Source organism: Vibrio sp. GJ43-1, assembly GCF_055808835.1.
Window position 1 is genome coordinate 2,306,860 of sequence record NZ_CM147884.1, and the last position, 57,671, is coordinate 2,364,530.

Below are 57,671 nucleotides of genomic sequence, written 5' to 3' on the forward strand. Positions count from 1 at the left end.
AAAGGCATCATTCGCTCAATCTATTCTAACCCACCCGCTCACGGCGCTGCGGTTGTCACATACATTCTTAACGATGAAGCGCTTCGTGCGGAATGGGAAAACGAAGTCGCTGAAATGCGTGATCGTATTCAAGAAATGCGTGGCCTGTTTGTTGAGACACTAAAAACAGAAGGTGTGGATGCCGACTTTAGCTTTATCGAGCGCCAAAATGGCATGTTCTCTTTCTCTGGCCTGTCTAAAGAGCAAGTAAACCGTTTGAAAGACGAATTTGCTATCTACATTGTTGGCTCTGGACGTATCAGTGTTGCGGGTATGACAAAGTCTAACATGACACCATTATGTAAAGGCATCGCAGCCGTTTTATAACCATATAACCCGGCACACTTAAGCGCGAGTACGCTTGTCATTTAGCGTATTCACTGGTTTAATAATCAACGTGTTAGCGCTTGTGCTAGATAAAATAAAGGTCAGCTTCGGCTGACCTTTTTCGTTTCTGCGTGTACTATTAAGCCATCATGATTACATTTAGATAGTACGTAATTACATTTAAATAGTACCTAAGGCCGCACATGGACGCAGAACTCATAGAGATCCAACACTTTCTCGCCAGCTACCCTCCTTTTGATGAATTACCAGAAGAGACCATTTTGTACGCATCTCAGCATATTGAGATAGCCTACTATCGCCAAGATACACCCATCATACATTTTGGTGATGAGATCAATGACCTCTATATGGTCAGAAGTGGCGTAGTCGAGGTATACCGTCGTAAGGGCGAGCTATACAACCGATTGGATGAAGGCGATCTCTTTGGGCAAATGGGTCTGCTAACAAATAATAAAGTTCGCTTTCCAGCCAAGGCGGTCGAAGACACCCTTGTTTATTGCTTATCCGCAGACGTATTCCAGGAGCTCTACGACAAATTTGATTCGTTTGCCGATTTTGTTGAAGTTGAAGACAGAGTCAGGCTAAGACAAACCGTCTCCAACAATAGCAACACTAACGACCTCACCACATCAAAAGTCCGAACGCTACTTACTGGTGAACCTGCCACCATCGATCGGCATAGAACCATTCAAGAAGCGGCAAAACAAATGGCCGACGAACAAGTCTCATCCCTGCTCATTCTCAATCCGGATATCACCGAAAACGATGAAGACGATTCCTCACCCATCGTTGGTATCATTACCGATAGAGACCTTTGTACGCGAGTGTTAGCACAAAACCTAAGCCCACAAGATGAAGTGGCTTCCGTGATGTCTACCGACCTTATTTCACTCGATCACAACGCCTATGTGTACGAAGCGATGCTTATCATGCTGCGCTATAACGTCCATCATCTACCCGTTGTAAAAAACAAAATTCCTCTTGGTGTCATCGAAACGTCCGATATCGTTCGTTACGAGTCCCAAAACTCACTACTGCTAGTGAGTAGTATCTTCCAGCAACAGTCGGTTGAGGAGCTTAAGCAGCTGTCTGATCAAGTTCGCGACAGTTTCGTTCGCTTAGTTAATGAAGACGCCAATGCACACATGGTCGGCACGGCAATGTCGGTTATTGGCCGCAGCTTTAAACAACGTATCATTGAACTTGCTGAAGAAGAGTTAGGTCACGCCCCTATTCCTTATTGCTTCCTGGCACTTGGCTCCATGGGACGCGATGAACAACTCATGGTCACCGACCAAGACAATGCCATCATTCTTGACGACAGCTACGACGAAGAGAAACACGGCGCTTACTTTAAAGCCTTCTCGACCTTTATTTGTGATGCGCTTGCCGATTGTGGTTATACCTACTGCAGTGGTGACATTATGGCAACGAACCCGGAATGGCGCATGACGAGAAAAGAATGGGAAGCGTGCTTCTCTGATTGGATTGATGATCCAAACCCGAAAGCGTTACTCAATGCGTCGATCTTTTTCGATTTGGATGGGGTTTACGGCAAACTCAAATGGGCAGAGCAGCTCAATAGCTTTATCGTCCGAAGAGCGAGAAGAAATAACCGTTTTCTGGCTTGCTTGGCGCGAAATGCGCTAAATCGCACACCTCCATTAGGCTTTTTCAAAGATTTTGTGATGGAAAAGGATGGGCAGCACAACAACTCCATCAACCTAAAACGTCGCGGTACAGCGCCATTGGCTGATTTAATACGTGTCCATGCGTTAGCGGTTGGTTCTCGTTCTACTAACTCTTTCGAGCGCTTAGATGACATCCACGACGCGGGTATACTGCCAAAGGGGCGCGCGCGTGATTTGAAAGATGCCATGGAATTCATCTCAATGGTTCGTATCAGCCACCAAGCAATGGATGTTCAGATGGGGATCGCCCCAGATAACAACATTGAGCCTGAGAACTTGTCCGACTTCGAACGCCGTAATCTCAAAGATGCGTTCCAAGTCTTGAGTAATGGTCAAAATTTCCTAAAATTTCGCTATCAAGCTAACAACAATTTCAAATAGAGTCCGTCTAAATGGTGAGTGTGAATTATGATTAAAAAACTATTTAGTGCGCCTAGTGTACAATGGCAAAGCAAGTTTAAGACGCTAGCGGGTCGCGCTCAGGATGAGCGTCTGCAGGCGTTTTACGCTAAAGGGTTGCCCAACAGCGATACACTGCTCAAAGACGTATCATTTGTTGCTCTAGATTTTGAAACAACAGGGTTAAACCCAGAGAAAGATGGCATCCTCTCAATTGGCCTTGTGCCTTTCACCACCTCAAGGATACGACTCAATGCCGCTAAGCACTGGACGGTCAGGCCTAAGGCAATCCTAGAAGAAGAGTCGGTGGTCATCCATGGTATCACTCATAATGACATCTTAGACGCACCAAAATTCAAAGACATTCTTGGCGATGTGTTGGACTCGTTGGCAGGGCATATCATCGTGGTGCACTACAATCCCATTGAACGTGGTTTCTTTGATGATGCGTTGAAGGGCATGATTGGTGAAGGCATTGAGTTTCCTGTCGTCGACACAATGCAAATTGAATCCGTTTACCAAAAGCGCGCTACCGCTGGTGTAATCAATATGTTGAAAGGCAAACAAGCGGACTCAGTTCGCTTAGGACAAACTCGCCGTCGCTATGGACTGCCTGACTACCCACCCCATCATGCGTTAACGGATGCCGTTGCTACCGCAGAGCTACTTCAAGCCCAGCTGGCTTATCACTATGATGAAAAAGCCGTGCTCAACGATATCTGGATATAGACACAAGCAACGCTGTCGCCCATTATCAGAGGCAGACACTTATTTAGGACGGTACACACCAATAAAAAAAGGCTCTGATGAGCCTTTTTGAGGGTTCTAAATTAGCGCGTTAACTTACTAAATTTTGAATCGACCAATCTCGCGACCTAGCTTCTGCGACAGCTCTGACAACTCTACCGCTTGTTGAGCTGCTTCATGCGCTTCTTCGGCTAACTCATCGGAAACATCGCGGATGCCCTGAGTATTGCGAGTGATCTCTGAGGTCACAGAGGCTTGCTCTTCTGCCGCCGTCGCGATTTGCGTTGCCATATCACTGATTTGCCCCACCGCCGATAAGATTTGAGTCAAGCTTGCTGCTGCACTGTTGGCATCATCCACGCTGGTTTCGGCTAAGCCGCGGCTATCATTCACAATACCGACCGCTTTACCCGTTGTGGCTTGCAGTGTCTCAATAGTTTGCTGAATCTCTTGCGTAGACGCATGAGTGCGTTGGCTCAACACACGTACTTCATCAGCAACCACAGCAAAACCCCGACCTTGCTCACCCGCTCGCGCGGCTTCAATTGCTGCGTTAAGAGCAAGCAAATTCGTTTGCTCGGCAATACCTTGGATCGTCGACAAGATGGTGTTGATGCTACTACCATGAACTTCAAGCTCGCGAATCACTGCGGTTGCGACATCCACTTCTTGAGCCAGATTCTGAATTGAATGTTGGGTCGCTGATACTTGACCCGCACCGTGGTTGCTTGCCTCTACCGCCTCAGAAGAGTTATTCGCAGTCATATCAGCATTATTGGCAATTTCTTGCGTCGCCGCTGCCATCTCATTGATTGCTGTAGCAACCATATTGATTTCGTCTTGTTGCGTTTGAATACGTTGACTACGAACTCGCGCATGAGTCGCGGTATCTTTCGCTTGTTCTGACAAGGCGACCGACACATCGGTAAGCTTCATAATCGTTTCGTGCATGTAACTAACAAACGTGTTGAAGTTGCGAGCTAATTGTCCCACCTCATCGTGGCTTCTTGGTTCTAGGCGGCTGGTTAAATCCCCTTCACCAGACGCGATTTCTGCCAGTGCTTTAGACACTCGCGCTAAATCATTAATAAGGAAGCTCACCATCCAAGAGGCGATGGCGGCAACGAAAATAACGATGACAACTGAGGTAAGTATTAGCTGCGTAAGCGCGCTGTTCAGTTTCGCCAGTTCGGTTTGTTTATCTAACTCTACCGCCAGTACCCAATTAGTCTCAGGAACCTTAGTGAAGTACAACATTTTCTCCACGCCTTGAATCGCGACTTCCGTCATCTCACCACGAGACGCGAGCTCACTGATAGCAGACGTCGTCAATTCGGGACTTAGCTCCGTCATTGACTTTAATAACAACGAGGTATTTTGGTGGGCAAGGAAGGTATTATTCGACAAGTCAATCAACATCGCGCTGGCATTATGTCCCACGTTCAAACTAATGACGTCTTGCACTAACTGATCAATTAATACATCGGCACCAACGATGCCAACTAAGCGACCATTTTTCTTTACAGGTTCAGCGATGGTCACCAGCAAAGCATTGGTAATGGCATCTTGATATGCCTCAGTAATAATCTGTTTATTGGCAGACGCTGCATCCTGATACCAAGGGCGCGTTCTAGGATCGTAATCGGCTCTGTTACGCTCTGGGTGAGAACGATACATTCCACCATCTGGAGTCCCCAAAAAGATGTCGTCAAAGCCACCAGCGACACGTGCTTGTTTTAGGTAGGGTACTTTATCTTCTACTTCGGAGAATGGATTAAAAGCGGTCGCAATGTCCTTTCTCACTCCGATCCAATTTTCTATTCCTTCTACTGCCGCAAGCGATACGTTATTCGCACGACTCGAGATTGCATCATGCGTCTGTGTTGAAAGTTGTTGCGCAGACAAGATGGTTAATACGACGGCCATCAATAGTACAGCAGACAACATTGCTGTAATGAGTTTTTTGCTTTAGAGATAATTTCATCGGTTATTATTCTTTTAGTAACTTAATAGTTAATTAATCATGTTAGTCATGAAAAGTACTGCGGGCAGATAATATCCAAATTCCGATGCAAAATCGACCGTCAATATTTTGTCTAGCTTTTCATTTCCGCCAAAATTATGCCTATGCGAACCGCAACCAATCGAGTCACATTTTTGACCTCAGTAAGCCAAGCATTCTCTCATTCCCCCACTTTTAACACCCATGCTAAAACTTCACATTAACCATATGATTTTATGATGCTTTTTATCGGTAACTTTTTATCACCTCGATATAGAGAACAGGCTGAGCAAGTAAGAGCACTGGGGACGTGTAATATAAGATTTCAGAAGCGGAACATAACAAATTAAATATCAGTTTATAAGAATAAATAGGAAAATTTAACGTAGAAGAACATCGATTAGATCAAAAAAAGAGCAGCCTTAGCTGCCCTTTTTACGTTATTTAGAATTTACACACATCAACATACCTATAGATGCTGTTCACTATGTGCGTTCTGTTTTCATACCCATAAGTAGACTCACACACATTGCCAGTAATATAAAGGTAAATGGCAACGCTGATGAAATAGCACCCGCTTGCAATGCTTGGATGGCTTCGCTACCACCAATCCACAATAACGCAACCGCAATAGCCCCTTCCATAAAGGCCCAAAATACACGCTGAATAACAGGCGCATCAATTTTACCACCCGCGGTAATGCTGTCGATCACCAAAGAACCGGAATCCGAAGACGTAATAAAGAACACCAAAACAAGGATCACCGCAATGACAGACAGTAACGTGCCCATTGGTAGCGCATCAAACATTTCAAACATGGCCAATGGTACATCACGCAAGCCATTTGCACCCAGCGTACCCACTTGATTAACCACTTGGTCAATGGCAAGGCCGCCAAATACAGACATCCAAATAATCGTCACGGATGTCGGAACAATAAGTACCGCAGTAATGAACTGCCTTACTGTACGTCCCTTAGAAACGCGAGCAATAAACATACCAACGAATGGGGACCATGAAATCCACCAAGCCCAATAGAATACTGTCCAACCGTGCATCCACGCTTCATCATCACGACCATGAGGATTACTTAGTGGTACGATGTTTTTCAAATAAGCGAACAACGTATCAGGGATCGAGGCGAACGTTACCGCATAGCCAATTAAAGCCACTAACGCCAATAAAATAAACGCAACGATCATATTGATGTTACTGATGACCTTAACACCGCCATCAATGCCACGTAATACCGAAACAACGGCGAGCAAAGTGACAACGGCAATCACGATCACCTGCAACGTCATGCCAGATTCAACACCGAAGACATGGTGAATACCACTTGCTGCCTGCTGTGCGCCTAAACCAAGTGACGTAGCTAAACCAAACAAAGTCGCAAGAACGGCTAGAATATCAATGATATGCCCAGCCCAGCCCCAAGCTCTATCCCCTAAAATAGGATAGAACACAGAGCGCATCGATAGAGGTAAACCTTTATTGTAGGTAAAGAACGCTAGAGATAAGGCAACAACACCGTAGATCGCCCATGGGTGTAACCCCCAGTGGAACATAGTGGCGCCCATCGCAAGCTCGCGAGCCTGCTCTGTGTTTGCTGCTACGCCTAGCGGGGTTTCATACCACCCCGTAAAGTAAGCCACTGGTTCGGCAACACTCCAGAACATAAGGCCAATGCCCATACCTGCAGCGAATAACATCGCCAGCCAAGACATAAATGAATAATCCGCCGTGGCATCTTTGCCGCCTAAGCGTATTTTACCAAATGGAGAAACAATCAGACCCAAACAGAAGATGACAAAAATATTGCCCGCCCACATAAATAGCCAGTCAAACTTATTAATGATCTGCCATTTAATACCGTCTAACGCACTTTTTGCTGTCTCAGCATCAACCACCACAGCCAGTACTAGTAATAACGCAATAAAACCTGCACTCCACCCAAATACTGGGTTATGCACGTCGAATCCCCATTTTTGAACATTATCTTGTCCAATTGTATAGTCAGTACTGTCAATACTGTACTTATCAATACCTTTTGTCATCGTTCCTCACCCTGACGAACTGCTATCCATCAAAATATTTTTTGTACTAAGTAATACCAAATATCCGCATGACACAGACTGGGCTATCACTCAACTATTAGTGCTACGAAAGTTTCAGTTTAGCAAAAAATGTCTGATTTATCATACAGTCTTTGCCATTAGCACGTTATCCATCGTCGACTACCGCAAAGTATAGACTATTTAGATGTCAAATTATTGATACGAAAATCGGCCCTGTTAATTGCTAACTTACGCGTACAAAAAAGCCCATCGTACTTTTCCAGTAATATGGGCTCAATGTATTATTTTCGCGATTAAACGACGCTAGTTTTTTGCTATCGCATCGATTTGTAATACTGGCGCAGCATCGATGCCTTCCGCATTCATCATCGATGATATTCTTTGGATAGAAGATAACAACAAGGTTTGTTCCCACGCCTCAAGACTTTGAAATTTCTGTACGAAGCTGTCTTGGAGTGGCAAAGGGGCGCTATCAAGCACTTCAGTGCCTTTTTCTGTTAAAACTGCATGAACTTTTCGCTTGTCTTGATGACTTCGTTCACGTCTTACATAATCGTTCAGCTCTAGTCGGTCGATAATAGTCGTCGCTGTCGCCTGACTAACATTGGTATAATTCGATAACTCACGAATGGTTACATTCCCTTTTTCCCTGATTGCCTTCATCAGCACCAGTTGCGGTCCAGTGAGTCCGCACTCTTTTTTAATTTTTTCGAATGCAAGTCGATGGCTCTTATTACTTGACGTATCGCCACGAGCACTTCTTCGTGTTTTTCCAATTCTTTATTCCAAATTAGCGATTATCTGTTAATCCCTGCGTTTTAACACATTCATACCGATGATGCATCTCAATCACACCTATAAACCGATCGCGACCACCATTGACTCATTATTAGTGTTTAAAAAGGTGCGCTTGCACACTCCCTTAATAATGGACTGCAACCCTCGGTCGCACTTAAGTTTACGGGCGTTATTTTACCGATAAAAACACAGAAAAAACAGCCCATTTCATTAGAGTTAAAACCGTTAGTACTCTATACAGTTTGTCCATTAAAAATAGCCCAAAATGCGAGCAAAACAATGAATATCTTCCCATTTATAATTACTTTTGTTAGTATTCGCCCGAATTTTAGTTAGAGCTCTAAGTAGTATCAGAGGAATGATGAATAATACTAAGGACAAGTATAGTATTGAAAATACTGACTATACTGTTGGGCAAGATAATGTCCAAAAATGGGGGTTTGATGTTCATAACCCTGTCTTCGGCACCAGCGCAGCACTCATCGTACTGTTTCTCGTCGCCCTTCTCGTCGTAGACCCTGCCACCGCCAAAGCCACACTTGATGGCGCTAAATGGCAAATTATTGGCGCATTCGACAACCTATTTATGTGGGCTGGCAATATCTTTGTGATTTTCTGCCTTGGCCTTGTCTTGTCTCCTTACGGAAAAATCCGTATTGGTGGTGCAAGTGCAAAACCTGACCATTCAACCCTATCCTGGATTGCGATGCTATTTGCTTGAGCGGCATGGGTATTGGCCTGATGTTTTGGGGGGTAGCAGAACCTGTTGCCTACTTCACTGGTTGGTATGAGACGCCTCTTGGCGTTGAAGCTTATACTGAGGAAGCGCGTAAAGTAGCGCTGGGCGCGACTATGTTCCATTGGGGTATTCATCCATGGTCCATGTACGCCGTTGTTGCGCTTTCAATGGCATTCTTTGCCTTTAATAAAGGCCTTCCTCTTTCAATGCGCTCGGTATTCTACCCACTGTTAGGGGATAGAACATGGGGTTGGTTTGGCCACATCATTGATATTCTGGCCGTTCTCGCGACTCTGTTTGGCCTTGCAACCTCATTAGGTTTAGGTGCGCAGCAAGCCGCAAGCGGCATTGGCCACGTATTTGGTGTCGAAGCAGGTACAACATTACAACTTGTCGTTATCGCGTTTGTCACCGCATTGGCGATCTTTTCTGTAGTTCGTGGTATTGATGGTGGTGTAAAGCTACTAAGTAATACCAACATCCTTATTGCTTTTGTCCTTTTGATTGTCGTCATTGTTGCCTCGATTGCCACATTCTTTGGCTCATTAGGAACTACGATTGTCGGCTACGTTGAGAATATTATCCCGCTAAGTAACCCTCATGGTCGTGAAGACGAAGCATGGATGCACGGTTGGACAGTATTCTACTGGGCGTGGTGGATTTCATGGTCCCCTTGTGTTGGCATGTTCATTGCGCGCGTTTCTAAAGGTCGCACTGTACGTGAATTCCTGACAGCCGTTATTATCATCCCGACCACCATCACATTATTTTGGATGGCAGCGTTTGGTGGTATGGCCATTGATCAAGTGATTAACCAAGTCGGAGAGCTCGGACAAAATGGGCTGACAGATTTAACGCTATCACTGTTCTATGCATACGAAGCTTTGCCGATGAGCACCGTTTTATCGGTTATCTCTATCATCTTGATTATGGTGTTCTTCATTACTTCATCAGACTCAGCCTCACTGGTTATCGACAGCATCACCTCAGGTGGTAAAGTGGATGCACCAGTACCACAGCGAGTCTTCTGGGCGACAATTGAAGGTGCTATTGCAGCGGTACTGTTATGGGTAGGTGGTACAGAGGCGATTCAAGCACTGCAAGCTGGTGCAATCTCTACGGCGTTACCATTTACAATTATTCTGCTAGTAATGTGTGTGAGCCTATTAAAAGGTATGCGTACTGAACTTCAAGTGCACCAACACAGCTACGCGTAACGCTATCACGATTTAAATACGTTAAGACCCGCTTTTGCGGGTCTTTTTTATCAAGCGCCACCATTAATATCAATAGTGTCCACACTCTGCCCTATCCCAAACCATGTTCCAGTGCGTACTTTGCCAATTCAGCCGTCGAGTGCAAGTCCAACTTGTGTTTAATGTTCTGCCTATGAGTTTCTACTGTACGATAAGATATATCGAGCATCTGCGCTATTTTCTTGCTGCTACTTCCTTGTGCGACTAATTTCAACACCGACTCTTCTCTACGACTCAATGGATTAGTCTTGCTCTGTGCTGGTGACACCTCTTGTGAAAATAACGTTTGCGTAACAGACTCACAAAAATACGTAGACCCTTGCTTCACCGTTTTGATGGCTTGAACCATTTTTTCTGCCGATATTTCCTTTAACATATAGCCCACAGCCCCTGCCTGCATCACTTTCATAATATATTCACGATTATCATGCATCGTGAGCATAAGCACTTTGGTTTCAGGACGTTCTTCTTTCAATAGCTGTGTCGCTTCTATGCCATTCATAATAGGCATACTCACGTCCATTAGTACCACGTCAGGCTGGTACGATTTGACCACGTCTACCGCCTCAAGCCCATTACTTGCCGTTGCAATCACCTCAATATCGGGTTCTCGCTCTAGCCGAGCGATGAAACCTTCCAAAACCACTTGATGATCATCCACTATCACCACTTTGATCGGTTCATCCATTATTCCGTTCCTTCTAACTTCAGCAAGACTGTGATTTCTGTTCCGCTTCCATAATCACTCAGTAATTCAAACTCACCACCAATAAACTCAACACGCTCTCTCATATTACGCAAACCGATTCCGCGTGCTGCCAGTGCATTGGTCACATCAAAACCAATGCCATTATCACGAATCATTAATTGCAACACACTACCAAACTGCTTTAGAAACACCGTAACTTGCGTCGCATCTGCATGCTTTTCTATATTATTCAGTGATTCTTGTACAACACGATATAAGGTCGTTGCCACCTCTGATTTAAGTTTAGATGCTTGTGTATCAAGCACCAGTTCTGTATTCGCGTGAGAGTAGGTTTTGAAGTCTTGGAGCAAACTTGAAATGGCAGCTTCCAGCCCGATATCGTCCAAGGCGCTCGGTCTAAGATGATGTGAGATTCGTCTCACTTCAATAATCGCTTCTGATAATGACGATAGAGACTTACTCAAGTGTCCAATGGAACGTACATCAATATCCTTGGTATCCATTAACTCTAAGTGACACTTACTCGAAACCAGCAGCTGGTTGACCCCATCATGTAATTCTCTAGCCAAGTGCTTTCTTTCGTCTTCTTGAAACATCACTGTTTTATGTGCCAGCTCTTTTAAGTTCTTATCGGCTAATTTATGCTCATGCCAATTCACTGCTAAGGTAAGCACAATAATAACCGCCACCGTCACCGCAAAAATCGTCACAATAGAAAACATCGTGGTTTCAATATTTTTATCGATGGCGGCTCGAAGTAGCGCGACCTCCCTAGCCACATCCTCAATATAAAGTCCGGTGCCAATCATCCATTCCCACTTGTCTAACCACGCTGCGTAGCTCAACTTAGTTACCGTTTCGCCAGTCGACGGTTTCTGCCATAAATATTGATGGAATCCTCCGCCCGCTTGAGCTTGGAACAGCAATGTTTCTATTAGGTAATTGCCGTCTTGGTCTTGTAGCTTAAGAAGGTTTCGTCCCACCAGCTCTGGCTGTATGGGGTGAACAAGATTGGTGCCTGTCTTATCGTAGGCAAAAAAGTAGCCGTCCGTGCCGTAACGTAAGCGGTCTAGAATTTCTCGAACTTGGGCCTTCGCTTCTGATTCAGAAAGATCCGGATCGTTATAAGCGTATTCGATAGCATCAAATGCAAGCTCTACGCTGTCCTTCAACGCTGACTCTTTCGAACGAATTAGACTCTCTCGGAAGATCTCGATTTCTTTTTCGCCAAAGGATTTGGCTTGATGGAGGGCAATCCAACTCACGCTAGCCGTCAATATCACTAACGGCAGTAACGTCAATAAGATCAGTTTTGCTTTGAGTGGCATAGAAGTCCCTTCTAACTGCAGCCGCCGATAAAGGCAATGCATCCCGTAAGACACATTACCACGGCGGTCAAATAAATGAACTTCCTTACGCCACAACGGTAATTAGATCACATTCCATAGAAGGATGGGAACACTAACAGTGACGCTAACACTAGGATTTGAATAGCAATAAACGGCATAACCCCACGGTATATATCTCTTGTCGTCACGCCATTCGGCGCCACCCCTTTCAAATAGAACAAGCTAAAACCAAATGGCGGCGTTAAGAACGATGTCTGTAAATTCATCGCGACGAGTATGGCAAACCACGTCATATTGATGCCCATGATCTCAGCAACGGGTGCAATCATCGGAACAATAATGAAACAGATTTCCACAAAGTCGATGAAGAAACCTAGAATCAAAATCACCAGCATGGTGATAATGAGGAAACCCCACTTCTCTCCTGGAATGGACAACATCCATTCTTCCACCAGCATGTCGCCACCAGTATAGGTAAACGCCATCGAAAACGCAGTTGCGCCCAATAGAATGGCGAACACCATCGCCGTAACCTTGACGGTCTCTTTTGATGCTTCGTAAAGCATACGAAAATTAAACTGACCATAAGCCAACGACAATAAAATCGCCCCTGCGCCACCCAGTGCCGCAGATTCTGTTGGGGTTGCCACACCAGCGAATATTGAACCCAGAACAATCACAATCAAGGCTAGAGGCGGAATAATGGCTTTTAGCGCCGTTCTTACTTCTTGACTGCGTGAAATGGACTCATCTCTAGGAATGGGCTGCGCCGCTTCTGGGTTAAGTTTTGCATAGATCAGGATATATAAAACATAAGCTCCCACTAACACTAACCCTGGCCAAATTGCCGCCTGAAACAAGTCACCAACTGGCACACCAAGTACATCGCCAAGAAGGATTAATACTATCGAAGGCGGAATGATTTGCCCCAATGTTCCTGACGCACAAATAGTACCGCACGCTAACCCTTTATCGTAATTGTACTTCAACATAACTGGTAGAGAGATAAGCCCCATCGCCACAACCGAAGCGCCAACAACTCCTGTCGACGCTGCGAGTAGCGCCCCCACTAATACCGTTGATATCGCAATACCACCACGCACACCACCAAATAAACGCCCCATGGACTCTAGCAGTTGCTCTGCTAGCTTAGTTTTTTGTAAAACTAAGCCCATAAAAACAAATAGCGGTACCGCCATTAAAACGGTATTTTCCATAATGGACTGGATTCGATATGGCATGAACGCGAACATTTCGATGCCTTCTGCCCACACGCCAAATATCAGCGCGATGCCTCCAAACGTGAAGGCCACAGGAAATCCTAACAGTAGCGCAAACAGCGCTACAAAAAACATGACTATGCCGATCATAGAAACAATCCTTATTCTTTAGAGTCGGTTGAATTGGCGTATATCAAATGAGGGTTAACCAGCTTATTTAGAGAATGGAGCACTAGCCCGACTCCACTGACCGCCATAAAGAAGAAGGAAAGAGGGATCATGGCTTTAATAACCCAACGGTATGGTAAGCCTCCAGGATCACCTGACGTCTCGCCCAGTGCAAAGCTTTCTTTGGCAAAATCAATACCGAACCATGCCACCAATAAACAGAATGGGAAAAGAAACACAAACGTACCGATCAAATCGATGATCGCGCGTGCTTTTACCGATAATCGCTCGTAAAATACGTCAACTCTCACATGGCCTCCAGCTTTAATTGCGTAGGGAACGCCAAGTAAAAATACCGCTGAAAATAGATGCCATTCCATCTCTTGAAATGCAATCGACACGTCATTAAATACATAACGCATCACCACGTCGTACACGACATTTGCAAGTAGTAATAAAAATAAAAGACTCGACACAACTCCCAGCACATCGCTGACTTTGTTAAACAGTCTCTCTATATAAATTAGGCTTCGCATACCAGACTCCATCCCGCACTCATATAGTTTTATTTATGTGTAGAGTGCGTAAGTATTCAAAAATAGACATCGTAAAATAAAGTTTGATGACGAACGCTTCGTTCATTGGCCATCTCGTCATCTATCTTTATAAAAATTAATTAGGTGTAATTTGAATTCAGTAATCATCGATAAAAGAAGTGGCGCTAAGCGCCACTTCAGAATGATTAATCATCAAATTTATTGAGGTAAGCTTTCGTAGCAATATCAGTCCATGAACGAACCTGCTCGAGATAAGCAGCTTGAGACATTTGAATCTCTTTCGCTGTTGCATCTTTTTCAGCATGCTCTTTGAGCAACTTATCATTCGCATCACGCAGTGCATCGATAACTTCGCGTGGGAAATCCTTCACTTTAATATCAGGGTAATCCGATTGGATTGTCGCCCAGTTTTTACCACTTTCATGAGTAGACTGGATATACATATCGTACGCGGCTGTTTTCATAGCGATTTGTAGGATAGCTTTCAGGTCATCGGGTAACTTATTCCATGTGCGTTTATTCACAAGGAATTGAAGTTCCGTTGCAGGTTCATGCCACCCTGTATAGTAGTATGGCGCGATTTTGTGGAAACCCATGCGAAGATCCAACGAAGGTCCAACCCATTCAAGCGCATCGATTGTACGTCGTTCTAGAGACGTATAAAGCTCGCCCGATGCGATATTCGTTGGTTTTGCTCCAACTTCTGCCAGAATTTCACCAGCGAAACCCGGAATACGCATCTTCAAACCTTGTAGGTCTTCAACACTATTGATTTCTTTTTGAAACCAGCCGCCCATCTGTACGTCGGTATTGCCACCTGGGAATGACATCATATTATGTGGCGAGTAGACTTTTTCCATCAACTCCATACCACCGCCATGGTAAAACCACGCATACTGCTCTGGTGCAGTCATACCAAAGGGCATCGTCGTGAAATACAGTGTGTTGGGTACTTTACCTTTCCAGTAGTAAGACGCCGAGTGACCCATATCGTATTGGCCAGACTTCACCATATCAAAAACACCGAAAGGCGCTTTATGTTTGTTTGACGAGTCGATACGAATTTGCAGTCGACCATTCGACATTTCTTCAGCCATCTTAGCCATATTTTTTGTCGCATCGCCAAAAATAGGGAAATTAGGCCCCCACGTCTCTGCAAGTTTAAGGCGGTATACTTTATCTGCCGCGCTTGCCGTTGTGGCAACAAAGGCTAAACACGTTGCCGCTACAATAGCGGTACTTTTTAATGCACGAGTGACTGATTTCTTGATTAAACTCATTTTCAGTTCCTTGAGTAGTTTCTTATATGGAGTGACATCCGAACACCCCAAGTTTCACGTTCAAGGTAACTATGAATCTAATTATCAATATCTTGTATTCGTGCGACCACGCATCCTCATCCCTACTCACTCGCAAGTTCGACCTTGGTATTACGTAATAATACGTAGGAGATTAAATGTTCAATTATATTTATAACCATATTTCAGTACTTTAAAAAATCTCGACAATTTCTATAACGAGTGATTACGTACGTATTTACCCTTGCTGAAAATTACAGAAATGCTACGTAACTCACAACAAACACTAACAAGCCCCCCCAAAACGAGGCGGCATAGACAATAGGATAAGCAACAATATTGATAACAATTAAAGGGTCAGAAAAAATGGCAGGTATAGGTCTGGGGAATAACGCTCCGTTTAGATACGGCGTTCGAGCAATAGATGTAAATGGGCTCAGCTACTGGCACAACAAGATCAAAAAAGCCCCTAATTCGGGGCTTTTTTGATCTTAATAAAGTGAGGCATTACTGCGCTTTGTAGATCACTTTATTACCAGCAAGCTGCTCTTTCGCAACTAAGCCTTCTTCTAGTAACTTCTTAAGAGCACCCGTTGCCCAAGATGCTGCTTTAGCGTCTTCTTGGCCTGCTTCTTGACCAATCCCTTTAGGATTAATACCGTCGGCGTGCTTTACAACAATATCCAATACTTGTTGCTGCTTAGGAGTTAATGCTACTTCCACTTTTTTTGTCGCAGTTGCTTTTTCAGCGACAGGTGCTTTTTTAGCTACTGCAGCGCTTGTTTCACTACAGCTTCTTTTGCTACAGATGCTTTTGCTACAACAGGCTTTTCTGTTTTTGTTGCAGCTGCTGTATTCGCAACTACCGCTTTAATGCGCTTTTGCAATTTTGATTGCACTTTGCGCTTATGAGCAAGTTTCATTGAGTTTTCTCTCCATTTCACTGCGCTGTAAGCAGTGGTCAAAATTTGAAGCGCGTTTTATACCAAAATTTTGACCACTTTTGTAGAGGCATGACACAAAGCGTCACGAAAAATGCCGACTTTCAACGTTTATGGCTATTATTTAAACAATAACAATGACATTTTGAGGGCATCCTATAACCTCATGCGCATGACTTCTTTTTGTAATTAAGGTCACGACTTATAATATATGGACACTATCCACATTAGTAATCACCATTACTCTTGGCATTCACCCATACTGCGTAAAAGTGCCGCTATCGCGGCGCTCGTAGGGTTTGCCATCGTACTTTTTTCACCGAATTGGCAACTGTCGCTTCTTGTGGTTATTTTACTCGTCATCGCCCTAAGCTTCACCTACTACACCTTAGTAAAGAGTCGAGTCACTTTTACGTTAACCGCAACCCATTTTCAGCAACATATGTTTAAAGGTGGCTGGGCACTTCGTTGGTCGGACATCGAACGTATTGGGATTTGCAGTCACCATCACGATGGTTGGCATACCCCACTTCCCTGGATTGGTTTACGAATTAACAATTACCAAGCTTACCTCAACGCTATTTGTCCACGCATCGCGACTGACTTGCTGCTTAGCCAGCGCGCGTTGCTTTATCTTGGACTTCAGCAAACATCGCCACAGACGACCTTTGAAGACATCGTGCTAGATTCCACACCATTTATCGATACCGATGGTTGTGAGTATCACGGTCTTATGGCAATGCTCGCCAATCGTATGACGTATCAACGCGAGTTCTTTGGTTACGATATTTTTATTTCGGAAGCAGATTTGGACAGAAGTGGGGAGGAATTTGTAGGACTGACCCGCCGCTACTTAGCAGCAGCGGATCGTGACATGTTCGAATCGTAATCATGCCATTTTATAAACGAAAATTAGCTTAGTGCTCAGTAAAGCGGCATCTCATCAGCAACAAATGGGTTTGATACTCTTTCATGACCAAAGGTCGACTCTGGTCCATGCCCAGGAACAAAAGCTACGTCATTACCTAAAGGCCATAACTTACCTTTGATCGACTGGATCAACGTTTCGTAGTTACCCTGTGGGAAATCCGTTCGACCGATACCACCTTTGAACAGCACATCGCCAACAAACGCTTGTTTCGCATCATTGTTAAACAGTACAACGTGGCCTGGAGTATGACCTGGCGTATGAATGACGTTTAGGGACTGATTGCCAAATGTAATAACGTCTCCATCATCAAGCCATTGATTAGGTTCAAAAGCTTTCGTCAACGGGAACCCAAACATTTGGCTCTGATTCTCTAAACCTTGCAGCCAAAAATTATCGGCTTTATGTGGACCAACAATCTCTACGCCAAGTGCCTTTGAAAGCGGCTCGGTCCCACCCACGTGATCAAGATGCCCATGGGTAAGCACCAATTGTTCTACTTGAACACCAAGCTCTTCGATAAGCACTTGCAGTTGTTCAATGTCTCCGCCTGGATCAATCAACACACCTTTCATGGTTTCATCACACCAAACAATGGAACAATTCTGTGCAAAAGACGTCACGGGCACGACTTGATACTTAAGACTCATCGGAAATCCTACTATTCAAAAAAAGTAGCGAGACTATGACATTGTCTATAAGCGATGACAAGTCAGTTACTGCCCTCTCTCGTTTTTAATCAACGCCGTTTCAGTGACGCCCCCTCTTCTATTGTCATACTGATACACGTCGGCCCGGAAATGCGCCTTGCCATCTTCAAGCCACGCCGTTTGATAGATGATATGGACAGGAATTCTGGTTCTAAACGAAATGGCTTTATTGGCTCGATATGTTGATAAATCATCAAGTAGTTTACCCTGATGTTCTAGCAATACCTGTGCAAACTTATCGGCATGCTCAACTCGGATACAGCCTGAACTGTAAGCTCGGCTACTTTCGTTGAACAACTGCTTCCCGGGCGTATCGTGAAGAAAAATAGCCCGCTCATTGGGCGTATTAAACTTATACTGCCCGAGTGCATTCGACTCACTAAGCTTGTTGCCTCATTCTATAAGGAAACTGTTTAGGCTGAACTTCTTTCCAATCGATCATTGTTGGGTCGACAGTGACTCGGTTATGCCAACCCTCTAGAATTTCGATGCGCTGTGAAAACAGATACGTAGGATCATTTTTAACTTTAGGGATGATGTCTTTTACCATGATCTTCCACGGTACATTCCATGTCGGGTTCACGATCAACGAATCCATCTTCGTTGCAAATATCGGGGTTTGACGAGTTAACCGCCCGACAATGACTCTCGATTCAAAACGGGGTTCACCTTTGCCCCAATACTTGAGCTCAAAGCTAGGCACATTAACCAAGATGATATGCTCGCGCTGCTGAGGCCAAAGGCGTGAACGTTCTGCATTTAGTGCTAACACTCTTAATTTTTCTTGTGCGGGTTTATTTAACCAATGCAATGTATTAGGTCCAATAATACCATCGTCTTCAAGACCATAGAGTCTCTGAAACTCCTTGATAGCGGACTCTAAAGAGTGGTCAAACTTCCCATCTTCTCTTACTTCAACATAAATATCAGAATCTGCGAGCTAGGTCTAACAAATGAATATAGGGATCAGGCTCAATTCTATCCCCTTTTCGGGTTAGCCCTACCTGCTCGTAAGCAGTCAGCTCTACTTGGGACTTAGCCAATAGATCAATATAGACATTTTCAAAACCTGACTGTTGCAGCATTGGCGGCGACAACGACAGCAAATAATTGGCCAACGTGTTGTTCTCAATTGCAAGCAACAATTGATGGACTTCGGTTGCCGACGGTCTTGGCAATGCCTCAATTAAACTTTCGGAAAAGTACCACTGTTTACCGAGATCTGGCACAGCAGCAATATAGCTGATGTAAAGCAATAAAGTATCTGTCGCGGCACGATCGTATTCGTTAGATGCCCCCGACTGATACAAAGACTGCATGTGTTTTACTCGAAGCTCAAATAAAGGACTGAAACCTGCCAAATTAACCATTTCTAATTGCAGGGTTAACTGTGCGTTGAGCTCATTGTTGGACCAAATATTTTGACGACTCGTTTCGTTATAAATGTAATCAACTAACGAAGCATACAACAACACTTCAGTCGCTGGTTTTGTGGATATGGATGAAGATAAGGTGGGCGTTAAGGGTGTACTACGCTGGTCGTAATAGGCAGGCTGAACGTTAGACGCAATCGCGGAGACCGCATCCCTTTCATTGATATCTTGATCGGGCGCAGCCCACACCTGTGCTGCTATTGCGCACACAACTCCTGCCGTCACTACGGTAAATAACTGCTTTGACATCTAGCCACTCCCTCTCTCTAGAGTTTAAGTATGGCAGATCTCACCGTCTCAACATGACTAATTTACTAGCAACTCCCGTCCGTCTCATTTATGTGATCATCTGCCAGTGGTTATCCCACTGTGTTGGGGAGCCCATCATTTTCACTGTCAAATCAGGGGCTATTTTCACAACTTTTCCCGCACCTGAACTAATAAAAAATTGACCATCTTTAACCACAACACCTGACGCATCTGGCAGCACATTGATTTGTAACAAATTCATACTCTCTTTATCCCAAATTCCATAGCAATTACCTCTAGGTGAAGTGGCGACAATATGGTGTTTATTAGCCGCTATGCTGGCAATATAATGGTTAAATCTGGCCCAGTCTTCCGGCTCTCCGCCTAACTCTTGCATCGGTTGCCCTCGCTTGTGCAATGCGACAAGCGGGACATAAAAATCGGCTTCGCCGCGATATTGCTGCCCGGTCAGCACTACCTCATCACCATCGTGAGCCAGGTGACGAATACTTTTTCGATGATCGGTTAGACTCACCTGCTCTAACAGTTCACCCGTAGCACTTAGGTACACCAAACTCGGCCGCATCGTGGTTAAGTTTAGCGGCGTACGTCCATCAGTATGCACGCCCCCCACCCCAACCGCTAAAGTTCCATCCGCCATCACAATGACTTCATGTGGGCCTACACCAAAACCAGGTGAATTCGTCGATTTTGTTATAGCCGCGCTGTGTGTCGTATACGCCAATAATACCGCGGCTAGATGAGCGTTCTCCCTCCGTTGCATACAGCCACTGACCACAAGAAGAAAAAACACCGTGACCATAAAAGTGGCGCTGCTTGGGCGCTAAGAGCAAAGACTCCATTTGACCTGATTGGTAGTTAAATACCATGGCATAAGTGCCAGGCCGTCGACCAAACATGACTGCCAGCGGTTGATGAGGATGAATCGCCACACCGTGTCCGCGACCTGGCAGTGGTAATTGATGAATAGGTTGGGTTCCACTTGCAGCGATGACGACGTCAAACTCCCCATTGTGACGAATTGAACCACCAATAAGTTGGGGAGTACGCTGCTTATCTTGCACGCAAGAATTGGCCGTACTGCAACCCGCTAACCAACTGGGGGCAATGACCCCCATCGCACCTAACCGTATTAGATTTCTCTTAGTTAAATCAATCGCCATCCGTTGCATTAAACCCTATCACTACGCCTAATTTTATCGCCGCTTCTTCACTCATTAAATATCTAAGCTGCTCAAGTTTGTTATATTGGCTGAGCACAATTCGGTAGCCATTTTTGCTTTGCAGTAACTCAAAAAGGCTGGTGGACTCGGGCCAAGTGTCCAAGATGAACCTAAACTGACGTTCAATACTCATTGCCAGTTCAGATGACCCCGATTCACGGAGTATCAAGTCAAGTCCCTGCCCATTGGCCAAATAAAGCGACTGCAACGCTTCTATATTGGCTCGTAAGTGCATCATTGATGTCTGAGAGCGCCAAGATTCAGAAAAATACGGCTTTGCTGCGCCTATTTTTGCTAAAGGTCTCGACAACTTTTTCATGCTGTAATCTAACTGATTGGTCAGCAGGGCCAAATATTCAGTCGTCCAAGCTTTGTCATCTAATGTGCTCCACGGGTTTACCGACCATGCCTGCACGATGGTTGCCGAACGCTCGGTTAATGCCCCCGTTATGGCAATAAGTAGTGAGCAGCTTGATGATGGGTTGGTTTCCAAATTGGATTTTGGATCAGATAGTAGCCATTCTACGGCACCTAATCCCTGTACCGTGACACTCTCATCTTTTATCGCAGCAACAGACCAGTGCTCACGTAGACTCGCGTGCGTCATTTTTCGTCCCGTCGTGTTTTTTTTATCTGGCCAAAACTGAATATTCCAATTTTGTTCTAACGCTTGGGTGGGACCTCTTTCTTGCCCCTGCAACCACATCCATTGCTCCATCCCTTTCTGCCATGCTCGCTCAACAGAATCGATCGCCTCATTTTGCTGGCAATATGCTTGAGACTGCTGATGCAAATTGCCCATTGCGAGGTAAAAATTAACAGCAGATTGGTGCTCAAGTTCATAAACATGTTGGCTAACATGCTGTGTCTGTTCGGGCTGAAGAGGTTCGAACGGAGAAGATGCACTCTGGTGCACCTCGCTTGTCGCGCCGCAGCCTACTAAAAGAGCTGACGACATCATCGTTAATAGACCCATAATCGATACATGGTATTTCATCACATTTCCTTATAATGAGTTCAAAAACGCAATCAACGCCTGACGCTCTTTACCACTTAGTGCCAAGAAATTCTGCTGTGTTGCTTTTGCTTCACCACCATGCCACACAATGGCTTCGGTTAAGTTTCTTGCTCGCCCGTCATGAAGAAAATACGTGTGCCCATTTACTTCTTCGGTATAACCAATACCCCATAACGGCGGCGTTCGCCACTCTTGACCTGTCGCGGCATATTCAGGACGATTATCCGCTAACCCTTCCCCCATATCATGCAACAACATATCGGTATAAGGATGAATCCTTTGCGCCGATAATGCGGGTAAGTTATTTCGAGTACCAGTTTGAATATTGGTTCGATGACAACTCTCACAACCAACTTGAGTAAAGAGAGTTTGCCCTTCAATCACTTGTGGATCTTGAGTATTTCTGCGGCTTGGTACGGCTAAATGTTGACTATAAAATTCAACAAAGTTTAGAATTTTGTCGCTCACTTCTGGTGTTCCGCCACTCACTCCATCATGGCAAACATCTTGCTGTGACGAACAGTTTTCGGAGGTAAATAGCGTACTTGTAAGACCAAGGTCTCCTTGAAATGCAGCGGCATTCTGCTGCATCAAATTTGGTTGCCCAGCCTTCCAACCAAAACGACCTAGTGCCATTGTTTGTGTCCGCACATCAAGGACATAATTAGGTTTACCTGAAACCGTCGAACCATCTTTAGCTTGTTGTTTTGCCATTTCTAGAATTGTTGATTCAGGTATGGATTCCAACAACCCAAGGCCAATCATAGGTGGTGCCACTCTTGCAGACATCATCACGTCTGGATGCATATCGCCATAAGCTAACTCGACAATCTTTAAGTTTGGTTTACGGAGAAGAACCGTCGTTCCATCGTTAAATTGAACAGGGAACTCGCTATACGTAATGTTTATCTGGCCTTCTGGCGTCATGTTAGGCAAAGCGAAATCTTGCAGCTGACCACCATATGTGGGCTCTGGGATTACCCCTGAGCGCTTAATTTGACTTTTCTGTGCTTCTGTTTTGGCGGGTATACTTAACCGTACCAACATTGAAACTGCATGCTGATCATTTGCCTCAGGTGGATGCCCTCTTCCATCTTTAATGTGGCAGTTTTGACAACCATTGGTATTAAATAGTGGACCAAGGCCATCTCTTGCATCGGTTGATGCGGGCGCTTGAACCCAAGGGTTCCGGAAGAAACTGTTTCCCACGCTAAAATCCAACCGCTTACTCATCGGTAGATTTGCCGCGGGAAGAGAAAACGCGTTAGCACCTTGCTTATTAACGGTCGTTTTACCACCAGAATACTTGCTAATTGGCTGCTCGGCATAGCTCAATAAAGACATCATGGCAAAGGTGGTGGGCAATAATATTTTCAACATTCAACACTCACTCATATCTGATCAACAAAGGGGGTTCATCCCCCTTTTTTATTATTATCTGTGAAACACTAACGAGAACTTAGAGAGACTAAAAGTCATGATCTGCCGTATCAGGATTTAAGCTTGTGATGCCAATAATTCCAGCTGCACGCTCAATAGAGCTACGGTCTGCGCGACTAGCGCGACGATCGTATCGTTGACCAATTTATTACCTTGAGGGTTGTTTGATGCGATAAGCTGATCAAAATGTTGGTTATCGTTTTCAGCAGAAGAAACCAGTTGACCAACTTGAGCACGAGTCACGTCGAACTGCTTTTGAATTTCTTTCGCGGCCATCTTATCTTTTTGTGCAACAAGATCCGCGATGCTTGGACCGACAACTAAAGTCCCATTGGTACGTACATACGTTCCGGTATACACGTTGTAGATACCTTGCTCATTGTAGTAATGTGAGTTGTGAGTATTATCCGAGAAGCAATCGTGCTCATCTTCAGTCGAGTTTGCTTCTAATGCCACTTTCATACGCTCTCCTGCCAGTTCACCCAGCGATAACGAGCCCATACCGAACAACATTTTTCTCACGCCGTTAACTGGTTTATCTGCCAACAGCGTCGCGCGGTAATTATTTTTCTCTGAATCCGACCACTGTTTTTCCATCCATGCCAAATCTTGAATTAACAAGCTAGACGCCGCCTGTAAATACTCAGCACGTCGCGCACAATTGCCGTTGCTACAGCCTTCACCCACTACATAATCCGTGTAAGGACGCTCACCAGCACCCGCATTTGTGCCGTTAAGATCTTGTCCCCACAACAAAAACTCAATGGCATGATAACCCGAAGCAACATTCGCTTCTGAGCCACCGACTTCGTTCAAATCGGCAATCAATGCCGGTGTAATCGCTTTAGTATCGAGCGTGTTTGCACCGATTGTTAGGCTTTCATTCGCCACAATATTGGCTTGCGCACCATCATTACCTAATTCGTATTGGTAGTCTGAGCTAACATAATCAATCAGACCTTCATCCAGCGGCCAAGCGTTAAGTTGCCCTTCCCAGTCATCAACGACGGCATTACCGAATCGAAATACTTCCGTTTGTTGATAAGGTACGCGAGAGGCGATCCATGCTTGTTTTACGTCAGACAAGCCTTTTTCTGAAGGGTTGGCTAAAAAAGTGTTAATAGAGGTGTCTAACGATTTAGCCGTAATGACGGCATCGGAGAAAACGGCGTGGGCTAAATCGGCGTAATGTTCGACGACTTGTTGTTGCGAAACTGCCGATAACGCAGTCGTTGAAGTCAGTACTAGAGAGGCAGCCACTGCACTCTTCACAAAAGTGGTTACATTCATTGAAGCATCCTTGTTGAGCATAATTATTATTGTGTAGTGCGAATTATTATCATTAACACTATCAATGGGCAATAATACTCAGTTACAATTTATTTTCAATGACTAATACAAAAAAACCCCACTTTCGTGAGGTTTCTTAACAAATTAAAAACGCATGGTCAGAATTTCAGATTGTGCTTACCATGAGACACTTTCGCTTTTAAGTAACTTTCGTTACCGTCTTTTACATGAGCGTTTGTGTTCACGACCTCTTTAATAGTGATGCCATGCTCTTGAAGCTCACGGACTTTCTTCGGATTATTCGTGACCAATTTAATCGCATCCATACCCAGCGCTTGTAGCATTTGCGCTGCTTCAGAAAAGTCTCGAAGATCATCGCCAAAACCTAGATGATTATTGGCTTCATAGGTATTCATACCTTCCGACTGCAGCTTATAGGCATCAAGCTTATTATATAAACCAATACCTCGCCCTTCTTGGCGTAGATATAGAATAATGCCGCCTTCAGCACCCATTTTTTGTATGGTTTCTTCCAACTGCTCTCCACAATCGCAACGAGATGAGTGGAAGACATCGCCAGTTAAACATTCCGAGTGCATTCTCACCAAAGGGATATCTTGTTGCTGATCAACGCGCTTAAAGATTAGCGCAACGTGCTCTTTGTCTGTGCTAAGTCCACGAAAGGAAAGCATCTCAGCTTGGATATCACTATTAAGTCCAACTTTTAATTCTATTCTGGCTCGTACTTCCGCCATAACTTCTCTCACTTGATTTTTTAGGCCAATATCAATGTCGTCTTAGCCAGTTCACACTACACTCTACCCTTGACTATGGGGGTTGGTCACTGAGTTTTCAATGATAACTTTATTATAACAGTTGTTATAATATAACAATCCGTAGTGTGAAGACACTAAAAAACCCTAAGTGCTTCCACCTAGGGTTATAACAATGTTACCTGTTTGATCGTGTCGTCTAATGGTTGAATTATCGCTTTAACAATGAAATCGCAGTCATTAAATTGAGCGAAAGCGGTGAGCTTTATGCCTGCGTCTGTTTCCAAACTGCCAATTGAATCCAAACATTTTCAAGCTCGGCTAGTTCGTCTTGAGTTAAAATAGAAAGGGTTTTAAAGCCATTTGCTGCTTTCGGTTCCTGATACGACTTTAGGTGAGCGTAAAAGTCCTTTTTTAACTGGTTAATTGCTGCTTCCACTGCGTTATCCACCATCGTAACTGGTTAATCTGTAATCATAAAATGATAATAGCATCATGACGTTTTCGTACACTTTAATTCGATCAAACTGGAATCATAATCACACTTTGGTGCCACTAGGTTAGAATCGATTTAAATAGAAACATGACAATGTAAATTTTGTTGCTGCACATTTTGCTCAAAGCTTTAGAATACGCGGTATAGTTCACTTTACAGAGCCTCGCAATGTTAAAAATAATCAGTAATCAAGACTTTGATACGTTTTCAAACAACGCAAAATTAGCACCTCGCCAACGCAGCCACCATAATTTACACGAGCAACTAGACGCGAACGTACAGCGTTTATTCATATCAACAGAACCCGATACCTATATGCGCCCACATCGCCATAGTGAATCCCATAAATGGGAATTGTTCTTGGTGCTAAAAGGTCAGCTTGATTTGTTGATTTTTAACGACGAAGGCCAGTTAACTCAGCGTCATAGTCTTTCTCCTGATACTAACCGTGCGATTGAAATTCCGCCAGGTACATGGCATGGCTATGCTTGTATGAGTGAAGGCACGGTTGGGTTAGAAATCAAGGAAGGGGCTTACCTTCCAACACAACCGCAAGACTTTGCTTCTTGGTCACCAGCAGAAGGCGAAGATGGGGCAGACGCGTATCGTGACTGGATGAGAACCGCTCAACCTATTTCAGAGTAGTATTCATCTAAGCCTCAATAACGTGGCCAATATATTCGGCTTGTTAAGCATCAATGCTATGATTCTCTCTAAAGAGTCATAGCATATCCCCCCTATTGTAGCCATGCCTTGTTGCCTGCTATATGACTCTTTCTATAGCCAACGATTGATTAAGCTCGCATAAAAATACATCTCTCAGTGATATCAAATTCACTTTCTGCTGGTATCCCAGACAGATATGTTGATAATACCCCCTTGCCCTATGACCACTAAGGATCGCTCTTGAACAGTTCCACTTTCTCTACCTTAAATCTATCCCCTTCTTTATTAAGCAATTTGGAAGGACTTGGCTTTACTAACATGACGGAAATTCAAGCACAATCGCTGCCTCTGATTCTTGATGGTAAAGACGTTATCGGTCAGGGAAAAACCGGTTCAGGTAAAACAGCTGCATTTGGTCTTGGATTACTCTCTAACCTGCGCGTTAAACGCTTTCGAGTGCAATCACTCGTGCTGTGCCCTACTCGTGAGCTTGCAGACCAAGTTGCAAAAGAAATTCGTAACCTTGCTCGTTCTATTCACAACATTAAGGTACTGACCTTATGTGGTGGTACGCCTATGGGTCCTCAAATCGGTTCACTGGAGCACGGCGCGCACATCCTAGTAGGCACACCTGGTCGTATTCTTGACCACTTAGAAAGAGGCCGAATTGACCTAAGCGAATTAAACACTCTAGTACTAGATGAAGCCGATCGCATGCTGGATATGGGCTTCCAGGACGCATTAGACGCGATTATTAGCGAAGTACCAAAAGAGCGTCAAACCTTGCTCTTTAGCGCAACGTTCCCTAAGCAAATTGAAGCGATTGCTTCTCGCATCATGAATAAACCAGAAGTGGTTAAAGTTGAAAGCAAGCATGATCACAGCAGTATCCAACAGTTCTTCTACAAATTAGATTCGCATGAAGACCGAGATAATGCATTAGAGAACTTGCTACTGACTCACCAACCTGAGTCCGCTGTTGTATTCTGTAACACTAAGAAAGAAGTTCAAAATGTTGCCGATGAGCTTCATCACCGCGGCTTTAGCGTCATTGACCTTCATGGCGACTTAGAGCAAAAAGAACGCGACCGCGCATTGGTTCAGTTTGCGAACAAAAGTGTTACCGTCCTAGTAGCAACGGATGTTGCTGCGCGTGGACTCGATGTCGATAACCTCGATGCCGTGTTTAACTATGAATTGTCACGAGACCCAGAAGTCCATGTTCACCGTATTGGCCGTACTGGCCGAGCTGGTAACAAAGGGCTTGCGTTTAGCTTCTTTAGCAGCAATGAAATGCATCGTGTGGCACTCATCGATGAATATCTTGATATGCCGATTGAGCCTAGTCAATTACCAGCACAATCATCAAATCAACCTTATCAGGCAAAAATGGTCACGATCCAAGTATCTGGTGGTAAAAAGCAAAAGCTACGTCCAGGTGATATTCTTGGTGCGCTAACGGGCGACAAAACCATTCAAGGTGCACAGATTGGTAAAATCAACATGTTCCCTATGGCGTCATTTGTTGCGGTTGAGAAAAAGATTGCTAAAAAAGCACACGGTAAGATTGAGAACGGCAAAATGAAAGGGCGCAGTTTTAGAGCTCGTATCCTGTAACGCGATCCCAGCCTCTAGATTAATTGTCATCTACGATTAATCTAGAACGGCTGTCTTAACTAGATAACTGCATCTAGGCTCCAAAATACGATAGACACAAAAAAGCCGAGCATAGCTCGGCTTTTTCTTATCTTACTTCAGAAGATCTTAGCTTAGAAGATTACTCTTCATCGCCTGCTTCGTCTTTAGGTTCCGCATCCACTTGTGGCGCTTCCTCTACAGGTGCAGTAGTCGCTGCTTCTTCACCTTCAAGAACTTCTCCTTCAGGTAAGTCAGCTTCTTCTACTTCATCAATGCGTTGAAGACCAACCACTGATTCATCATCCGCCGTTCTAATCAGTGTCACACCTTGCGTATTTCGGCCAACTTGGCTTACTTCCGCAACGCGTGTACGAACTAACGTACCTGCATCAGTGATCATCATCATTTCGTCGCCAAGTTCAACTTGAACCGCACCAACTACAGGGCCATTTCGCTCTGAAACTTTGATAGACACAACGCCTTGAGTTGCTCGACCCTTAGTAGGGTATTCTGCAAGCTCAGTTCGCTTACCGTAACCATTTTTCGTTACCGTTAAAATATCACCTTCGTTTGAAGGAACAATCAACGACACGACTTGGTCATCATCAGCGAGCTTCATACCACGAACACCTGCTGCAGTACGTCCCATAGCACGAACTTTATCTTCACTAAAGCGAACCACTTTACCCGCTTTAGAGAACAACATGATGTCGCTATCGCCATTGGTAATATCAACGCCAATCAATGAATCATCATCACGCAAGTTAACAGCAATTAAGCCATTCGAGCGCACGTTAGAGAATTGATCCAACGACGTCTTCTTAACCGTACCGTCGCCCGTCGCCATGAAGATGAACTTCTCTGGACTAAATTCGCTGACTGGCAGAATAGCAGTAATACGCTCGCCTTCTTCCAATGGAAGTAGGTTAACAATAGGCTTACCACGTGCAGCACGGCTCGCTAGAGGCAGTTGATACACTTTCAGACGGTACGTTTTACCGCGAGTAGAGAAGCACAAGATATTGTCATGAGTATTCGCAACAAGCAGACGCTCGATGTAATCCTCTTCCTTCATCTTAGTGGCGCTCTTACCTTTACCACCACGACGTTGAGCTTCGTAGTCGCTTAGGATTTGATATTTCACATAGCCTTCGTGAGATAGGGTCACGACCACATCTTCACGAGCAATTAGCTCTTCCATATCAATATCGTGCACAGCGGCAGTAATTTCACTACGACGCGCATCGCCGTAAGTCGCTTGAACTAATTCAAGCTCTTCACGAATCACTTCCATCAAGCGCTCTGTGCTACCCAAAATGTGCAGCAATTCGGCAATTTCTTCTAGAAGCGCTTTATATTCATCAAGAATCTTCTCATGCTCTAGACCTAGGTTAGACGGTGTAGACGAAGTTCCAGAATCGCTTGTGCTTGTTGCTCTGTTAGGTAGTAAAGACCATCACGGATGCCGTATTCATCTTCCAGCCAATCAGGACGAGCAGCGTCAGTTCCCGCTCTTTCAAGCATAGAAGCAACATTACCCAACTCCCAACCACGTGCCACAAGACCAACTTTCGCTTCCGCTGGCGTTGGTGCGTTACGAATCAGTTCAATGATTTCATCGATGTTCGCTAATGCAAGAGATAAAGCTTCAAGGATATGAGCACGGTCACGTGCTTTCTTCAGTTCGAAGATAGTACGACGCGTTACGACTTCACGACGGTGATCAACGAAGCACTTCAACATTTCTTTCAGGTTGAAAAGCTGTGGTTGGCCGTTGTTAAGCGCAACCATGTTGATACCAAATGTCGTTTGCAATTGAGTTTGCGAATAAAGGTTATTAAGAACAACCTCACCCACAGCATCACGCTTACATTCGATAACAATGCGCATGCCGTCTTTATCCGACTCATCACGCAGTGCACTAATGCCTTCTACTTTCTTGTCTTTAACAAGTTCAGCAATTTTTTCAATCAGACGTGCTTTGTTCACTTGATACGGGATTTCAGTAACGATAATGGTTTCTTTACCATTTTTCTCTACTTCAATATCCGCTTTCGAGCGCATATACACTTTACCACGACCCGTTTTGTACGCATCAATGATGCCTTTACGGCCACTGATTAACGCCGCTGTCGGGAAGTCAGGCCCAGGGATGTAATCCATGAGCTCGTCAATCGTAATCTCTTCATTAGCAATAAAGGCCAAACATCCATCAATCACTTCATTTAAGTTATGTGGTGGAATATTTGTTGCCATACCTACCGCGATACCAGACGCACCGTTAACCAATAGGTTAGGGATCTTTGTTGGTAATACTGCAGGGATTTGCTCGGTCCCATCATAGTTGGGAACGTAATCAACCGTCTCTTTATCAAGGTCTGCCAACAGTTCGCCAGCAATTTTCGACATACGTACTTCGGTGTAACGCATGGCCGCTGCTGAATCACCATCGACCGAGCCAAAGTTACCTTGGCCATCGACCAGCATGTAACGAAGCGAGAATGGCTGTGCCATACGAACAATCGATTCGTAAACTGCACTATCACCATGTGGGTGATATTTACCAATAACATCGCCTACTACACGAGCAGATTTTTTGTATGCTTTGTTCCAATCATTGCCTAGCACGTTCATCGCGAATAAAACACGACGGTGCACTGGTTTTAGGCCATCACGCACGTCAGGAAGAGCACGACCAACGATGACTGACATCGCGTAGTCGAGGTAAGAGCCTCTCAGCTCATCTTCTATATTTACGGGCGTGATCTCTTTAGCTAGATCGCTCATAGAGCTAACATTCCTCTATATATTGATCGTATATTCGATACGTATAAGGTCAGAAAATATAACACAATAATACGTGGTTCGGCATCACTTTCACGCGGCTTTTATCATGTTGTGACCTTTGTTACGATTCAACTGTCCACTATTTGCACATTTCCAAACCATCACATTGAGAAGTGGTGCAAAAACCGCCACTATTTGGCTGAAATTTGCCAAGGTAGCCAAAAACACATAAACCCACTTCATGGTATTCGTAGTAAAAAAATTTGCGGTATACTCGACGGAAAATTGGAAATAGGCATTGCTCAGTATGGATAAGCACCAAAACGTCGATTTAGACGAAATCAAAAAGTTTGAAGACATGGCAAGCCGCTGGTGGGATCTGGAGGGTGAATTCAAACCTCTTCATCAAATTAACCCATTACGACTTAATTATGTTCTTGAAAATGCCAATGGGCTGTTTGGCAAAAAAGTCCTCGATGTGGGCTGTGGCGGCGGCATACTCGCCGAAAGTATGGCGGTCCAAGGCGCAACAGTTACTAAGCCTAGATATGGGCAAGGAGCCCCTAGAAGTTGCAAGATTGCATGCGTTGGAGACTGGCGCCAAACTCACTTATGTTCAAAGTACTGTCGAGCAACATGCGAGTGAGCATGCCGAGTGAATACGACGTGGTAACCTGCATGGAAATGCTAGAACATGTCCCAGACCCCGCATCTGTCATTGCTTCATGCGCAAAACTTGTAAAGCCCGGCGGACAAGTCTTTTTCTCAACGCTGAATCGTAATCTACAGTCTTATCTATTTGCCATTGTAGGCGCAGAAAAACTTCTTAAGATTGTGCCGGATGGGACTCACGACCACGAAAAATTTATCAAGCCATCGGAGTTGATAAAAATGGTCGACAGGACAGAGTTGGTTGAAAAAGGAATCACTGGCCTTCAGTACAATCCACTAACAGACAGCTATAAGCTCGGTAAGCGTGTCGACGTCAACTACATTGTCTACACAGAAAAAGCCAAGTAGTCGATTGTCATAAGCACAAAGGGTAGAGTTCACCTTCTACTCTTTGGCTAATGAGCGCTCCAATCGTGATGCCCAATCATGATAGTCTTGCGCTCGTTTCCCTACACGATGCCAGCTTGACGCCCTGTCGTTTTCTAAGGGCGACACTAAGCATACTTTTCAATAGTTGACACTACATCTAGTATCATCTCTCTATCCCGACCTACTACAAAAATCTCACGACCAAACCCTTGCATTGCACAAGGTTAACCACGTTAATTTTTCGACACAAATACGCTACAAAAACAAGACAAACCTGTGCGTTTTGCAGCCTAATATCGCACTTTTAATTATCTACTCAATACCGTCCAGAAATTATCAAAGATCAAGGAATTTTTTTTGAAATGGTTAAAAGAAAACCGTTTTGCTAGCACGCAAATTTCACCGCTAAGTCTGCTCTATCTTCAATGGTTAGTGTCTACTAACTGTTTTTTTCTGTCCCCTGCTTATCCACAGTTCAAACAAATATGTGAACTTGAAAATTTTGGCTTATAGCACTATCTTGTAAGCCGGAATGCAAATTACCCCTATATCTTGTGTTAACAACAAAAAGCCATAGGGCGACTTGGATCACGAAGTCATCGCTAAGACTCAACAAAATTTCATAAAAGCAAGACTTCATATTGTTTTGTTAGGGAACACCTCAGAATGAACCAGCAACTAACCGTTACCAAACGTAATGGCCGCAAAGAAACTATCGATCTTGAGAAGATTCACCGTGTTATCGCATGGGCTGCAGAAGGTCTTCAAAACGTATCAGTCTCACAAGTAGAGTTAAAAGCTCATATCCAGTTTTACGACGGGATAACAACGTCTGATATTCACGAGACCATCATTAAGTCAGCGGCAGATCTTATTTCAGAAGAGACACCAGATTATCAATACTTATCTGCTCGCTTAGCTATCTTCCACCTTCGTAAAAAAGCGTATGGCCAGTACGAGCCACCAACGCTATTTGACCAAGTGTCTAAGATGGTTGAAGCAGGTAAATACGACAAGCACCTTCTTGTTGACTATACCAAAGCTGAATTTGATGAGCTCGATAGCTATATTGACCACACGCGCGATCACGATTTCTCCTACGCCGCTGTTAAACAGCTGGAAGGTAAGTACTTCGTGCAAAACCGCGTAACGGGTCAAATCTTTGAAAGTGCACAGTTCTTGTACATTTTGGTTGCCGCTTGTTTGTTCGCAAAATATCCAAAAGAAACGCGTTTGGATTATATCAAGCGATTCTACGATGCAACTTCGACCTTCAAAATTTCTCTACCTACACCGATTATGTCTGGTGTACGTACTCCTACCCGTCAGTTCAGCTCTTGCGTACTGATTGAGTGTGGTGACAGCCTAGATTCTATTAACGCGACAGCAAGCTCTATTGTTCGTTACGTTTCACAGCGAGCTGGCATTGGTATCAATGCAGGCCGTATTCGTGCTCTAGGTTCGGAAATCCGTGGCGGCGAAGCCTTCCACACTGGCTGTATTCCTTTCTACAAATACTTCCAAACAGCAGTAAAATGTTGCTCTCAAGGTGGTGTTCGTGGCGGTGCAGCAACGGTGTTCTATCCAATGTGGCATGGTGAAGTTCAATCACTACTTGTACTAAAGAACAACCGTGGTGTTGAAGAAAACCGTGTACGTCATATGGACTACGGTGTTCAGCTCAACAAGCTGATGTACTCACGTCTTGTAAAAGGTGGCAATATCACCTTGTTCTCGCCGTCTGACGTACCGGGTTTATACGACGCATTCTTTGAAGATCAAGACGAATTTGAGCGCTTATATGTTCAATACGAAAACGACCCTTCAATCAAAAAAGAAACGGTTAAAGCGGTAGAACTTTTCTCCTTGCTGATGCAAGAGCGTGCTTCAACGGGTCGTATCTACATTCAGAATGTCGATCACTGTAATACACACAGCCCATTTGACTCAAAAGTTGCACCAGTGCGTCAATCTAATCTTTGTTTAGAAATCGCACTACCAACGAAACCGCTCAAAAATGTAGAAGATGACGAAGGCGAAATCGCACTTTGTACTCTGTCTGCATTTAACCTTGGCGCCATCAATGAACTTGATGATCTTGCTGAGCTTTCTAACCTTGTGGTTCGTGCGTTAGACGCACTGCTCGACTACCAAGATTACCCGCTACCAGCAGCGTACAAGTCCACTATGAACCGCCGTACGTTAGGGGTTGGTGTGATTAACTACGCTTACTACTTAGCGAAAAATGGTGTCAAGTACTCAGACGGGTCAGCGAATAATCTGACACACCGCACGTTTGAAGCGATTCAATATCACCTATTGAAGGCGTCTGTTGAGTTATCGAAAGAGCAAGGTCGTTGCCCTCTATTTAACGAAACCAACTACGCGAAAGGTTTGTTGCCTATCGACACTTACAAGAGTGATATCAACTCTTTATGTGACGAGCCACTGCATTACGATTGGGATAAACTCCGCGAAGAAATCATGGAGTTTGGCCTTAGAAACTCAACATTGACTGCACTTATGCCGTCAGAGACGTCATCTCAAATTTCAAATGCGACCAATGGCATTGAGCCGCCTCGTGGCTACGTTTCAGTAAAAGCCTCTAAAGATGGTATTTTGAAGCAAGTTGTGCCTGATTTTGTCAATCTTAAAGAGAACTACGAGTTACTTTGGGAGATTGGCAACAACGACGGTTATCTGCACCTTGTGGGCATCATGCAAAAGTTTGTTGACCAAGCTATCTCAGCTAACACAAACTACGACCCAAGCGTCTATGACAGCGGTAAGGTTCCGATGAAGAAATTACTTCAAGACCTTCTGACTGCCTATAAGTTCGGTGTAAAAACTCTGTACTATCATAACACCCGAGACGGTGCAAAAGATGACCAAGGCGATAAAGGCGTGGTGGTTGAACAAGAAGATGATTGTGCAGGCGGCGGTTGTAAGATTTAACCGTTCATACGACAAATTAGTAACACAGCCCTTTCCTTAGCGAAGGGGCTAAAAAGGATTGCAGCACCATGGCTTACAGTACTTTTACTCAAACAAAAAATAACGCCCTAAAAGAACCAATGTTCTTAGGCCAATATAGTCAACGTAGCGCGTTATGACCAACAAAAATTCGAGATTTTCGAAAAGTTGATCGAGAAACAGCTTTCCTTTTTCTGGCGACCAGAAGAAGTTGACGTATCCAGCGATCGTATCGACTACAACAAGCTACCAGAACATGAAAAGCACATTTTCATCAGTAACTTGAAATATCAAACGTTACTGGATTCAATTCAAGGTCGTAGCCCTAACGTGGCGCTTTTACCATTGGTGTCACTTCCAGAGCTTGAAACTTGGATTGAGACATGGTCGTTCTCTGAAACGATCCACTCTCGCTCCTATACACACATCATTCGCAATATTGTCAATGATCCAAGTGTCGTCTTTGACGACATCGTGGAAAATGAGCACATTTTAAAGCGTGCTAAAGACATTGCGCACTACTACGACGACCTCATTCAAGCAACAAATGACTACCACCGCTACGGCGAAGGTACGCACGTTCTGAATGGTGACGAAGTTAACGTTAGCCTGTATGAGCTTAAGAAAAAACTCTACCTTTGCTTGATGTCAGTGAACGCGTTGGAAGCGATTCGTTTCTACGTAAGTTTTGCTTGTTCATTTGCTTTTGCGGAGCGCGAGCTGATGGAAGGTAACGCAAAAATCATTAAGCTGATTGCACGTGATGAAGCATTGCACCTTACTGGCACGCAGCACATGGTTAACATTCTTCGTAATGGCCAGGATGATTTCTCATTCATGCAAATTGCAGAAGAGTGCAAGCAAGACTGTTTCGACCTGTTTAAAGACGCAGCAGAACAAGAAAAAGAATGGGCTGAATACCTATTCAAAGATGGTTCAATGATTGGCTTGAACAAAGATATCCTATGCCAATACGTAGAGTACATCACTAACGTGCGTATGCAAGCTGTTGGCTTGGGTGTGGCATATCCGGAAGCGACATCGAACCCGATCCCTTGGATTAACGCTTGGTTATCTTCAGATAATGTTCAAGTTGCCCCTCAAGAAGCCGAAATTAGTTCTTATCTTGTTGGTCAAATTGATAATGAAGTAAGTGCGAACGACTTCGAGGACTTCGAACTTTAATGCCAACCATTAAGATAAACGCTATCACGACCATTGAATCTAACCCTTCTAATACGGTCTTAGAGACCCTAGAACAAGCGGGGTTAGAACCAGAGTACAACTGCCGAGACGGTCATTGTGGCGCTTGCCGCTGTACGTTGGTTTCTGGAGAAGTGGAATACGTAGGGTTTGCAATGGCTTACACAAAAAGTAATGAAATATTACCTTGTATCTGTCGGGCGAAAACGAATATTGAACTCGGCGATATTGCGCATCAAGTGAAGAAGCGAGCATAAACAAGCTCCCTCCTCTTTAAACGGCTCTTCATGAGCCGTTTTTTATTGCCGCTCATTTAAATCTGTCGTTAATTTTGTTCTATACCAGCGACCCTAATTGCCTTATTTGTTATCATTCGGCGGCGATAGCATGGTAGTAAGCCGTTGCTTTAACGTTTTGTCTGGTGCAATAACATCCCGCCACATGTCTTTCCACTCGGCAAATGTCACTGTAATGGGATTAAAGCTCTCGACTGGCTTGCTGATGCCATATCTTACCGTCTCCACTTCAGGCTCAAACGTGCCAAATATCCGGTCCCAGACTATCAGCACTCCGGCATAATTTTTATCGATGTATTGCGAATTCCGGCCATGATGAACACGATGATGCGAAGGCGTATTAAACACCCATTCCAACCAACCGAGACGCTTGATCCATTGAGTATGCACGAAAAACTGTAACCCCAAATTCAACAGCACAACGAACACTACCCACTTAGGGTCAAATCCTATGACAATCAGTGGCAACCAGAATAACCACATCCCGGCTAATGGGTACATTAGGCTCTGTCTAAAGGCCGTACTAAAATTCATGCCCTCCGAGCTATGATGAACAACATGTGCCGCCCACATCCAACGAACTCGATGACTCGCTCTATGGAACCAATAATAGAAAAAATCCTGCAAAATCATCAGTAATAAAAACGTTGATAGCGACATTTCTATATCAAACAAGCGCCAGCCAAATACACTCAAATATAAATAGGAAATAAGTAGACCCGCAAGCAGATCAGACAACTGATGCAACCCGGCCAAGCTAAAATTGCACATGAGCTCTTTTAACGAATAATGACCCGACTTAGGTAACCGCCCTGCACGCTGCCCAAATGCATATTCAAGTGCCATCATTGCAATAAAAACAGGGGCAAGCAGCAGTAATAGCCACTCTGGGTTATCAACGATATCAGTCACGCTAAGTTCTCCTTACCATTTTGCATAATGATCTTCCGTCAAACCGAGCACACGGTCTAATGGATAATGATTACCTTCCAGATCCGTTAATACACCGGAAAAGTAACCGACATACTGGCGAAAATTGCTCTTCAATAGCCCAAAGTTGAGCTTTTCTGACCTTAATTGAAGGGGTCGAAAGGTCAGATCGATGGCACCGTCATCCCCATAGATCCGCCATGGTTTATTCGAGTCCAACCGATCAAAATCAAAATGCACACCATTAAGTAGATAACGTTGTCCATCGATCCATAACGTGTTTTCTGTTGCCCCTGTTTCGTTGACACCAGCCGCTAGATTTACACCGATTCGACGCTCATTGACCATCGCATTAAGACTTGCCCAGCGCCAACTGGTCTCTTGCCTCATATAGCCTGCAGAAAAATCATAACCAGCAAGACAAGTCGACACATCAAGCGCTTTACCTTGCACCTTTATATGGCCTGTTACTGCCAAAGCATTGTGTTTTTGTGTATACGTCCAGCCTGAATAGCCCGTAGGCGTACACAGCATGAGCGGGCCTGTTCCCAAGCTTGGAGGGGTCAATGTGATGTCCATACCAAGTAACTCAGAATCAACCGTGACCCGCCATAACCCCTCCTCGATTTCAATCCGTGTTCCCAAGGCGTTAAAATAGCTGATGCTTTGCCATGGCGAAGGCATTAACTGATAGCGATAGCCCAAGGGTTGGATTGTTTTCGCCTCTATAAGCTCATTAGTGGCAATGTCATAGACATAATAGAAACTGTTGCCAAGGTAACGTATGTCAGCCATCGCCACCCCTATGATGTAATCTGGCGTACTAATACTGACAAATTGAAACTGCTTATAATGAAAATACTTCGCCAAGCGATTTGCCGTTTTGTCCATTGTGGTGCGATACACAAAACGTTCTAAACCAAGGTATTTAGGGATAGCAGTAAGGTGACCAAATTCTGGTTCCCCGTTATCGTTAAATAGGCTTTCGATTTCCACCAGCGATGATGCACTCATAATAACTTCATACTCTAACCGTAATAGACGTGTTACATCGAGTATGAGCCATGATTTATAATTGTGATTAAAATTAGAGCAAAAGCACAAAATAGATCACATTTGATGAATGCATTAGTTAATAACTACTGGCTTATCATTCGCTATAGATCACGAACCTACGATAGGTGTCAGACAGCAGAGGTAATAAGAAAAGGGCAGAAATAAATGGCTGAGCATGCCACTACAAAAAGAAAAGCCGGTTTAATAAACCGGCTTAAAAGAGAAAATACGATGTAGACGGCTAATCAACCGTCGCTAGAATGCTATCGGCGGTACCCATCGAGACGGCTTTATCCGCTACGTGACGACCACCATCATCATAAAGTGAAATCTTAAATCCTTCTTCATCAGACAAAAGGTCTTCCATCGGTGCTTTCAACCACATCGCCGCAATATCACCGCATGTTTTACTAAAGGCTTCGCCTAACATGATCTTCTCATTTGCGACTTGGTATACCACACGAATCTTTGATTGTTGAATCATTGCTTCCTCCCTAGACACCACTGTTTCCAGAGTGAACATTGATTCTAATCAATTTTTTAAGAAGAGCTACTCTCAAAAATGAGAATCTGAACTTTTGCTTTAAGATCAATATACTGTGACATAGATCTTATATTTATATAGTGATAACCAATTGGTATATACGCACTTAATTGAATAACTTTCATGAGGGCTATACGGACCAGAAAAAGTCTAACTTACCCGGCCCTTACAGCACACTAGAAGGCACGTAGATCTCCTCTTTACGATTCACGTAGCCATAATCGGGAAACATTGGCTTGCCATCTAAGTAACGTCGTAACATGTCCCCAGCGACCGTAGCAATGATCGTTTTTACATCCTTCGAGCTATACTTGCGCTGTAATTGGAGAATCTGTCCCCACTCTCCTTTCGGTGTCGCAATCGCAACTGAAAATACACCCGACTCAAACTTTCCCGTCGCCAAAGCAATATCTGCCTCGCAATTGCTTTTTGTCGCAGCAGCCAATGCAAGGACTGCACCTAGAGGTTCACCTTCTTTCGTCAAAGGTGAAGACGTCTTGTCACCTAGTATCCATGTTGCACCGCAATACTGAGCTAATGACTCATCATCTTGTAGCCATGCCGACAAGTACCCTTTAGTCGCATGTTCAGATATGGCGAGCGTCGGCTTATGAGTATCCACTAGGTGGCTAATACGAGACAACATTGGCTCATCAACACTGACCACATTTTGATGCAGTAATTTCTCTATCATCGCGAGGAGGCGCACGCCCTTCTCTACATCTTGAGAAGGACCAAAGAGCTTTACTTCAATAAAAGGTAGGTACGAACGATAACCAAGCTCATAGCCGTCTGGCAAAGCAATTACAGACAAGGTATCTGCGATACCTGACTCGGAAAGGCCAAACGTGTACAAACGGCGACAATCTCGGCCCGCTGACTGTCCAAACTGTCGCTTCAAATCTGGTAATATTTGCTCTGTTGCCATCTTTTTAAATTCGCTTGGCACACCAGGGGTAAAGTAAAACAGGCAATCATTGATCATCATTTTAAAGCCACACGCGGTGCCAATTGGGTTATCGACTACCACTGCTCCCTCAGGCAACATCGCTTGTTTGATATTGCTGTCAGGCATGGATTTACCACGTTGAGCATAAAAAGCTGTCAGCGTCTCCAACCAATCTTGGTTCAACACCAAAGGTTGATCCGCGGCTTCGGCAGCCACTTCAGCCGTGAGATCGTCAGACGTAGGGCCCAAGCCACCATTGACAATCACCACATCCAAATTCAAACTCAGCATGACCATCTCTTGTAGCAATGCAGTTCGCTGATCTCCTACCGTTGAGCGCTTCGACATGGAAAACCCATGCTCATAAAATAGACGGCTGAGCCATGCAGCATTGGTATCAACAATATCGCCATACAATACTTCTTCACCAGTACTCAACATTGCAATTTTAAGCATGATCTCTCCTTGTAGGTTTTTCCATAAGGATGACATGAGTTGTTGAAATAGCAATAGCGATTTCGTGGCAAATCACCCGATTAACGATGCTAACGCTACTAGACTGTACGGTCTGTTTGTTCAGGGTTACAATAGTCACCGATTGCAACAAATGGTGGACTTATGGCTGATTTAAAACAAACACTTCTCAACGCTGGGTTTGAGCTCATTAGCGAACACGGATTTGCTGGTATTGGTATTATGAAGATCATTCAACAAGCGAACGCGACGAAAGGCTCTTTCTACCACCATTTCAAATCGAAGGAAGATTTCGGTCGTCAGTTATTAGAGGACTATTTTAAGGACCATCTAAACACGCTCAGTCAATATCTTGAAGACAGCTCCATCACCTTTGAACAGCGAGCGATACGTTATTTCGAGTTCTGGTCAGAATCAAAAGTGACTGAGGACTTTCAGATCAAATGTTTGGTGGTGAAATTGTCCGGAGAAATATCTGGAACATCATCGAGCATGCAAGCCGAGTTAGATAATGGCGCAGAGAAGGTCATCAATCGTATGGCGGGTTACTTCACATCTGGCAACGAGCAAGGTCTGCTGACCATTGAAAACCCTTACATGGCTTCGCGAACACTTTATGCTAAGTGGCTAGGTGCCACACTACTGTGCGCCATGCAAAAAGACCGAACGCACTTAGAGCAAGCCATGACCGAAACTAAGTTACTGATAAAATAAGGGCTGCAAGCAGCCCTTTAATAACTAAGCTAATTAACAACCATTTAGCGCCCTATTCCGGATACATCCACCGCATCCGGCTCAAAAGTGACAGGAGGCCACTCTTTAAAGCTCTCTAAGTGTTGCTGTACCGTCGCCTGAGCGGGACCAAACGCCCACATTTTCTTACCCATCCAGTTGATGTACATACCAGACTCCTCGGCAGCACGCTCGTAAGGGTCACGACGTAGATTAAACAGCAGCGGTGCGTTGAGTTCTTCTTTCGGTCCACTCCAACCGTGGTTTTGCACCACAAAGTGAGCTTTCCAATCACCAACCCGAACCGCTTGGAGTCGATCACGCTCGTAGTATATGATCTCTTTACGGTTTGACGGAGCTAACTCGGTTAGCATTGCTGTTTGATTGTAACCATCCAAATGCGCTTTAAAGCCTTCATAACCAGTCAGCATTTGTTGTTTAAGATCGCTTGGTCCCCCCGCCGCTTCAACAAGCGTAGGTAACCAATCCATACCGTCAAACATGCCGTTGTGTATTTGTCCGGCTGGAATCTTACCTGGCCAGCTCACGATCAGAGGCGCACGAACCCCCCTTCCCATGTCGAGCCTTTTTCACCGTGAAATGGCGTCATACCACCATCAGGCCAAGTCATGATTTCTGGCCCATTATCCGCCGTAAAGATCACAATCGTGTTATCGGCCACGCCCAACTCTTCTAATTTGGCAAGCATCTCACCGACATGATCATCAAGGTCTTTCATCACAACTTCTTGCAAGCCCCAACCGTTTTGTCCAAGCATGGCTTCGTATTCTGGGGACAAGTGGGTCCAAACATGGCCTCTTGACGGGCAATACCAAGTGAAAAAAGGTTTGTCTTGTTTCACCGCATTTTCAATGAAGTTGATCGTATGTTTATTAACCTCATCGTCTAAAGTACGCATGCGTTCGATGGTCAAAGGTCCATCATCTTTGATGGTTTGTCCACCCTTGCCATCTGACTTGGAATGAATCACATTCCGTGGTGCAAATTTCTGGAACGCTTCGTCTTTTGGCCAATCAGGATCTTCGGTGTATTCCATCGCATTAAGATGGTATAGCCAGCCCCAATATTCATCGAAACCATTCATTGTTGGTAGCACTTCATCTCGGTCACCTAAATGGTTCTTACCAAACTGACCCGTTGTATAGCCAAAGGTTTTCAGTATTTCCGGCAGTGTCGGAGTTTCAGCATTCAGCCCTACTGGACTACCTGGAAGGCCAACAGTATGCATGCCTAGGTACGAACGGGAAACTGTCCGGTAATAAATGCTGAGCGCCCTGCGGTGCAAGAAGGCTGAGCATAATAGTCCGTCAGCAACATCCCTTTCTCGGCAATACTATCAATATTGGGCGTCTCACTACTCATTAACCCCCGATGGTAAGCACTTAGGTTAGAGATACCGATATCATCAGTAAAAATAACAAAGATATTTGGTGGCTTTTCATTCGCATTCACAAATGAACTCAAGCCCAATAAACTCACCACTAACCATTTCATTAATATACGGTGCATCCTGCCTCCTAATATATTCACGCGACATTATTCATACGACACTATTCATGCGACACGTTTGATTTTAAAATCATCTTTTTGGAGAAGCACAATCCCTACCACTCCAAATCCTATTTCGAGGAGAAGATATACGACTAACAGCCCATTTGGTATCCCATCAACGACCATGCTTATAACACGACCTAAACCCAGCCCCCACATAAAGACAATCAGACTTTGTAGTGCAGAGCGCGCCATTTTTGGTGTCCCGAAAGCCCCCATCAGCCAATAGACCGCCAATGCAAGATAAAGCCCCATTACAGCACGAAAGATATGACTCACATTCGTCGGTGATGCATCAATATCAAACAGGAAAGGTAAGGTGATACTAGGTACCAACCCATACATTAAAGCAATTGGGATTAGCCCAAGTACCGCCATTAACAAGAACTTTTGTGTATGTGTCATGTTGCGACTCCTGCTTGCTCTTACAGACTAGTTGCTGGTATCCATAAAGCAAACTTTCAGATTTAATAAAGTAAGTTAACTCAAAGCCCTATCTGTGTGAGCAAGCCTTGTAGATTGAAGTGTGTACTGAGATCTAATGCATTGACGAGGCTATAGCTCAAGCCACTCCAACACAAAATAGACGATGACAATAAAATGAAGGTTGTCACTCGATCTTGTCTAAGCCGCCTTGCGACCAAGGTATACAATGGAATGCCAACTAGAACAGGAGCAAGTGTCGCCATTGTTTTATTGCCGTATCTTTTCCATGCCGCAACAAAGCGCCTCAGCTTAGGCCTATGAGGATGAAAGTTCTTTCTTGCATAAAGATAAAAGGAATATCGCCCAATAAACCATCCAAAACAGCCTGCCATCAATGCTGGAAGCACATTAAACAACAACATTTCAGGATAACTAAAACCAACAAAGCCTGCTAATGCCGGACCAGAGTATGTTTTCCAAATACTAAGCAAAGCCATGGCCAAGCCCAGTAGTAAATAACTATCCATATTGCCACCCATTCAATGTACATGCGGTTTTCACCACACTATTTGGCTTAAGTATATGTCCGATAATTGGCTCAATATGATGAAATATTTGTTGCCCGTGTTGGTACACATAATTGAGTTCTGGATCCCCGTATTTAGTGAGCACTTCGTGACATCCAGTAGACCATATCCGGTACCCTAAGATGGTATTATTCCGCGGATTTGCCAATCCAACTCATCGTTACGATATGGTTATCCTCCTAAGAAAGTAATCACACAATAACCAAAACAAACCGGTCGGTCTAGTTATTAAATGTCAGAGAACGGTAAATTAGATCTGCGACAAGAAGGGTATTATAGCTAACTCTTTGTTGACCAAATAAAAACCATGTAAATTGTGCGCCTAATTACAGTTCAATGATCTTGTTTTAGTTTTAGAGTGAATACTTGACGTTCATCATGCGGCGGAACTGTTTTACATCTAAACTGGAATTAACTATTCAATTAGTTATCGGTTTTAAACCCGTGGAGGGAATCTTATGAGCAGTACTACTTTCATCGTCAGCTTTGTCGGTCAAGCCACCCCAGCCACCATCAAAAACTTAGCCGCGATTACTCATGAAAATGGTGGAAAATGGTTGGTGAGTAAAGTGAACTTCCTCGAAGATCATGTTGCGGCCGTCATCAAAGTCGAGCTTCCTAGCGAAAATCAAGCCATCGTCAAACGAGCTTTTGAAGATCATACTAATCTCACGGTTCAGATCACCGATACCGAAAGACATATCCACGATCAAGAAACTATTTATCACCTAAGATTGGATGCTAACGATCGAGCCAGTATTGTGAATGAAATTACTCAATACCTCGACGCACAAGATATTCGCATTTTAGACATGGACTGCCAGCGAGTCTTCCTAGCTGGCGGCGGCGGCATTAGCTCGAGCTTATTCACCGCAAATATCGCCCTTAAAATCCCGCAAGCAATGAAAATTGCCGATATAGCCAATGAATTAGAAGCGCTCAGTGAAGACACTCGTGTTATTTTGGAGTCTTAACCGTCTCCGCAGTATGCTGACTCTTCAAAACCATCGCCTCTGCGATGGTTTTCTTTATCCGTATAAACAGCTAATAGAACAGCGGCTTGAAATTGCAGAACTTACGCCCTATAGATGAACAAGTTAGACCCTGTTTTCTCCAAAACCATAGGCTATGATTTGGCTAATTTCTGACAGCGATCGCCCTGACTCTTGCTGCCACTCTGCAAAAGCCACATTGGCCGCCTTAAGCGCCCGTTTTGTTCCTCTTCCTGAATCCAGCACTTTTGTGTTTCTCAGATAACCTTCTACATCCGAGGACAAAATAAACGTGTCAACACCAAGCTGACGCAATGCATAAGGTCCGGTATTTCCCCCTAATCGGGCGCCATGTTTTTTCAAATGCAGCCACAGCTCCGTCACAGAATCCGCAGGCCAGTTAGACACCATCTCGGCGAAAGAAGCATGCTCAAAACGAGCAGATTGAATCATTCTCGCGTTGCTAGGAATCGACATCACCTTGGTCAGATGTCGAATAATGCGCGGGTCTTGGGCTTTTTGCTCCCAGTGTTCATCTGACAACATCAATAACGGCTCGACTCGAAACTGGAAAAATACGTCTTCAAAGTTATCCCATTTATTACGCACCACTTGCCATGAGATACCGCATTGGAACACCTTCATTGTAAACGCAGCGAGCCATCTATCATCCGATATCGCCAATAATTCTGCTCGCGTAAGGGGCTTGGTAAGCAGAGACTCCAACGCATCGTCACCGCCTTTACGCTCTGAAGCACGAGCGTAAATAGAGGAAAATTTTTCCATATTATCCTTCGTCTTGTCCGACATTTTTTCCACACTATTTTCAACACTATAACACGCTTGATTAAACCGCTTCTATCTACTCCACACGAAGGTGACAGCGTCACTCAATAACTATCGCTATTCGCGTTACTGCTGTTACTGCTGTTACTGCTGTTACTGCTACCACGAATAGCTATCACTCGGATTAATATGGCTAACCACTCGCCAATCGTTATTGATTAGACATAACGTATTTCACCCCTAGTGATGAGTAGCTATCGATGATTTGTTGGCGGCGGTAGCATTGTTGGCTATGGTCGTTGATCAAGCCCGCGGCCTGAAGGTAGGCATAAATAATGGTAGAGCCGACAAATTTAAAGCCACGCCTTTTCAAATCCTTACTCAAAGCGTCCGATACAGGTGACGTGGCAGGATAGTCTTCTAAACACTGCCAGTTATTGACGATGACCGCATGTTCAACATATGACCATAGGTATTGACTAAACGAACCAAACTCTTGTTGAATCTGAATAAAGCGTTGGGCATTCGTGACGGTCGATTTGATTTTTAACCTATTACGAATAATGCCCGTATCTTGCATGAGCTGCTCTTCCTCTTGTGGGGAAAACTGCGCTACTTTCTCAACATCAAAATCGGCAAAAGCGCGTTGATAGCCTTCACGTCGTTTCAATATCGTGTACCAACTTAGGCCTGCTTGAGCCGATTCAAGAACCAAAAACTCAAATAGCGTTTTATCATCAAATACCTAAGCACACCCCATTCGTTATCGTGATATTCGACATAGTCACTCTTTGTTTCATCTAACCACGGACAACGCTTGCACATACTCACATCCTTATTGTTATCAGTATTACAAAAATGCTGTCACCGCAGCGGGTGACAGCATGCCATTTAGAGTGTTAATTTCCGATAAATACCGAGATTGAGACTTCCTACCACAGCATATCTGTCATTACATGACGTTAACGCGGTGGAACAATCGATACAGCACTGGGACAACAATCAACGTCAGTACCGTCGCAAACCCAAGCCCGAACATAATGGTGACCGCCATCGGTTTAAAAAAGATATCTGGCAATAATGGAATCATACCCAATATCGTTGTGATGGCCGCCATACACACCGGACGAACACGACTCAACGCCGCATCAACGACCGCGTAATACGCTTCTTTACCCGATTTAATCTCAATTTCTATCTGATCGAGTAGTACGATACCATTTTTCAAAACCATTCCTGATAAGCTGAGAAAACCCAGTAATGCCATAAAGCCAAACGGAGTATTCAACGCCAGTAACCCAGTGGTAACACCAATAATGGCAAGCGGTACCGTCAACCACACAATCAACGCCTCTTTCACGGCATTGAACAGAAATATAGTGATCAGGAACATAAACAAGTAGCCCATTGGCATCGTTTGGAACAGTGACGCCTGCGCGTCTCCGGATGACTCATATTCCCCCCCACTCCAAGAAATAGCCAGGTGGAAGCGCTATGGCCTCAATCTGAGGCTGAATACGTTTTTGTAATGTTGCTGCGGTTTCTTCACCAAGAAGATCAGGATCCGCCATCACCGTCAACATGCGCTTGCGGTTCTTGCGCACAATGATTGGATCCTCCCAGCGAACATCATAACCCTGAGTCACTTGCTGGAATGGGATAAACTCGGACAGAGCTGGGCTCCATATCATCATACCCTCAATATTACGGATATCCACCCGCTCGTCATCAGGGAGGCGGGCGACGATAGGCATAAGCGTTGTTCCGTCGCGATATAGCCCAACCGATTTCCCAGAAAAGGACATCATCAACACATCATCAACATCAGACTTAGTAATACCGTAGCGTCTTGCTTGGCTTTCATTAAATACTGGTTCAAGTACTTTGGTTCTCTCTCGCCAATCATGACGAATATTAAATGCGCCAGGATCGGCGTACATAATATCCATGACTTGAGTCGCAATACCACGTAATACCGTTGGGTCCGAACCGATAATGCGCGCCTCAATCTTCGCCCCTCCACCAGGACCAAGTTCAATCTGTTTAAGCTTATAATTGATCTCAGGGAAAGTGCTATCGACATAATCTCTAAAACGATTCATTAAAGGTTGGAGTTGCTCGTAACTTTTCGCTCTTGTGGTGATTTCACCATAGGCGGCATAACTCTTTTCGGGCGCGTAAGTCAGCATGAAGCGCTGTAAGCCTTTACCTGCTGTCGTCGTGATGTGGTCCGTTTCCGGTTGTTCCGCTATCCAATTTTCCAATACTTTTAACTTAGTATTGGTCGCTCGAATGTCCGTACCTTCCGGTAGCCAAACATCCACTTGAAACATCGGCGTTGTCGATGCAGGGAAGAAGGACTGCTTCACTAAAGTAAACCCGTATAAACTTCCACCAAGACAAACAATGAGAAAAGCGACGGTTAACCAAGCGCGGTGCATACAAAATTCCAGAAACTTTCGATACATCACAAAGACAATGCCATTATAGGGATCACTGCCCTCTCCACCGTCTTCGCCCCCTTTGATTTTCTGACCTTTAAAGAACATGTCTGCAAAAAATGGCGTAAGCGAAATTGCCGTAAACCAACTTAACATCAGAGAAATAAGCAATACTGTGAACAAGGTGCCACAGTACTCACTAAGCAGAATCTTGCGACAAGCCAATCGGCGCAAATGCGGTGACTGCAATCACCGTCGCGCCTAATAATGGCCACTTAGTTTGAGTGACAATGTCTGTCGCGGCTTGAAGCCGCGTCTTCCCTCGCTGTGTACCGATTAATATCCCTTCAACCACCACTATGGCATTATCTACCAGCATCCCTAACGCGATCACCAAGGCACCCAATGAGATTCGCTGCAAATCAATCGCCATGTATTGCATGAAAATAAAGGTGCCAAGTACCGTCAGTAACAAGATCAAACCGATCAATAAGCCCGATCGCAACCCCATAAAAAACAGCAGAACGATAATAACAATCGCAACGGCCTGCCCCAAACTCACGACAAAACCACGAACGGACTTGTCCACTTCCTTTGGTTGGCTATACACCTCTGCGATCTCGATGCCAACAGGTTGCTGAAACTTAAGCTCTGCTAGTCGTCGGTCAAACCGCTCTCCAACCTCTACTACATTCACCCCTGTCGCAAATGATACCCCCACATTCAACGCCACTTGGCCATTAAAGTTGATGATATTCGTCGGCACTTCGATAAAGCCGCGTTTAATGTCAGCCACATCTTTTAGATAGATGAGCCCATCAGCTCCACCTTCTGTTAAAATTAAATCGCCGAGTTCACTGACATCGGTAAATTCACCCGTTGGCTGAATACGAATATACTCACTACCAATGCGAGTCGCGCCTGCGTTAGACACCACATTCTGCGTTTGCAGCAAATTAAAAATCGTACTGGGCGCAATGCCTAAAGCACTAATTCGTTTAATCGAAATTTCAATAAAGACTTGTTCTTGCTGCTGCCCCGTCACCGACACTTTACTGACACCATCAATAAGTTCGAGCTCCCGCCGCAAGTAATCCACATAATCAGAAATTTCTTTATAGCTGTACCCCTCGCCTGTTAACGCCAGTAATACGCCATAGACATCACCAAAGTCGTCTATTACCGTTGGGTCGTTGACGCCTGGTGGTAATGACCCCTTTAAGTCATTCACTTTTCGGCGTAACTCATCCCAAATTTGCGGTAAATCATCAGGCCCATAGTTATTTTTCATGGTGACGGTTATTTGAGACAAACCACGGCTGGAGATTGAATTGATTTCATCGACATAGGTCAGCTGTTGAATCGCTTTTTCTATGGGATAAGTCACTTCTTCTTCAACTTGTTGCGGTGTCGCCCCCGGATAAGAGGTGACCACCATGGCATCTTTAATGGTAAAGGCAGGATCTTCCAAGCGTCCTAAGCCAAAAAAGGCGGATACACCTCCAATAAGGAAAATCAGCGAAACCATCCAACTGACCACTTTGTTACGAATAAAATAGGCGGCTACACCCGTGATATCATCATCACTTTGAGGCAAAGACTTCTTTTCTTCTTGGCTCATTAGTTCGCCTCCTGCGCGAGAACTTCCACTTCCATGCCGTCACGTAATCGGGCAATACCTGCAATGACTATCTGATCATTACTCTCTATTCCATCTAATATTTGAATGGTAGAACGAGAGACTTTACCTGTGAGTACCTTTTGCTTGCTTACCGTTGCCCTGTTTCCATCATCAGAGACAACCCAGACATATTTTTCAAGATCGCCCAATCCATCGCCATCTTGGTTAAACACCGACTCAATCGGAACACTCACCCCCAAGTCCAACTTGAGTCCGACATCTTTCGCCTTGGAGGTGACATCCACAGCCATGCCATCCAAAACAAATTCCGTCGCAGGCATTGGCATCACTAAGGTGGCGGTAAACGTACCAAGCGCAGGATCCGGTTCAGTAGTAAACTCTTTTAGCTGCGCTTCATATTCGTTGCCAGAAGGTACTCGCACAAGCGCCCCAATGTGGCTTATATCGTTACTTTTAGGCTGATTTAGCGAGAAACTATCAGGCATCTGCATAATAATTTCCACCTCCTCAACGCTATGAATATTCACGACTTGCTGGCCAATTTGGACATTTTCAAATTGCTCCGCGGACACCCTTGAAATAACGCCATCCACAGGTGCAAGCAACTGAGTAAACGACAACCTTAACTGAGCCAACTCTAGCTCTGCTCTTGCATAAGCACGCTGCGCCGCTATTTCATCAAATTGTGACTTCGCCAACAGTCCTTTTTTCACCAATGGACTCGACTAAGCGATACTGGCTGTCAATAACCGAGAAGCGAGCCTGGGCATTATCAACATCTAGCTTGTAATCCGTTGGGTCGAGGGTGGCGAGAATATCGCCTTTTTTTACAAAATCCCCTTCTTTAAGCGTGATGCTATTGATCTCTCCCGGTACTCGAAAACTCAAATGCGAGCGATCTGCCGCGGTTGCTAATGCTGGAAAGTACAACTTATCTTTTAGCTCAGCTTTACTGATCGTTGTCGTTCTCACCTTCGGAATTTCATTTCTTGCTTCTCGCAAGCGCTTTATCGCAACCAGCTAGCAGCACAGCGATAGTAAGTAGACTAACGAGGCGAACATTCATCATCATAGCCCTCTTTCCTTAATCCACTCACGAACCTTAATGCCCGCTTCTATTCCTTGAACACCTGAAATGACGATCTTGTCACCATCTTCAAGCCCGGTGATTACTTGTCTTTTTTCATTGAGCTCCACCGCCACCTTCTCAACAATCCCATCGTCACCCACCTTCCACACGCATTGCTTATCATTTTCGACAAACAAGGCAGACACCGGAATCACCGTCGCCGCTTCACTCTTGGCAATCACGCTAACTTGCCCTGCCATACCAGGCAAAATACCGATATCAGTCGGTCTCTCCATGACCATCGTTACTTTATAACTGCCCGTTTTAGGATCTGCTTCCGTATCAATCTCTTGAAAAGTCAGCTCATATTGGTTACTTGGAAACGCATCAAACGCCATGGATGCATCAATCTGATTTTTACCTTGAAAGCGATTAAGTAGGTAATCCGGCAATTGGAATATGACCTTGAGCAGCTGATTAGACTGAATATTCATAACCCCTTCTTTAGCTTGAATATATTCAAAGTTATCGGCAGGAATAATCGAGATGGTGCCATCGTACGGTGCGACTAATTGAGCGTAACTTAGGTTCGCTTTGGCTTGCGACCAGCTCGCTCGGGCAGACTTCATATTGGCATTGGCTTGATCATAATCTTGCTCAGATACCACTTTTTCTTTACGTAACTTTAGCGCTCGCTGATACTGCACATCTGCAAGCCTAAAATTTGCTTTTGCTTGTTTTTCTAATAGGAGATATTCGTCGGGATTAAGGCTGGCAAGTAAGTCGCCCTTGTTTACTGTCTGGCCCGAGCGCACCGCTATTTGTTCTAATTGCCCGGGCACTCTAAACGCCAGCACCGCTTTATCGCCCGCTTCAGACGTTGCAGGAAATGAACGCTCGAATTGACTATTTCCAACCGATACCGAAAATAATTTTGCCGGGCGAGATTCCGGCTCGGGAATGGGAGGGGAGCTTTGCCACATGCACTAAGCACTGCTACCACTAAAAATAATGCTGACCACTTCATGTTCATTTCTAACTACCCTGTTTAACTCGTAGTTAAAAAGATAGTCTAGAGCACACCGCTCTGCCAGCAAGTGACTAATTATTAATAAATTTTATCAATTAACTGGTGATTTATTGTTCAGTATTATTCTTAACAGGCAACAAAAAACCCAGTAACCGAAGACAACTGGGCTTTAGCATTATTTCAACATCGCCTACAACTTACTAAACTCTCGATTCACGGCATACGCATCCGAGGTAACGTAGGCCTCCATACTACGAAGCGACCCTTCCATTTTATCCATGTCGTTTTCAATAGTATTGAGTAAGTCTTTGGCATTTTGCCCCTGCTTCCAAGGCTTACTTTTGAGCGAGTGCTCTTGTTTCGACCTAAGCTCTTCAACAAAATTATCTGGCTGCTTCTCTAACATCAAACTCATTGCGACATAAGCCAATAACACTAAGAAGCTTCCTCCTAGCAAAGCGGCGGAAATAACCAAAATCCGAACTAACCATACCTCGACACCAAAATAATTCGCAATCCCGGCACAGACCCCTGTGAGCTTGCCGTTGATCGGGTCCTTATATAGGTCTTTATGCATCATAATTTTGCCTCCACTTAGGTGACTCCGCATCTAAGATTCGCTCTAGACTCTCAACACGGCGCTGCATATTTTCCGCTCTCGCTGACAACGCTTGTAGCTTCTCGAACTCTTTTGAAGACAACCCAGATTCGGACTTACGCTTGCTTCGGTAATGAAGGAACAACCATAGCGGCGCCACGAATATTAGAAATACAATAACGGGTCCAGCAATGAGAAATGTCGACATATTCGTCTCCTATTTATTTTTATTCATCTGCTCTTTGAGCTTAGCCAGTTCTTGGTCTATTTCGTCTTGCGCTTGTAGCTCAGCAAACTCTTGATCTAATGACTTAGCATTGCCGCTATTGGCATACAGATCTGCCTCGGCTTCCAGTTCATCTACTTTACGTGAGTACTGTTCAAATTTCGCCATCGATTCATGAGTGCGACTCGTATGCAGGTGTTTTTGCACATCACGACGGTTATTAGCGGTCTGTGAACGAATCATAAGTGCTTGCTGCTTAGAGCGTGTTTCCATAATTTTTGATTCAAGTTTACTGATTTCATTAGTCAGCTTATCAATCGTTTCTTCGACCAATGTTTGTTCATCATGCAAACCTTTAACAATTTTCTCTACTTTTTGCTTTTCAATCAACGCCGCACGAGCCAGTTCTTCTCTTTGCTTAGTCAGTGCTAACGTCGCTTTATGTTGCCATTCAAGCACTTGCTCTTCTAATGCTTTGACCTTGCGAGCCAATTCTTTTTTATCCGCTATGGCCTTTGCCGAGTTAGTGCGAACTTCCACCAAGGTGTCTTCCATTTCTTGGATGATCAGGCGAATCATTTTCTCCGGATCCTCTGCCTTGTCTAAAAGAGCGCTAACGTTAGAATTTACGATATCAGCGAAACGAGAAAAAATACCCATAATACATCTCCTAAAAAAATCACGTGGTGTCATCATTCAATCATGTGCCACCTAAGACAATCCAAGTTTCATGCCAGTTTTACAAAGCCTACATTAACAATATGTTAGCTCAATCATTCGCATTTTATTAGTAGACTGCTAATATGATTCACCAATAGTTGGTAAAAAAACCACATCTAAGGACTGTAACATGGCGCAAAACCTCATTGGCGAGTCTCCAAGCTTTTTAGCCGTTCTCGATAAAGTTTCAAGGCTGGCTCCCATTAATCGCCCCGTGCTGGTCATTGGTGAAAGAGGAACTGGGAAGGAGCTCATTGCCCAGCGTCTTCATTACCTATCCACACGCTGGGATCACCCTCTGATTTCACTTAACTGCTCGACATTGAGCGATGGGTTAATCGACTCTGAGTTATTTGGCCACGAGTCTGGTGCATTTACAGGCGCAAAAGGGCGCCACCTTGGGCGATTCGAACGTGCCGAAAATGGCACACTGTTCTTAGATGAATTGGCCACGACGCCGCTATCGGTTCAAGAGAAGCTATTGCGCGTCATTGAATATGGTCAATATGAGCGTGTCGGCGGAGCAAAAGCATTAGAAGCCAACGTAAGGTTAGTGTGCGCCACCAATGAAGATCTGCCAGCCTTGGCGCAAAAAGGAAAATTCAGAGCGGACTTATTGGATAGGCTGGCCTTTGATGTCATTCAGCTTCCACCGCTAAGAGCCCGCCAAGAAGACATTGCGCTGCTGGCCGAGCACTTTGCAATAAAGATGTGCCGTGAACTAAGTCTACCTCTATTTGTCGGTTTCAGTTCCCAAGCTTGGCGCAGCATTCATGAATACCCATGGCCAGGAAATGTTCGTGAACTCAAGAATGTCATCGAACGTGCTGTCTATCAGCACGGTACGAACTCACACCCTATCCATTCGCTCACTTTTAATCCGTTTAGCAACGAGTTTCCGACATTAAACTCAGCAAAAGAGCCTGCTACAGATGCGGACGAAACGTCAGAACACACCGCATCGGAGAAACTCACCCAAGCAGTGACATCCGTTAATGCCCCCTAGCAGGCATCCTCAGCACCGCTCATTGATAACCTGACCTTTCCGATTGATTTTAAATCTTGGAAAGAAGAACAAGCCATCATTGTTATTCGCGCAGCATTAGAGCAAGCACAATACAACCAAAGAACCGCCGCTAAAATGCTGAGCTTAAGCTATGATCAGCTAAGAGGGCTGGTTAGAAAGCACAAACTCATATGAAAGCGCTCAAAGAGTCACCATTAAAATAAATAAAATCGTCGATAACTACTTGTCGTTATTGGTTTAACAATCAAATTAGTGGTAAATTACTCTGTTCTCAATACAGATATTACGTTCACTAAAATGAATGTAGCGTGTTTATGAAGGCATTACTAAAACTATCCATTACACTTTGCAGCATTGCGCTAGTCGCTGGCTGTGAGGATACGATCGACCATACAAAAGTTCGACAGGACGGTTTCGTGTACTGCGACCAAGGTCGCCCGAGTACATTTAACCCTCAATTAGTCGACGGTGGCATTACTGTCGAAGCGATCGCGCCTCAATTATATGACACGCTACTCACGCTAAATTCAGGGACTCATCAGCCAGTACCCAATTTGGCAAAAAGCTGGACGGTCGATGAAAGCGGTACCGTCTACACCTTTAATCTGCGTGATAATGTTGAATTTCATACCACAGATTGGTTTACCCCAACTCGAACGCTCAATGCTGACGATGTGGTGTTCAGTTTTGAGCGTATTTTAGATACTGACCACCCTTATCACCAAGTGGGTGGCAGCGTGTATCCATGGTTTGCTGGCATCAACTTTGCTTCGCTGGTCACCCGTGTTATTGCTATTGATGATCACACGGTTCAATTCACGCTTTCGAAACCAGACAACTCCTTCTTATCTAATATTTCGACCGCCCACGCTCCCATATTCTCCGCAGAATACGGTAAAATATTGCAGCAGGAAGAGAACAAGCTCAATCTCGACACACACCCTGTAGGGACAGGTCCATTCTATCTCGATGAGTACCAAGTCGCCGATTTAGTGCGCTTAAAGCGTCATAACAAATACTGGCGCGGTCCCGTTGAAATGGACCAAGTTGTTTTCGACATCTCCCACCGAGGGGCTGGTGCGTTGGCTAAGTTATTACGTGGTGAGTGTGATGTTCTCAATTCACCAGTATCGAGTCAAATACCCATTATTCTTAAAGAAGATTCTGTCGTACTGCAAGCAAAGCCTGCGATGAACGTGTCATTTATCGCACTCAATACCCAGCATCCAGCGCTCAGTGACCAACGCGTGAGAAAGGCCCTTAATTTAGCAATCAACCGTGACAATATTCTCGAAGCGGTCTACTACGACAGCGGTGAAAAAGCCTATACGCTCTTACCACCAAGCTCTTGGGCCTATCAAAAAGATCAAACTCAAGTTCGCTATGACCGCAATTATGCCATGGCGCTACTTCGCGACGCAGGCTATGACAAAGGCTTAGAGCTCACAATGGCGGTGCCACTTGAGCCTCGAGTATATAACCCAAGTCCGAGAAAAACGGCGGAGCTTATCCAAGCAAATCTTGCCGATGTCGGCGTCACATTGAATCTGTTAACCGATGAACGTGTAGACCGAATTGAGTTAGCTAACATCCAAGAAGTCGATTTATTACTTACGGGTTGGGTCGGCAATACTGGTGATCCCGATAACTACTTAAGACCCCTGTTGTCTTGCTCATCGAAACGGGAAGGACTGAACCTTTCAATGTGGTGTAATGACGACTTTGATTTTTTACTCGATCTCGCTCTTGAAGTAAGCGAACCACGCTACCGTGTTAACTTATATCGACAAGCTCAGAACATTCTGTTCGAACAAGTCCCGGTCATTCCTATTGCGCATGGACAAAAATATCAAGCGCACAATGATGATCTGACCGGCTTTCGCACAAGCCCATTTAACGCCCAGCCGTTTGACCAAGTAGTGAGGTTAAAATAGATGTTCTGGTATGCGATTCGCCGCCTCAATTTGTTTGTCATCACTTTGCTTATCCTAACGTTGGTCGGCTATAACTTGCTGCGCTTAGAGCCCGACTCCTTTTGGGCAAACCAAACGTTTTTCCAAGGCTGGATCCACTATGTTGGGCAACTCACAAAGCTAGATTTTGGATTAACGAAAGCTGGTTGTCCCAATCATTGATGAGTTGACCGCCGTCCTGCCTGCCACGTTAGAACTGTGCTTTGCCGCTTTTACCATCTCCGTATTTATCGGCATTCCTGCAGGCACCATCGCAGGTATGAAAAAAGGCAAGTGGCTCGATAACATCATCTCTTTTTCATCGATGGTGGGCTACGCTGCCCCTCTATTTTGGATTGCACTGTTGATGATTATGTATTTTTCACTTAATTTTCAATGGTTCCCGGTCGCTGGTCGCTATGACTTACTCTATGAAATCGACCATGTGACTGGTTTTGCGTTGATCGATGCCTTGCTCTCGGATGGACCATACCGACGCGAAGCGCTGCAAAGCGTTATCGAGCATATGATTCTGCCTTGTTTCGTACTGGCGCTATCTCCGACGATGCAAGTGATACGAATGATGCGCACCTCCGTGACAGAAGTGATGGCACAAAACTACATCCGAGCCGCGCGGATCAAAGGTTTATCCAATTACGAGATCGTGATAGAGCACGTTCTTCGTAACGCCATACCGCCAATAATACCGAAATTAGGTGTTCAGCTGTCGAGCATGATTACCCTCGCGATTATGACGGAATCCATTTTTAACTGGCCGGGTATCGGTCGTTGGCTCTTAGATGCGCTATCAAGTCAGGATTATGCATCAATACAAGCTGGCGTAATGGTGGTTGCGACCATTGTGCTTGCGGCAAGTATCTTGTCCGATATTATCGGCGCGATGATCAACCCGTTAGTTAGGAAGGAATGGTATGCTGTCAGATAACATCTATCAGGAAGAACGCATTCCAACCCAACTCGAACGCTTTTGGCGAAGCTATCGAAGTAATAGCCTATCCATGTTTGGGCTATGGTGTTTTGGGCTAATCATTCTCATCACGCTCGCCTCGCCATGGCTCGCTCCATATGACCCAATGGAGCAAAGCTCTTTTCTGCTTATTCCGCCATCTTGGGATCCTGCGGGGACGGTCGAGTTCTTTTTTGGTACCGATGATTTAGGTCGTGACATCCTTTCTCGAATTATCGATGGCTCTCGCCTATCCTTCGGTGCAGCGGTCATTATTACCGTTATTTCAGCGTTAGTGGGCTGCTTTATCGGTATTTTAGCGGGTATGACAAAGGGCTTACTATCCAGTATCTTGAACCACCTTCTTGATACCGTGATGTCAATTCCATCGCTGTTACTCGCCATCATTTTTGTGGCATTTTTAGGT

At 44.6% G+C, this 57,671-nt stretch carries 35 protein-coding genes and 19 pseudogenes (2 of these 54 only partly in view); 18 read left to right on the plus strand and 36 right to left on the minus strand.

Annotated features, from left to right (window positions below; all coding sequences use genetic code 11):
* The 3 genes and pseudogenes from AC0L66_RS11080 to AC0L66_RS11090 form a co-directional block, all read left to right on the plus strand.
* Nucleotides 1-366: pseudogene (locus AC0L66_RS11080) on the plus strand (amino acid aminotransferase) (it extends 827 nt beyond the left edge of the window).
* 203 nt (nt 367-569) lie between these two features.
* Nucleotides 570-2,459: a DUF294 nucleotidyltransferase-like domain-containing protein gene (locus AC0L66_RS11085; protein WP_265676687.1), complete on the plus strand. Its 1,890-nt coding sequence runs from the start codon at nt 570-572 to the stop codon at nt 2,457-2,459.
* A gap of 30 nt (nt 2,460-2,489) precedes the next feature.
* Nucleotides 2,490-3,206 carry a 3'-5' exonuclease gene (locus AC0L66_RS11090; protein ID WP_265676693.1) on the plus strand — a complete coding sequence of 239 codons (717 nt, stop codon included), beginning with the start codon at nt 2,490-2,492 and terminating at the stop codon, nt 3,204-3,206.
* Between the two features lie 117 nt (nt 3,207-3,323).
* On the opposite strand, the pseudogene AC0L66_RS11095 reads toward AC0L66_RS11090, so the two are convergent.
* The 3 genes and pseudogenes from AC0L66_RS11095 to AC0L66_RS11105 all read right to left on the minus strand — a co-directional run bounded on the left by AC0L66_RS11095 (nt 3,324) and on the right by AC0L66_RS11105 (nt 8,080).
* Nucleotides 3,324-5,208, minus strand: a pseudogene (locus AC0L66_RS11095) (methyl-accepting chemotaxis protein).
* A 503-nt stretch (nt 5,209-5,711) separates the two neighbouring features.
* Nucleotides 5,712-7,283 carry a BCCT family transporter gene (locus AC0L66_RS11100; protein WP_265675524.1) on the minus strand — a complete coding sequence of 524 codons (1,572 nt, stop codon included), beginning with the start codon at nt 7,281-7,283 and terminating at the stop codon, nt 5,712-5,714.
* 324 nt (nt 7,284-7,607) lie between these two features.
* Nucleotides 7,608-8,080 (minus strand): annotated as a pseudogene (locus AC0L66_RS11105) (MarR family winged helix-turn-helix transcriptional regulator).
* A 383-nt stretch (nt 8,081-8,463) separates the two neighbouring features.
* Here AC0L66_RS11105 and AC0L66_RS11110 point away from each other — a divergent pair.
* Nucleotides 8,464-10,058: pseudogene (locus AC0L66_RS11110) on the plus strand (BCCT family transporter).
* A 91-nt stretch (nt 10,059-10,149) separates the two neighbouring features.
* Here the strand turns inward: AC0L66_RS11110 and AC0L66_RS11115 are convergent.
* From AC0L66_RS11115 to AC0L66_RS11140, 6 genes and pseudogenes are all read right to left on the minus strand, one after another.
* A complete protein-coding gene (locus tag AC0L66_RS11115; RefSeq protein WP_265675525.1) occupies nt 10,150-10,785 on the minus strand; it encodes a response regulator transcription factor in 636 nt (211 codons plus the stop codon).
* The gene (locus AC0L66_RS11120; RefSeq protein WP_265675526.1) at nt 10,785-12,134 is read right to left on the minus strand and encodes a cache domain-containing protein; all 1,350 of its coding nucleotides are present in this window, start codon (nt 12,132-12,134) and stop codon (nt 10,785-10,787) included. Before AC0L66_RS11120 ends, AC0L66_RS11115 begins: the two co-directional genes overlap by 1 nt.
* Before the next feature lie 107 nt (nt 12,135-12,241).
* On the minus strand, nt 12,242-13,525 hold the full coding sequence (locus tag AC0L66_RS11125; protein ID WP_265675527.1) for a TRAP transporter large permease: 1,284 nt from the start codon (nt 13,523-13,525) through the stop codon (nt 12,242-12,244).
* An 11-nt stretch (nt 13,526-13,536) separates the two neighbouring features.
* On the minus strand, nt 13,537-14,091 hold the full coding sequence (locus tag AC0L66_RS11130; protein WP_473567334.1) for a TRAP transporter small permease subunit: 555 nt from the start codon (nt 14,089-14,091) through the stop codon (nt 13,537-13,539).
* 194 nt (nt 14,092-14,285) lie between these two features.
* Nucleotides 14,286-15,380: a TRAP transporter substrate-binding protein gene (locus tag AC0L66_RS11135; protein WP_265675529.1), complete on the minus strand. Its 1,095-nt coding sequence runs from the start codon at nt 15,378-15,380 to the stop codon at nt 14,286-14,288.
* Nucleotides 15,381-15,905: 525 nt separating this feature from the next.
* A pseudogene (locus tag AC0L66_RS11140) lies at nt 15,906-16,321 on the minus strand (MarR family transcriptional regulator).
* 229 nt (nt 16,322-16,550) lie between these two features.
* Here AC0L66_RS11140 and AC0L66_RS11145 point away from each other — a divergent pair.
* Complete coding sequence (locus AC0L66_RS11145; RefSeq protein ID WP_473567337.1) at nt 16,551-17,228, plus strand: DUF2982 domain-containing protein; 678 nt, start codon at nt 16,551-16,553, stop codon at nt 17,226-17,228.
* A gap of 35 nt (nt 17,229-17,263) precedes the next feature.
* Here AC0L66_RS11145 and AC0L66_RS11150 read toward each other — a convergent pair whose 3' ends face one another.
* The 11 genes and pseudogenes from AC0L66_RS11150 to AC0L66_RS11200 form a co-directional block, all read right to left on the minus strand.
* Entirely contained in the window at nt 17,264-17,917 is a 654-nt protein-coding gene (locus AC0L66_RS11150; RefSeq protein ID WP_265675532.1) for an MBL fold metallo-hydrolase, read from the minus strand.
* Between the two features lie 66 nt (nt 17,918-17,983).
* Nucleotides 17,984-18,337, minus strand: a pseudogene (locus AC0L66_RS11155) (L,D-transpeptidase family protein); the annotation flags it as partial.
* Between the two features lie 19 nt (nt 18,338-18,356).
* Entirely contained in the window at nt 18,357-18,749 is a 393-nt protein-coding gene (locus AC0L66_RS11160; RefSeq protein WP_473567339.1) for a L,D-transpeptidase family protein, read from the minus strand.
* A 39-nt stretch (nt 18,750-18,788) separates the two neighbouring features.
* Nucleotides 18,789-18,902 (minus strand): annotated as a pseudogene (locus tag AC0L66_RS11165) (peptidoglycan-binding domain-containing protein); the annotation flags it as partial.
* 1 nt (nt 18,903) lies between these two features.
* A complete protein-coding gene (locus AC0L66_RS11170; RefSeq protein WP_473567341.1) occupies nt 18,904-19,659 on the minus strand; it encodes a hypothetical protein in 756 nt (251 codons plus the stop codon).
* Nucleotides 19,660-19,747: 88 nt separating this feature from the next.
* A pseudogene (locus tag AC0L66_RS11175) lies at nt 19,748-20,852 on the minus strand (DUF1513 domain-containing protein).
* Entirely contained in the window at nt 20,833-21,900 is a 1,068-nt protein-coding gene (locus tag AC0L66_RS11180; RefSeq protein WP_473567343.1) for an imelysin family protein, read from the minus strand. The pseudogene AC0L66_RS11175 and the gene AC0L66_RS11180 overlap by 20 nt, the downstream one beginning before the upstream one ends.
* A 9-nt stretch (nt 21,901-21,909) precedes the next feature.
* Nucleotides 21,910-23,268 carry a di-heme oxidoreductase family protein gene (locus tag AC0L66_RS11185; protein ID WP_473569235.1) on the minus strand — a complete coding sequence of 453 codons (1,359 nt, stop codon included), beginning with the start codon at nt 23,266-23,268 and terminating at the stop codon, nt 21,910-21,912.
* Nucleotides 23,269-23,389: 121 nt separating this feature from the next.
* A pseudogene (locus AC0L66_RS11190) lies at nt 23,390-24,651 on the minus strand (imelysin family protein).
* A gap of 158 nt (nt 24,652-24,809) precedes the next feature.
* A complete protein-coding gene (locus AC0L66_RS11195; RefSeq protein ID WP_265675537.1) occupies nt 24,810-25,406 on the minus strand; it encodes a GTP cyclohydrolase II in 597 nt (198 codons plus the stop codon).
* Between the two features lie 283 nt (nt 25,407-25,689).
* Nucleotides 25,690-25,863 carry a hypothetical protein gene (locus AC0L66_RS11200; RefSeq protein ID WP_265675538.1) on the minus strand — a complete coding sequence of 58 codons (174 nt, stop codon included), beginning with the start codon at nt 25,861-25,863 and terminating at the stop codon, nt 25,690-25,692.
* Between the two features lie 225 nt (nt 25,864-26,088).
* Between AC0L66_RS11200 and AC0L66_RS11205 the strand changes: the two genes are divergently transcribed.
* On the plus strand, nt 26,089-26,565 hold the full coding sequence (locus tag AC0L66_RS11205; RefSeq protein WP_265675539.1) for a WbuC family cupin fold metalloprotein: 477 nt from the start codon (nt 26,089-26,091) through the stop codon (nt 26,563-26,565).
* A 261-nt stretch (nt 26,566-26,826) separates the two neighbouring features.
* Nucleotides 26,827-28,203 (plus strand): ATP-dependent RNA helicase DbpA, encoded by a 1,377-nt coding sequence (dbpA, locus tag AC0L66_RS11210; RefSeq protein WP_265675540.1) that lies wholly within the window; start codon nt 26,827-26,829, stop codon nt 28,201-28,203.
* 160 nt (nt 28,204-28,363) lie between these two features.
* Here the strand turns inward: dbpA and gyrA are convergent.
* Nucleotides 28,364-31,011 (minus strand): annotated as a pseudogene (gene gyrA, locus AC0L66_RS11215) (DNA topoisomerase (ATP-hydrolyzing) subunit A).
* A gap of 307 nt (nt 31,012-31,318) precedes the next feature.
* Between gyrA and ubiG the strand changes: the two are divergent.
* From ubiG to yfaE, 4 genes and pseudogenes are all read left to right on the plus strand, one after another.
* Nucleotides 31,319-32,031: pseudogene (gene ubiG, locus AC0L66_RS11220) on the plus strand (bifunctional 2-polyprenyl-6-hydroxyphenol methylase/3-demethylubiquinol 3-O-methyltransferase UbiG).
* A gap of 687 nt (nt 32,032-32,718) precedes the next feature.
* Nucleotides 32,719-35,007 carry a class 1a ribonucleoside-diphosphate reductase subunit alpha gene (gene nrdA / locus AC0L66_RS11225; RefSeq protein WP_265675543.1) on the plus strand — a complete coding sequence of 763 codons (2,289 nt, stop codon included), beginning with the start codon at nt 32,719-32,721 and terminating at the stop codon, nt 35,005-35,007.
* A gap of 68 nt (nt 35,008-35,075) precedes the next feature.
* Nucleotides 35,076-36,210, plus strand: a pseudogene (gene nrdB / locus AC0L66_RS11230) (class Ia ribonucleoside-diphosphate reductase subunit beta).
* Nucleotides 36,210-36,485 carry a class I ribonucleotide reductase maintenance protein YfaE gene (gene yfaE / locus AC0L66_RS11235; protein WP_265675545.1) on the plus strand — a complete coding sequence of 92 codons (276 nt, stop codon included), beginning with the start codon at nt 36,210-36,212 and terminating at the stop codon, nt 36,483-36,485. Before nrdB ends, yfaE begins: the two are co-directional and overlap by 1 nt.
* A 102-nt stretch (nt 36,486-36,587) precedes the next feature.
* On the opposite strand, the gene AC0L66_RS11240 is transcribed toward yfaE, so the two are convergent.
* From AC0L66_RS11240 to AC0L66_RS11255, 4 genes are all read right to left on the minus strand, one after another.
* Nucleotides 36,588-37,436 (minus strand): sterol desaturase family protein, encoded by an 849-nt coding sequence (locus tag AC0L66_RS11240; RefSeq protein WP_265675546.1) that lies wholly within the window; start codon nt 37,434-37,436, stop codon nt 36,588-36,590.
* 12 nt (nt 37,437-37,448) lie between these two features.
* Nucleotides 37,449-38,468 (minus strand): DUF2804 domain-containing protein, encoded by a 1,020-nt coding sequence (locus tag AC0L66_RS11245; protein WP_473567347.1) that lies wholly within the window; start codon nt 38,466-38,468, stop codon nt 37,449-37,451.
* A 283-nt stretch (nt 38,469-38,751) separates the two neighbouring features.
* Nucleotides 38,752-38,994: a hypothetical protein gene (locus AC0L66_RS11250; protein ID WP_265675548.1), complete on the minus strand. Its 243-nt coding sequence runs from the start codon at nt 38,992-38,994 to the stop codon at nt 38,752-38,754.
* Between the two features lie 226 nt (nt 38,995-39,220).
* Entirely contained in the window at nt 39,221-40,459 is a 1,239-nt protein-coding gene (locus AC0L66_RS11255; protein ID WP_473567349.1) for a CinA family nicotinamide mononucleotide deamidase-related protein, read from the minus strand.
* 162 nt (nt 40,460-40,621) lie between these two features.
* On the opposite strand from AC0L66_RS11255, the gene AC0L66_RS11260 reads away from it, so the two are divergent.
* On the plus strand, nt 40,622-41,191 hold the full coding sequence (locus AC0L66_RS11260; protein ID WP_473567351.1) for a TetR/AcrR family transcriptional regulator: 570 nt from the start codon (nt 40,622-40,624) through the stop codon (nt 41,189-41,191).
* Nucleotides 41,192-41,235: 44 nt separating this feature from the next.
* On the opposite strand, the pseudogene AC0L66_RS11265 reads toward AC0L66_RS11260, so the two are convergent.
* The 3 genes and pseudogenes from AC0L66_RS11265 to AC0L66_RS11275 all read right to left on the minus strand — a co-directional run bounded on the left by AC0L66_RS11265 (nt 41,236) and on the right by AC0L66_RS11275 (nt 43,734).
* Nucleotides 41,236-42,739, minus strand: a pseudogene (locus AC0L66_RS11265) (arylsulfatase).
* A 45-nt stretch (nt 42,740-42,784) separates the two neighbouring features.
* Nucleotides 42,785-43,186, minus strand: coding sequence for a DUF4345 domain-containing protein (locus AC0L66_RS11270; RefSeq protein WP_473567353.1), 402 nt, complete (start codon nt 43,184-43,186; stop codon nt 42,785-42,787).
* Between the two features lie 80 nt (nt 43,187-43,266).
* Nucleotides 43,267-43,734: a hypothetical protein gene (locus AC0L66_RS11275; RefSeq protein WP_265675552.1), complete on the minus strand. Its 468-nt coding sequence runs from the start codon at nt 43,732-43,734 to the stop codon at nt 43,267-43,269.
* 518 nt (nt 43,735-44,252) lie between these two features.
* Between AC0L66_RS11275 and AC0L66_RS11280 the strand changes: the two genes are divergently transcribed.
* Nucleotides 44,253-44,768: a glycine cleavage system transcriptional repressor gene (locus AC0L66_RS11280; RefSeq protein WP_473567355.1), complete on the plus strand. Its 516-nt coding sequence runs from the start codon at nt 44,253-44,255 to the stop codon at nt 44,766-44,768.
* Nucleotides 44,769-44,891: 123 nt separating this feature from the next.
* Here the strand turns inward: AC0L66_RS11280 and AC0L66_RS11285 are convergent, their stop codons facing one another.
* The 8 genes and pseudogenes from AC0L66_RS11285 to pspA form a co-directional block, all read right to left on the minus strand.
* Nucleotides 44,892-45,572: a DNA-3-methyladenine glycosylase I gene (locus tag AC0L66_RS11285; protein WP_473567357.1), complete on the minus strand. Its 681-nt coding sequence runs from the start codon at nt 45,570-45,572 to the stop codon at nt 44,892-44,894.
* A 211-nt stretch (nt 45,573-45,783) separates the two neighbouring features.
* Nucleotides 45,784-46,397 (minus strand): annotated as a pseudogene (locus AC0L66_RS11290) (DNA-3-methyladenine glycosylase I).
* Between the two features lie 127 nt (nt 46,398-46,524).
* Nucleotides 46,525-49,634, minus strand: a pseudogene (locus tag AC0L66_RS11295) (efflux RND transporter permease subunit).
* Nucleotides 49,634-50,724 (minus strand): annotated as a pseudogene (locus tag AC0L66_RS11300) (efflux RND transporter periplasmic adaptor subunit). Before AC0L66_RS11300 ends, AC0L66_RS11295 begins: the two co-directional pseudogenes overlap by 1 nt.
* Nucleotides 50,724-51,751, minus strand: a pseudogene (locus AC0L66_RS11305) (efflux RND transporter periplasmic adaptor subunit). Before AC0L66_RS11305 ends, AC0L66_RS11300 begins: the two co-directional pseudogenes overlap by 1 nt.
* A gap of 193 nt (nt 51,752-51,944) precedes the next feature.
* Complete coding sequence (gene pspC, locus AC0L66_RS11310) at nt 51,945-52,331, minus strand: envelope stress response membrane protein PspC (RefSeq protein WP_265675608.1); 387 nt, start codon at nt 52,329-52,331, stop codon at nt 51,945-51,947.
* Nucleotides 52,324-52,560, minus strand: coding sequence for an envelope stress response membrane protein PspB (gene pspB, locus AC0L66_RS11315; protein WP_265675557.1), 237 nt, complete (start codon nt 52,558-52,560; stop codon nt 52,324-52,326). The genes pspC and pspB overlap by 8 nt, the downstream gene beginning before the upstream one ends.
* A 9-nt stretch (nt 52,561-52,569) precedes the next feature.
* Entirely contained in the window at nt 52,570-53,238 is a 669-nt protein-coding gene (gene pspA, locus AC0L66_RS11320) for a phage shock protein PspA (protein ID WP_265675558.1), read from the minus strand.
* A 190-nt stretch (nt 53,239-53,428) separates the two neighbouring features.
* On the opposite strand from pspA, the pseudogene pspF reads away from it, so the two are divergent.
* The 5 genes and pseudogenes from pspF to sapC form a co-directional block, all read left to right on the plus strand.
* Nucleotides 53,429-54,248 (plus strand): annotated as a pseudogene (gene pspF, locus AC0L66_RS11325) (phage shock protein operon transcriptional activator); the annotation flags it as partial.
* A gap of 140 nt (nt 54,249-54,388) precedes the next feature.
* Entirely contained in the window at nt 54,389-54,499 is a 111-nt protein-coding gene (locus AC0L66_RS11330; protein ID WP_473569236.1) for a helix-turn-helix domain-containing protein, read from the plus strand.
* Nucleotides 54,500-54,639: 140 nt separating this feature from the next.
* Nucleotides 54,640-56,259, plus strand: coding sequence for an ABC transporter substrate-binding protein (locus AC0L66_RS11335; RefSeq protein WP_265675560.1), 1,620 nt, complete (start codon nt 54,640-54,642; stop codon nt 56,257-56,259).
* Nucleotides 56,260-57,223: pseudogene (locus tag AC0L66_RS11340) on the plus strand (ABC transporter permease).
* Nucleotides 57,210-57,671, plus strand: the 5' portion of a protein-coding gene (gene sapC / locus AC0L66_RS11345; RefSeq protein ID WP_265675562.1) for a putrescine export ABC transporter permease SapC. 426 nt of this gene lie beyond the right edge of the window; the window shows 462 of its 888 coding nt (coding positions 1-462); its start codon is at nt 57,210-57,212; the stop codon falls past the right edge of the window. Before AC0L66_RS11340 ends, sapC begins: the two are co-directional and overlap by 14 nt.

Excerpts from the sequence above, each read along its gene's own strand:
- nrdA (WP_265675543.1), top strand. The coding sequence starts at position 32,719 with ATGAACCAGCAACTAACCGTTACCAAACGTAATGGCCGCAAAGAAACT.
- AC0L66_RS11335 (WP_265675560.1), top strand. The coding sequence starts at position 54,640 with ATGAAGGCATTACTAAAACTATCCATTACACTTTGCAGCATTGCGCTA.
- AC0L66_RS11275 (WP_265675552.1), bottom strand. The coding sequence starts at position 43,734 with ATGGATAGTTATTTACTACTGGGCTTGGCCATGGCTTTGCTTAGTATT.
- AC0L66_RS11205 (WP_265675539.1), top strand. The coding sequence starts at position 26,089 with ATGTTAAAAATAATCAGTAATCAAGACTTTGATACGTTTTCAAACAAC.
- AC0L66_RS11135 (WP_265675529.1), bottom strand. The coding sequence starts at position 15,380 with ATGAGTTTAATCAAGAAATCAGTCACTCGTGCATTAAAAAGTACCGCT.
- AC0L66_RS11150 (WP_265675532.1), bottom strand. The coding sequence starts at position 17,917 with ATGAGTCTTAAGTATCAAGTCGTGCCCGTGACGTCTTTTGCACAGAAT.
- AC0L66_RS11170 (WP_473567341.1), bottom strand. The coding sequence starts at position 19,659 with ATGTCAAAGCAGTTATTTACCGTAGTGACGGCAGGAGTTGTGTGCGCA.
- AC0L66_RS11120 (WP_265675526.1), bottom strand. The coding sequence starts at position 12,134 with ATGCCACTCAAAGCAAAACTGATCTTATTGACGTTACTGCCGTTAGTG.
- AC0L66_RS11100 (WP_265675524.1), bottom strand. The coding sequence starts at position 7,283 with ATGACAAAAGGTATTGATAAGTACAGTATTGACAGTACTGACTATACA.
- AC0L66_RS11180 (WP_473567343.1), bottom strand. The coding sequence starts at position 21,900 with ATGAAATACCATGTATCGATTATGGGTCTATTAACGATGATGTCGTCA.
- AC0L66_RS11280 (WP_473567355.1), top strand. The coding sequence starts at position 44,253 with ATGAGCAGTACTACTTTCATCGTCAGCTTTGTCGGTCAAGCCACCCCA.
- AC0L66_RS11245 (WP_473567347.1), bottom strand. The coding sequence starts at position 38,468 with ATGAGTGCATCATCGCTGGTGGAAATCGAAAGCCTATTTAACGATAAC.
- AC0L66_RS11260 (WP_473567351.1), top strand. The coding sequence starts at position 40,622 with ATGGCTGATTTAAAACAAACACTTCTCAACGCTGGGTTTGAGCTCATT.
- AC0L66_RS11115 (WP_265675525.1), bottom strand. The coding sequence starts at position 10,785 with ATGGATGAACCGATCAAAGTGGTGATAGTGGATGATCATCAAGTGGTT.
- AC0L66_RS11145 (WP_473567337.1), top strand. The coding sequence starts at position 16,551 with ATGGACACTATCCACATTAGTAATCACCATTACTCTTGGCATTCACCC.
- AC0L66_RS11130 (WP_473567334.1), bottom strand. The coding sequence starts at position 14,091 with ATGGAGTCTGGTATGCGAAGCCTAATTTATATAGAGAGACTGTTTAAC.
- pspB (WP_265675557.1), bottom strand. The coding sequence starts at position 52,560 with ATGTCGACATTTCTCATTGCTGGACCCGTTATTGTATTTCTAATATTC.
- AC0L66_RS11255 (WP_473567349.1), bottom strand. The coding sequence starts at position 40,459 with ATGCTTAAAATTGCAATGTTGAGTACTGGTGAAGAAGTATTGTATGGC.
- pspA (WP_265675558.1), bottom strand. The coding sequence starts at position 53,238 with ATGGGTATTTTTTCTCGTTTCGCTGATATCGTAAATTCTAACGTTAGC.
- pspC (WP_265675608.1), bottom strand. The coding sequence starts at position 52,331 with ATGCATAAAGACCTATATAAGGACCCGATCAACGGCAAGCTCACAGGG.
- AC0L66_RS11195 (WP_265675537.1), bottom strand. The coding sequence starts at position 25,406 with ATGGCGGAAGTACGAGCCAGAATAGAATTAAAAGTTGGACTTAATAGT.
- AC0L66_RS11185 (WP_473569235.1), bottom strand. The coding sequence starts at position 23,268 with ATGATGTCTTTATTGAGCTATGCCGAGCAGCCAATTAGCAAGTATTCT.
- AC0L66_RS11085 (WP_265676687.1), top strand. The coding sequence starts at position 570 with ATGGACGCAGAACTCATAGAGATCCAACACTTTCTCGCCAGCTACCCT.
- AC0L66_RS11285 (WP_473567357.1), bottom strand. The coding sequence starts at position 45,572 with ATGGAAAAATTTTCCTCTATTTACGCTCGTGCTTCAGAGCGTAAAGGC.
- yfaE (WP_265675545.1), top strand. The coding sequence starts at position 36,210 with ATGCCAACCATTAAGATAAACGCTATCACGACCATTGAATCTAACCCT.
- AC0L66_RS11270 (WP_473567353.1), bottom strand. The coding sequence starts at position 43,186 with ATGACACATACACAAAAGTTCTTGTTAATGGCGGTACTTGGGCTAATC.
- AC0L66_RS11125 (WP_265675527.1), bottom strand. The coding sequence starts at position 13,525 with ATGATCGGCATAGTCATGTTTTTTGTAGCGCTGTTTGCGCTACTGTTA.
- AC0L66_RS11250 (WP_265675548.1), bottom strand. The coding sequence starts at position 38,994 with ATGATTCAACAATCAAAGATTCGTGTGGTATACCAAGTCGCAAATGAG.